The 55,583-nt window shown below is 72.8% G+C and carries 52 protein-coding genes and 2 pseudogenes (2 of these 54 running past the window's edge); 26 read left to right on the top strand and 28 right to left on the bottom strand.

Annotation, left to right across the window (positions count from 1 at the left end):
• From OG753_RS05915 to OG753_RS05925, 3 genes are all read left to right on the top strand, one after another.
• Positions 1–3 carry the 3' portion of a DUF5302 domain-containing protein gene (locus OG753_RS05915; protein WP_030384532.1) on the top strand. The gene continues 189 nt to the left of window position 1, outside the view, so 3 of the gene's 192 nt are visible here — the last part of the coding sequence; the start codon falls outside the window, past its left edge; it ends in the stop codon at positions 1–3.
• Between the two features lie 167 nt (positions 4–170).
• Positions 171–584: a rodlin gene (locus OG753_RS05920; protein WP_327260728.1), complete on the top strand. Its 414-nt coding sequence runs from the start codon at positions 171–173 to the stop codon at positions 582–584.
• A 148-nt stretch (positions 585–732) separates the two neighbouring features.
• Positions 733–1,647 (top strand): glycoside hydrolase family 19 protein, encoded by a 915-nt coding sequence (locus OG753_RS05925; RefSeq protein WP_405787446.1) that lies wholly within the window; start codon positions 733–735, stop codon positions 1,645–1,647.
• Positions 1,648–1,659: 12 nt separating this feature from the next.
• Here the strand turns inward: OG753_RS05925 and OG753_RS05930 are convergent, their stop codons facing one another.
• From OG753_RS05930 to OG753_RS05940, 3 genes are all read right to left on the bottom strand, one after another.
• Positions 1,660–4,428: a LuxR family transcriptional regulator gene (locus tag OG753_RS05930; protein ID WP_327260729.1), complete on the bottom strand. Its 2,769-nt coding sequence runs from the start codon at positions 4,426–4,428 to the stop codon at positions 1,660–1,662.
• A gap of 213 nt (positions 4,429–4,641) precedes the next feature.
• Positions 4,642–6,408: a S8 family serine peptidase gene (locus tag OG753_RS05935; protein WP_327266650.1), complete on the bottom strand. Its 1,767-nt coding sequence runs from the start codon at positions 6,406–6,408 to the stop codon at positions 4,642–4,644.
• A 503-nt stretch (positions 6,409–6,911) separates the two neighbouring features.
• Complete coding sequence (locus OG753_RS05940; RefSeq protein WP_327260730.1) at positions 6,912–7,661, bottom strand: DUF1838 family protein; 750 nt, start codon at positions 7,659–7,661, stop codon at positions 6,912–6,914.
• Between the two features lie 156 nt (positions 7,662–7,817).
• On the opposite strand from OG753_RS05940, the gene OG753_RS05945 reads away from it, so the two are divergent.
• The 4 genes from OG753_RS05945 to OG753_RS05960 all read left to right on the top strand — a co-directional run bounded on the left by OG753_RS05945 (position 7,818) and on the right by OG753_RS05960 (position 11,411).
• A complete protein-coding gene (locus OG753_RS05945; RefSeq protein ID WP_405787448.1) occupies positions 7,818–8,759 on the top strand; it encodes a DNA gyrase subunit B in 942 nt (313 codons plus the stop codon).
• 151 nt (positions 8,760–8,910) lie between these two features.
• Positions 8,911–9,912 (top strand): DUF1996 domain-containing protein, encoded by a 1,002-nt coding sequence (locus tag OG753_RS05950; RefSeq protein WP_405787449.1) that lies wholly within the window; start codon positions 8,911–8,913, stop codon positions 9,910–9,912.
• 159 nt (positions 9,913–10,071) lie between these two features.
• The gene (locus tag OG753_RS05955) at positions 10,072–10,683 is read left to right on the top strand and encodes a sigma-70 family RNA polymerase sigma factor (RefSeq protein WP_327260733.1); all 612 of its coding nucleotides are present in this window, start codon (positions 10,072–10,074) and stop codon (positions 10,681–10,683) included.
• Positions 10,680–11,411 (top strand): zf-HC2 domain-containing protein, encoded by a 732-nt coding sequence (locus tag OG753_RS05960; protein ID WP_405787450.1) that lies wholly within the window; start codon positions 10,680–10,682, stop codon positions 11,409–11,411. The genes OG753_RS05955 and OG753_RS05960 overlap by 4 nt, the downstream gene beginning before the upstream one ends.
• 399 nt (positions 11,412–11,810) lie before the next feature.
• Here OG753_RS05960 and OG753_RS05965 read toward each other — a convergent pair whose 3' ends face one another.
• Positions 11,811–12,542 carry a hypothetical protein gene (locus OG753_RS05965; RefSeq protein WP_327260735.1) on the bottom strand — a complete coding sequence of 244 codons (732 nt, stop codon included), beginning with the start codon at positions 12,540–12,542 and terminating at the stop codon, positions 11,811–11,813.
• Positions 12,543–12,717: 175 nt separating this feature from the next.
• Between OG753_RS05965 and OG753_RS05970 the strand changes: the two genes are divergently transcribed.
• The 6 genes from OG753_RS05970 to OG753_RS05995 all read left to right on the top strand — a co-directional run bounded on the left by OG753_RS05970 (position 12,718) and on the right by OG753_RS05995 (position 17,715).
• Positions 12,718–13,161 carry a DUF6069 family protein gene (locus OG753_RS05970; RefSeq protein ID WP_405787451.1) on the top strand — a complete coding sequence of 148 codons (444 nt, stop codon included), beginning with the start codon at positions 12,718–12,720 and terminating at the stop codon, positions 13,159–13,161.
• A 189-nt stretch (positions 13,162–13,350) separates the two neighbouring features.
• Entirely contained in the window at positions 13,351–14,328 is a 978-nt protein-coding gene (locus tag OG753_RS05975; RefSeq protein ID WP_327260737.1) for a hypothetical protein, read from the top strand.
• Positions 14,325–15,122: an alpha-L-glutamate ligase gene (locus OG753_RS05980; protein WP_327260738.1), complete on the top strand. Its 798-nt coding sequence runs from the start codon at positions 14,325–14,327 to the stop codon at positions 15,120–15,122. Before OG753_RS05975 ends, OG753_RS05980 begins: the two co-directional genes overlap by 4 nt.
• A 100-nt stretch (positions 15,123–15,222) precedes the next feature.
• Positions 15,223–16,077: a DMT family transporter gene (locus OG753_RS05985; protein WP_327260739.1), complete on the top strand. Its 855-nt coding sequence runs from the start codon at positions 15,223–15,225 to the stop codon at positions 16,075–16,077.
• 102 nt (positions 16,078–16,179) lie between these two features.
• Positions 16,180–17,235, top strand: coding sequence for a zinc-dependent alcohol dehydrogenase family protein (locus tag OG753_RS05990; protein ID WP_327260740.1), 1,056 nt, complete (start codon positions 16,180–16,182; stop codon positions 17,233–17,235).
• Positions 17,236–17,319: 84 nt separating this feature from the next.
• On the top strand, positions 17,320–17,715 hold the full coding sequence (locus OG753_RS05995) for a hypothetical protein (protein WP_327260741.1): 396 nt from the start codon (positions 17,320–17,322) through the stop codon (positions 17,713–17,715).
• Positions 17,716–17,988: 273 nt separating this feature from the next.
• Here OG753_RS05995 and OG753_RS06000 read toward each other — a convergent pair.
• From OG753_RS06000 to OG753_RS06040, 9 genes and pseudogenes are all read right to left on the bottom strand, one after another.
• Positions 17,989–18,282: pseudogene (locus tag OG753_RS06000) on the bottom strand (transposase); the annotation flags it as partial.
• Positions 18,275–19,009 carry an Asp/Glu racemase gene (locus OG753_RS06005; RefSeq protein ID WP_327266651.1) on the bottom strand — a complete coding sequence of 245 codons (735 nt, stop codon included), beginning with the start codon at positions 19,007–19,009 and terminating at the stop codon, positions 18,275–18,277. The pseudogene OG753_RS06000 and the gene OG753_RS06005, both read right to left, overlap by 8 nt.
• Before the next feature lie 90 nt (positions 19,010–19,099).
• Positions 19,100–20,005, bottom strand: coding sequence for a fumarylacetoacetate hydrolase family protein (locus OG753_RS06010; protein ID WP_327260742.1), 906 nt, complete (start codon positions 20,003–20,005; stop codon positions 19,100–19,102).
• Positions 20,006–20,115: 110 nt separating this feature from the next.
• Complete coding sequence (locus OG753_RS06015) at positions 20,116–21,228, bottom strand: cupin domain-containing protein (protein WP_327260743.1); 1,113 nt, start codon at positions 21,226–21,228, stop codon at positions 20,116–20,118.
• Positions 21,225–22,253, bottom strand: coding sequence for a carbon-nitrogen hydrolase family protein (locus tag OG753_RS06020; protein ID WP_327260744.1), 1,029 nt, complete (start codon positions 22,251–22,253; stop codon positions 21,225–21,227). Before OG753_RS06020 ends, OG753_RS06015 begins: the two co-directional genes overlap by 4 nt.
• Before the next feature lie 18 nt (positions 22,254–22,271).
• A complete protein-coding gene (locus OG753_RS06025; RefSeq protein WP_405787452.1) occupies positions 22,272–24,572 on the bottom strand; it encodes an FAD-dependent monooxygenase in 2,301 nt (766 codons plus the stop codon).
• A complete protein-coding gene (locus OG753_RS06030; RefSeq protein WP_405792557.1) occupies positions 24,554–24,931 on the bottom strand; it encodes an acyl-CoA thioesterase in 378 nt (125 codons plus the stop codon). The genes OG753_RS06025 and OG753_RS06030 overlap by 19 nt, the downstream gene beginning before the upstream one ends.
• A 126-nt stretch (positions 24,932–25,057) precedes the next feature.
• Positions 25,058–26,686, bottom strand: a pseudogene (locus tag OG753_RS06035) (AMP-binding protein); the annotation flags it as partial.
• 201 nt (positions 26,687–26,887) lie between these two features.
• Positions 26,888–27,334, bottom strand: a complete 447-nt coding sequence (locus OG753_RS06040; RefSeq protein WP_327260746.1) for an ATP-binding protein — start codon at positions 27,332–27,334, stop codon at positions 26,888–26,890.
• Positions 27,335–27,563: 229 nt separating this feature from the next.
• On the opposite strand from OG753_RS06040, the gene OG753_RS06045 reads away from it, so the two are divergent.
• Together OG753_RS06045 and OG753_RS06050 are read left to right on the top strand one after the other, a co-directional pair.
• Positions 27,564–28,514 (top strand): alpha/beta hydrolase, encoded by a 951-nt coding sequence (locus tag OG753_RS06045; RefSeq protein ID WP_327260747.1) that lies wholly within the window; start codon positions 27,564–27,566, stop codon positions 28,512–28,514.
• A 114-nt stretch (positions 28,515–28,628) separates the two neighbouring features.
• Positions 28,629–29,387: a phosphatase PAP2 family protein gene (locus tag OG753_RS06050; protein ID WP_327260748.1), complete on the top strand. Its 759-nt coding sequence runs from the start codon at positions 28,629–28,631 to the stop codon at positions 29,385–29,387.
• Between the two features lie 230 nt (positions 29,388–29,617).
• Here the strand turns inward: OG753_RS06050 and OG753_RS06055 are convergent, their stop codons facing one another.
• The 3 genes from OG753_RS06055 to OG753_RS06065 all read right to left on the bottom strand — a co-directional run bounded on the left by OG753_RS06055 (position 29,618) and on the right by OG753_RS06065 (position 33,088).
• On the bottom strand, positions 29,618–30,625 hold the full coding sequence (locus tag OG753_RS06055; RefSeq protein WP_405787454.1) for a LacI family DNA-binding transcriptional regulator: 1,008 nt from the start codon (positions 30,623–30,625) through the stop codon (positions 29,618–29,620).
• A gap of 72 nt (positions 30,626–30,697) precedes the next feature.
• Entirely contained in the window at positions 30,698–32,242 is a 1,545-nt protein-coding gene (locus tag OG753_RS06060; protein WP_405787455.1) for a carboxylesterase/lipase family protein, read from the bottom strand.
• Between the two features lie 111 nt (positions 32,243–32,353).
• Positions 32,354–33,088 (bottom strand): phosphatase PAP2 family protein, encoded by a 735-nt coding sequence (locus OG753_RS06065; RefSeq protein WP_405787457.1) that lies wholly within the window; start codon positions 33,086–33,088, stop codon positions 32,354–32,356.
• A gap of 647 nt (positions 33,089–33,735) precedes the next feature.
• On the opposite strand from OG753_RS06065, the gene OG753_RS06070 reads away from it, so the two are divergent.
• From OG753_RS06070 to OG753_RS06080, 3 genes are all read left to right on the top strand, one after another.
• Entirely contained in the window at positions 33,736–34,998 is a 1,263-nt protein-coding gene (locus OG753_RS06070; protein WP_405787459.1) for an MFS transporter, read from the top strand.
• Positions 34,999–35,125: 127 nt separating this feature from the next.
• Positions 35,126–36,031, top strand: a complete 906-nt coding sequence (gene surE, locus OG753_RS06075; protein WP_327260753.1) for a 5'/3'-nucleotidase SurE — start codon at positions 35,126–35,128, stop codon at positions 36,029–36,031.
• A gap of 144 nt (positions 36,032–36,175) precedes the next feature.
• Complete coding sequence (locus OG753_RS06080) at positions 36,176–37,792, top strand: carboxylesterase/lipase family protein (RefSeq protein ID WP_405787461.1); 1,617 nt, start codon at positions 36,176–36,178, stop codon at positions 37,790–37,792.
• A gap of 75 nt (positions 37,793–37,867) precedes the next feature.
• Here OG753_RS06080 and OG753_RS06085 read toward each other — a convergent pair whose 3' ends face one another.
• Together OG753_RS06085 and OG753_RS06090 are read right to left on the bottom strand one after the other, a co-directional pair.
• Positions 37,868–38,443 carry a hypothetical protein gene (locus tag OG753_RS06085; protein ID WP_405787463.1) on the bottom strand — a complete coding sequence of 192 codons (576 nt, stop codon included), beginning with the start codon at positions 38,441–38,443 and terminating at the stop codon, positions 37,868–37,870.
• A 101-nt stretch (positions 38,444–38,544) separates the two neighbouring features.
• Entirely contained in the window at positions 38,545–39,636 is a 1,092-nt protein-coding gene (locus OG753_RS06090) for a DUF2330 domain-containing protein (protein WP_405787465.1), read from the bottom strand.
• A gap of 86 nt (positions 39,637–39,722) precedes the next feature.
• On the opposite strand from OG753_RS06090, the gene OG753_RS06095 reads away from it, so the two are divergent.
• On the top strand, positions 39,723–40,232 hold the full coding sequence (locus tag OG753_RS06095; protein WP_327260757.1) for a hypothetical protein: 510 nt from the start codon (positions 39,723–39,725) through the stop codon (positions 40,230–40,232).
• A gap of 58 nt (positions 40,233–40,290) precedes the next feature.
• Here OG753_RS06095 and OG753_RS06100 read toward each other — a convergent pair whose 3' ends face one another.
• The 5 genes from OG753_RS06100 to OG753_RS06120 are packed head-to-tail and all read right to left on the bottom strand — an operon-like array spanning position 40,291 to position 45,055.
• Complete coding sequence (locus tag OG753_RS06100; protein ID WP_405792559.1) at positions 40,291–40,920, bottom strand: HAD family hydrolase; 630 nt, start codon at positions 40,918–40,920, stop codon at positions 40,291–40,293.
• Positions 40,921–40,946: 26 nt separating this feature from the next.
• Positions 40,947–42,050 (bottom strand): ABC transporter ATP-binding protein, encoded by a 1,104-nt coding sequence (locus OG753_RS06105; protein WP_405787467.1) that lies wholly within the window; start codon positions 42,048–42,050, stop codon positions 40,947–40,949.
• A gap of 4 nt (positions 42,051–42,054) precedes the next feature.
• Complete coding sequence (locus OG753_RS06110; protein WP_405787468.1) at positions 42,055–43,014, bottom strand: ABC transporter permease; 960 nt, start codon at positions 43,012–43,014, stop codon at positions 42,055–42,057.
• Positions 43,002–43,892 (bottom strand): ABC transporter permease, encoded by an 891-nt coding sequence (locus tag OG753_RS06115; protein ID WP_405787469.1) that lies wholly within the window; start codon positions 43,890–43,892, stop codon positions 43,002–43,004. Before OG753_RS06115 ends, OG753_RS06110 begins: the two co-directional genes overlap by 13 nt.
• Positions 43,892–45,055, bottom strand: coding sequence for an ABC transporter substrate-binding protein (locus tag OG753_RS06120; RefSeq protein WP_405787470.1), 1,164 nt, complete (start codon positions 45,053–45,055; stop codon positions 43,892–43,894). Before OG753_RS06120 ends, OG753_RS06115 begins: the two co-directional genes overlap by 1 nt.
• A gap of 201 nt (positions 45,056–45,256) precedes the next feature.
• Between OG753_RS06120 and OG753_RS06125 the strand changes: the two genes are divergently transcribed.
• Complete coding sequence (locus OG753_RS06125; protein WP_405787471.1) at positions 45,257–46,015, top strand: GntR family transcriptional regulator; 759 nt, start codon at positions 45,257–45,259, stop codon at positions 46,013–46,015.
• Between the two features lie 5 nt (positions 46,016–46,020).
• Here OG753_RS06125 and OG753_RS06130 read toward each other — a convergent pair whose 3' ends face one another.
• The gene (locus OG753_RS06130; protein ID WP_405787472.1) at positions 46,021–46,986 is read right to left on the bottom strand and encodes a reductase; all 966 of its coding nucleotides are present in this window, start codon (positions 46,984–46,986) and stop codon (positions 46,021–46,023) included.
• A 71-nt stretch (positions 46,987–47,057) separates the two neighbouring features.
• Between OG753_RS06130 and OG753_RS06135 the strand changes: the two genes are divergently transcribed.
• The 3 genes from OG753_RS06135 to OG753_RS06145 all read left to right on the top strand — a co-directional run bounded on the left by OG753_RS06135 (position 47,058) and on the right by OG753_RS06145 (position 48,773).
• On the top strand, positions 47,058–47,981 hold the full coding sequence (locus OG753_RS06135) for a LysR family transcriptional regulator (RefSeq protein ID WP_405787473.1): 924 nt from the start codon (positions 47,058–47,060) through the stop codon (positions 47,979–47,981).
• An 82-nt stretch (positions 47,982–48,063) separates the two neighbouring features.
• Positions 48,064–48,549: a DUF2975 domain-containing protein gene (locus tag OG753_RS06140; protein ID WP_327260765.1), complete on the top strand. Its 486-nt coding sequence runs from the start codon at positions 48,064–48,066 to the stop codon at positions 48,547–48,549.
• The gene (locus OG753_RS06145; protein WP_327260766.1) at positions 48,549–48,773 is read left to right on the top strand and encodes a helix-turn-helix transcriptional regulator; all 225 of its coding nucleotides are present in this window, start codon (positions 48,549–48,551) and stop codon (positions 48,771–48,773) included. Before OG753_RS06140 ends, OG753_RS06145 begins: the two co-directional genes overlap by 1 nt.
• 174 nt (positions 48,774–48,947) lie before the next feature.
• Here the strand turns inward: OG753_RS06145 and OG753_RS06150 are convergent, their stop codons facing one another.
• Both OG753_RS06150 and OG753_RS06155 read right to left on the bottom strand, forming a co-directional pair.
• Complete coding sequence (locus tag OG753_RS06150; RefSeq protein WP_327260767.1) at positions 48,948–49,895, bottom strand: NADP-dependent oxidoreductase; 948 nt, start codon at positions 49,893–49,895, stop codon at positions 48,948–48,950.
• A gap of 220 nt (positions 49,896–50,115) precedes the next feature.
• On the bottom strand, positions 50,116–51,246 hold the full coding sequence (locus OG753_RS06155) for an alpha/beta hydrolase family protein (protein WP_405787476.1): 1,131 nt from the start codon (positions 51,244–51,246) through the stop codon (positions 50,116–50,118).
• 341 nt (positions 51,247–51,587) lie between these two features.
• On the opposite strand from OG753_RS06155, the gene OG753_RS06160 reads away from it, so the two are divergent.
• The gene (locus OG753_RS06160) at positions 51,588–52,145 is read left to right on the top strand and encodes a GNAT family N-acetyltransferase (RefSeq protein WP_405787478.1); all 558 of its coding nucleotides are present in this window, start codon (positions 51,588–51,590) and stop codon (positions 52,143–52,145) included.
• An 81-nt stretch (positions 52,146–52,226) separates the two neighbouring features.
• On the opposite strand, the gene OG753_RS06165 is transcribed toward OG753_RS06160, so the two are convergent.
• Both OG753_RS06165 and OG753_RS06170 read right to left on the bottom strand, forming a co-directional pair.
• Positions 52,227–52,529 carry a hypothetical protein gene (locus OG753_RS06165; protein ID WP_405787479.1) on the bottom strand — a complete coding sequence of 101 codons (303 nt, stop codon included), beginning with the start codon at positions 52,527–52,529 and terminating at the stop codon, positions 52,227–52,229.
• A gap of 602 nt (positions 52,530–53,131) precedes the next feature.
• The gene (locus tag OG753_RS06170; RefSeq protein ID WP_405787481.1) at positions 53,132–53,347 is read right to left on the bottom strand and encodes a hypothetical protein; all 216 of its coding nucleotides are present in this window, start codon (positions 53,345–53,347) and stop codon (positions 53,132–53,134) included.
• Between the two features lie 496 nt (positions 53,348–53,843).
• Between OG753_RS06170 and OG753_RS06175 the strand changes: the two genes are divergently transcribed.
• Together OG753_RS06175 and OG753_RS06180 are read left to right on the top strand one after the other, a co-directional pair.
• Positions 53,844–54,926 (top strand): hypothetical protein, encoded by a 1,083-nt coding sequence (locus OG753_RS06175; protein WP_405787483.1) that lies wholly within the window; start codon positions 53,844–53,846, stop codon positions 54,924–54,926.
• 297 nt (positions 54,927–55,223) lie between these two features.
• Positions 55,224–55,583: the beginning of a hypothetical protein gene (locus OG753_RS06180; protein WP_327260771.1), read on the top strand. 489 nt of this gene lie beyond the right edge of the window; 360 of the gene's 849 nt are visible here — the first part of the coding sequence; its start codon is at positions 55,224–55,226; its stop codon lies off the right edge, out of view.

Here is a 55,583-nt window from a genome sequence, read left to right on the forward strand (position 1 = left end):
TGACCCTCGGACGCGAGGAGCTCGCCCCCGCCGTCGCGGCCGGGGGTGGCTCGATCCGCCATTGGGCCACCCGGGTGAGTGGGGATAACCCCGAGCACTGTCAGCAGTTGATCAGCACGTCCCGCCGAGGGCAGCTATCTCATGCGACAGTGCGACAGAAGGATCCCCACATGTTCAAGAAGTTCATGGCCACCGCAGCCGCCACCGCCGCCGTGCTCGGCGCGGGTGCCGCAGTCGCCTCCCCGGCGATGGCGATCGGCAACGACAACGGCGTGAACACCGTCAACGGCAACGGCGCGGCCCAGATCTACGGCAACCAGGAGACCTCGGGCAAGATGAGCCCGCAGCTCGGCGCCATCCAGGGCTCGCTCAACAAGCTCTGCGTCGGCCTGCCGGCCAAGGTCAACGCCCAGTCCCTGCTCGCCGTCCTCGCCAACGTCGGCGTCCAGGACGTCAACGTGCTGTCCAACCCGCAGAACCAGCAGTGCGCCGAGAACTCCACCCAGGCCAAGGGTGACGAGGCGCTCTCGCACATCGCCAGCAACATCCCGGTCCTCTCCGGGAACCTCTCCCAGGGCAGCTGACCGGTTCGATTCCGCGCCGGTGTCACGCGTAAGCCGTGACACCGGCGCGTTTCATTTGGTCTAGACCTTGACAGGTTCAGACCATTTTCGCTTCAGTGGGGGCGCAGTTGCCCCGCATGGCAATTCCCCCCACTGAAGGAGCAGTTACGTGATTCGTGCGCTTCGCCGTCGCGCCCTCTCGCTGGCCGCCGCCGCGGCCGTCACGGCCGGCCTCGCCATCGCCCTCCCCTCCTCCCCCGCCTCCGCGGCCGCCCCCTGCGCCGGCGCCTGGGCCTCCTCCGCTGTCTACACCAACGGCATGAGCGCCTCGTACGGCGGCCACAACTGGCAGGCGAAGTGGTGGACCCAGGGCGAGACACCCGGCACCACCGGCCAGTGGGGCGTCTGGTCGGACCAGGGCGCCTGCGGCGGCGGGGGCCAGGACCCGGATCCGGGCAACCCCAGCGGATTCGTGGTCTCCGAGGCCCAGTTCAACCAGATGTTCCCGAACCGGAACCCCTTCTACACCTACAACGGCCTGGTCGCGGCGCTGTCCGCGTACCCCGGGTTCGCCAACACCGGCGACGACACCGTGAAGCGGCGCGAGGCCGCGGCCTTCCTCGCGAACGTCTCGCACGAGACGGGCGGACTCGTGCACATCGTGGAGCAGAACACCGCCAACTACCCCCACTACTGCGACGCGACCCAGCCGTACGGCTGTCCCGCCGGACAGGCGGCCTACTACGGTCGCGGGCCCATCCAGCTCAGCTGGAACTTCAACTACAAGGCGGCCGGCGACGCCCTCGGCATCAACCTCCTCGCCAACCCGTACCTCGTGGAGCGGGATCCGGCCGTCGCCATGAAGACCGCGCTCTGGTACTGGAACACCCAGAACGGCCCGGGCACGATGACCGCCCACGCCGCCATGGTGAACGGCGCGGGCTTCGGGGAGACCATCCGCTCGATCAACGGCTCGCTGGAGTGCAACGGCGGCAACCCCGCGCAGGTCCAGAGCCGGATCTCGAAGTACCAGAGCTTCACCCAGCTGCTCGGGGTGACCCCCGGGAACAACCTGGGCTGCTGACCGGCGGCCCGGTCACCGCGTGCGCAGCGCGGTGGCCAGCTGGGCCCGTGAGCGGACGTCGAGCTTCTGGTAGATACGGGTCAGCCGTGCCTCCACGGTCTTGACGCTGAGGAACAGCTTCGCCGCGGCCTCCTGGTTGCTGGCACCCTCGCTGACCAGCAGCGCGAGCCGGGTCTCGGCCTCGGTCAGGATCGCGGCCGCGGGCACCTGCGCACCGACGCCCTCCCCCGGAGCCGGTTCCCTGGCGAGCTCCGTCCAGGGGACGGCCCCGGCCCGGTCGAACACCTCGGCCGCGGCGGCCAGTGCCGCGCGGGCCGGCGCCCGCCGCCGCCTGCGGCGCTCGACCCGGGCGAGGGCGAGGAGCGTACGGCCGCGTTCCAGCGGCAGCTGGAGCGTGTCGAAGCGCTGCGCGGTGGCCTCCAGCAGGTGCACGGCCGCGTCGGCGTCGCCCTGGGCGGACAGGCACAGTCCCCGGGCCCGGTCGAGGGCGGCGACGACACCGGTCCGGCCGAGGCCGACGGCGACCGTGCGTACGGAGGACAGCAGCCGGGCGGCTTCGTCGGGTGCGTCCGCGGCGATCAGGGCCTCGGCGAGTTCACCGTGCCAGCGCAGGATCGAGGGGTCGACCACCTGCTGGGCGGCCTCCAGTTCGGCGACCCGGCGCAGGGTGGCGACGGCCTTCGCCGCTTCTCCCGTGGCGAGTTCGACGAGGCCGAGCGCGTGCAGGCTGCGGGAGAGGAAGACCTGGTCCTGCTCCTCCTGCGAGGCCTGGATGCCTCGCCGGGCATAGCCCTCGGCCCGGGCGAAGCTGCCGCCCATGGCCTCGGCCATCGCGGCGACGTACCAGGCGGGTCCGGGCGAGAGGCCCGCGTCGATCGTGAGGTCCAGGGCCCGGCGGGCGTGGGCCGAGGCGGCCTCGCAGCGGCCGCTGCGCAACTCGACCTCGGTGAGGCTGCGCAGGACCTCGAAGACGTCCTCGGCGGATCCCGTGCGCTGGACGGCGGGCAGCAGGACCATCAGCTGGCGGCGGGCGTCGTCGAGGCCGTCGTCGAAGAGGGCGTGCCGGACCGCGAGGTACTGGGGTGCGTTGCGCATGCCGAGGGGTACCTCGGGGGCGGGCAGGGCGAGCGCCTCGGCGAGGATCGCCTCGGCGCCCGGGTCACCCAGGATGCGGCCCATGCGGGCCCGTACCGTCAGCGCCATGGCTTCGGCGACCTGGTCGCCGCCGAGCGCGGCGAGCGCCCCGGCACGGGCGGCGGCGTCGCGGGAGCGGACGGGGTCGCCGTCGCTGAGATTGTTCTTCCAGGCGATCCGCAGCTGGACGGCGGCCTGCAGCGAGGGGTCCCCGGCGGCCTCGTCCATGGCGTGGGCGAAGGTCTCGTCGAGGGCGCCCAGGGCCTGCCCGGCGGCGTCGATGACGGCGAGGCGGGCCCGTACCCGGTCGGCGGGCGAGGCGTCGCGGGCCAGGACGGCGCGGGTGGCGCGACGGGCGAGGTCGGCCCGGCCGGCCCAGCCCGCGTCCTCGGCGGCCGTCACCAGGCGGGCCAGCTCCTCGCCGGCCAGCGCGGACGGCGTCCGTTCGGCGGCGAGCAGGCCCAGTTCGGCGGCGAGGGCGCGCTGGCCCCGGCGGCGGCAGGCCGCGGCGGCCTCGGTGATCTCCGCGGCAAGCCACTGGTCGGGGGTGTCCACGGCCAGCGCACGGTGGCGTACGGCCTGGACGGGGTCGTCGACGGCATCGGCCAGGGCCGCGTGCCCGGCTGCGCGTTCCGGCCAGCCGGCGTCGGCAGCGAGGGCGGTGGGCAGGGCGCCGGCGGTGAACTCCACGGTGCCGTCCTCCCCCACCCTGACCAGCGCGGCCCGTTCCGCCTCGGCCAGCTCGGCCTCGGCGTCGGGGCGGCCGGCCCGGCGCAGCAGGGGGATGGTGGGGCGGGTGGCGAGGGCGGCGAGCAGCAGGGTGCGGCGGGCCTGTGCGGGGGCGGCGGCGAGGAGCCTGCGGGCCACCTCACGGGCCTGTCCGGAGACGGGCAGGGTGTCGGCGTGGTGCGCGCTGCAGTCGCGGGCCTCGGCGGCCTCGGCGAGGGAGTGGCCGAGGGCGAGGGCGAGGCGCGGGTTGCCGCCGCTGGCCTGGTGGATGCGGCCGGCGAGGCGGGCCGGGAGGCCGTGGCCGGCGAGGAGTTCGGCGACTTCGTCGGCGCCCAGCGGGGGGACGCGGATGGCGGGGACGCCGGGGCCGCAGAGGGGTTCGCCGACCGGGGCCCCGCCCTGGACGCATTCGGCGACCAGGACCCGTACGCCGGGTGGTGTCAGGCGCAGCGCGAAGCGGAGCAGGTCGGTGCTCTCGGCGTCGAGCCACTGGGCGTTGTCGAGGACGAGCAGGACGGGCCGGCGGGCGGCGAGGGTCCGCAGCACCTCGACGACGGCGAGGCGCAGGGCTATGTGGTCGCGGCCGGCCCGGGGGGCGTCGGCCTCGCGGCGCAGGAGGGCGATGGCGGTGCGCTGGGGGCCCGAGAGCTGTTCCAGGGCGCCGCAGGGCACGGAGGCGAGGAGGGCGGCGGCGGACGCCTCGGGTATCCATTGGTCGGCCGCCTCGGGAGCGAGGCACAGCACGGTCTCGCGGCGCGATTCGGCCGCGGCCGCGACGGCGCGCACCACCTCGGTCTTGCCCGCGCCGGCCGGTCCGGTCAGGAGCGCCCGGCCGTGCGTGGTCAGCGCGCGGTCGACCGCCTTGATCAGTTCTCCGTGTCCGACACTTGTGTCAGCGTGCCCCGTCGCCGCCACCACGCACAGCCACCAGCCTCTCGATCCCCAGCTCCTGTGCCCTTCCTGTGAGAGGCGACAATACGAGGTCGAGTGGCGGGCGGACACGGATTGTGACGCAGAAATCAGTCACGTCCCGGGAAAACCCGTCGGACCTGCCGATACGAGGTGTATCAGCAGGTCCGCGGGCTCACCTTGGTCCGTACTATCTGGCCGTCAGGCCGATTTGGCTCCTGATCAGAAGGTCAGGTTCCAGGAGTCGATCTTGCCGGTGTCGCCGCCGGCGTTGTCGTTGACGCGCAGCTTCCAGGTGCCGTTCGCGACCTCGGAGGAGGCGTTGACGGTGTAGACCTGGTTGATGTTGTCGGTGCTGCCGCCCGAGCGGTTGTGGAGCGTGTACGCGGTGCCGTCGGGGGCGATCAGGTCGACCTTGAGGTCACCGATGTAGGAGTGAACGATGTTCACGCCCACCTTGAGGGTGGCCGGGGCGTTGCCGGTGACACCGGTGACGGTGATCGGGCTCTCCACGGTGCCGTTGTCGGTGATGGAGAAGTCCATGGTGTTCTCGAGGCCCGAGGTCGGCGGGGTCGTCGAGGTCACCGCGGCGACGGTCGCGGCCGCGTCGGCGAGACCGGCGCCGCAGCCACCGGAGCAGGCACCGGGCAGCGGGCGGGCGTTGGTCTTGATCGCCGTCTCGATCTGGGCCGGGGTCAGCGAGGTCTTCGCAGACTTCAGCAGGGCGGCGAGGCCCGCGACGTGCGGGGCGGCCATGCTGGTGCCCTGGTAGGGCTTGTAGCTCTCGGCGCCGGGGGTGGTGGTGCCGGCGTTCAGGGTCGAGAGGATCGCGTTCTCGGGGGTGGTGACGGTGCCGGGCGTGTCGGTGGCGCGGCGGGTCTCACCGCCCGGGGCGGCGATGTCGATGACCGTGCCGAAGTTCGAGTAGTACGAACGCTCGCCGGCGCGGTTGGTCGACGCCACGTTGATCACGTTGTTGCAGCTGGCGGGCGAGTAGCCGGACGCGTTGGCGTTGCTGTTGCCGGCGGCGACGACGACGGTCGTACCGCGGGCCACGGCCGCGTTGATGGCGTTCTGGTAGCTGGTGCCGCAGGCACCCGGACCGCCGAGACTCATGTTGATGACCTTGGCCGGGGTGGCGTTGGCCGGCACGCCCGCGACGGAGCCGCCGGAGGCCCAGGTGATGGCGTCGACGATGTCCGAGGTCGAGCCGCCGCACTTGCCGAGCACGCGGACGGGCTGGATCTTCGCGCCGTAGGCGATGCCCGCGATGCCCTTGGAGTTGTTCGTGGCCGCGGCGATGGTGCCCGCGACGTGGGTGCCGTGCCAGGAGGAGGTGCTGGCCTTGGAGCCGACACCGCACTCGCCGTCGGTGGCGTTCCAGTCGCCCTCGTCGGCGGGGTTGCTGTCACGGCCGTTGCCGTCGCGGGCCTCGGAGGACGTCGAGATGAAGTCGTAGCCGGAGACGATGTTCGGGGCGACGTCCGAGTGGGCGACGTAGCCGGTGTCGATCACGGCGACGGTGACGCCGGAGCCCGTGGTCTTGTCCCAGGCGGCGGGGACGTTCATGCCGGCGGTGGGCTCGAAGAGGTCCCACTGCTTGGCGTACTCGGTGTCGTTCGGCGTGACGGCCATCGCGTAGGCGCGGGTGTCCGGCTCGACGTAGGCGACGTCCGGGTCGGCACGGAACTGGGCCATTACGTCGGCGGCCTCGGCCGGGGCGACGGTCCCGCCCAGGTTGACCAGGGCGGCGCCGGTGCCGAGGCGACGGTCGAACTTCGCCTTCTTGCCGGCCTTCTTGCCCTTGGCGGTGGCGTCGTCGGCAGCCGCCGTGTTCGAGCTGGCCTCGGTGGCCGAGGACTTGTACCCGACGATGAGGTTCGCGACCGGCGCGGTGGGGGCGACCGTGGCGGCGGGGGCCGCGGCAGGAGTCTCGGTGGCCAGGGCCACGGAGGCGGTCGCGGAGCCGGCGAGCAGGGTGACGGACATGGCCACCACGGATATGAGCCTACGTCTGGTTGCGTGCACGAGTTCCCTTTCGCGGGCCGTTCCGGGCAGGCCGGAGCGGCCGGTCGGTGCAGTGTGGGAGGTTCCGGCGGCCGCGGGGCCGGGAGCGAGGTGGTCGAACTCGCCCCGGCCGCCGCGCGCCACGTTGCCGAGCCGCAACGGCGGGGCAGGGCAACGGCAGTCCCGGCTCTTCCCCCGACGGTGCGGTCCTCACGCCATGTGGGGTTGGCGTGTGGGCCGTAGAGTCAGGGGAAGATCGCCGGTGGGCAGACAGTAGGCAACGCGGGGGTGAACCCGATACGGGGAAAACCCTTGTCCGCCCCCTGCGGCTCCCCTCTGGGGTCCCTTGGCGGGGCTGGTGACCAGGTGTTTCGCCGCTCCGCGCGAGTGCGGGGCGGGGCTGCGCGGGGCGGGCCGCGCGGGTCCTGGCGTCGGAGCCGGGCCTGGCGGAGGGGCGGGCGGGGGCCGGGCGGGAGGGGCGGCTCCTACACGGGCGGGAACAGCTTGCGGAAGTACGTCCAGCTGGTCTCGTTCGGCTCGCTCCACTTCTCCGGCGCCTGGGCGAATTCGGGGTGGTGCTGCGCGATGTGGGCGCGGGTGCGCTCCGGAACCTGCGCGTACGCGTCCAGCTTGCGGCCGCGGCAGTGGAAGGTGAGGCCGCCGGGACGCTGTCCCTGTTCCATCCAGGGCAGCCACGGGGACATCCGGGTCCAGGACATCGTGGCGGGGACGCTCACCGCGTCGGTGGTCAGGGCGCTCGCGGGGGCGAAGAACTGGAAGAGCTCGAGCGCCCGGTAGCTGTCGTCGGCCGACTGGGCGGGGTACTCCTCGACCGGCAGGGGCGAGGGGTAGGCCAGCGGGATCTCCAGGCTGAAGCAGATCTGGTCGCCCAGTTCCGTCACGGGGACCGGGAACGGCCGCCATTTCTGGTTGGCCGGATCGTTCCAGACGTGGACCACCGGCTTGTCCTGCCAGGTCTCCAGGATCTCCCGGGTCGCGGGGTCGAGGTAGAAGGCGGCCTCCCTGGACAGGAGCTGGTAGCCGCCGAGCTCCTCGTCCGCCACGAGGCGCGCGACGTTGAGCCCCTCGAAGCCGAAGAGGCGCCGGTAGGGCTCGCCGGGGGCCCAGGAGTGGACGTCCCCGGTCCACCAGTAGGTGACCTCGGCCCCGTCGAGCGAGGCGCGGGTGCGGGCGAATGCGTGCAGGAGCTCGGCGGGTGTCAGGGCTGGTGTCATGCGGCCCACTGTGCGCGGTTGCCGCCGGGCCGGACAAGAAGCCCCACGGACAACCTCGGCCCCTTGGCGGGGGGGCGGGAGGCCGGGGGTGCAGGGGTCCGGGCCCGGTCACTCGCTCGGACCGGAGCCGGCGTCACCCTCACGGCCGACGGGGGCGTGCGGGTCGCCGATGACGGGCCGGGCATCCCCTTCGAGGAGGCCGGGGGCACTGACGGTCCCGGTCTCGAAGCCCTGTTGACCCGACCGCACGCTGGGCGGGAGCCCGGCGGCCGCCGGGCCGTTGCCATGGGCCTCTTCGGCATCGGGCCCTGCGTCGCCAACGCCCTCTCGAGCCGCTTGACGGCCGAGGTGCGGCGCGAGGGGGTCCACTGGATGCAGGAGTACGAGCGCGGCGTTGCCCTCGCCCGACCCGGCGCCGCAGGGCCGGCGATCGGGACCGGGACCACCATCGCCTTCCGGCCCGACGACACCGTCTTCGGGCCCGCTCAGTGCGAGTTCGACGTGCTCGCGGAGTGCTTCAGGACACTGGCCTTCCTCAACCGCGGCCTGGACATCACCCTGACCGACGAGCGCGATCCGGGCGGGCCCCGGGTGGTCCGGTTTCGATTCCCGGGAGGGGTGCGGGACTTCGTCGCCGCCCTCGGCGTGCGGTCCAAAGCGTCCGTTCGGTCGGACGTCCTCGGCTTCGAGCGGGACGACCCGCGGATGGCGGGGACCATGGAGGTCGCCCTGCAGTGGTGCGACTCGCGCGAGGAGGACGTCCGGGGCTTCACCAACAGCCTGGCCACGCACACGGGCACGGGCACCCATGAGGCGGGCCTGCGCGAGGGGGTGGTGGCGGCGATCGACGCGGACGCGCGGACGCGCGGGCTGCAGACGGCCGCCGACCGCATCGGCGTGGGGCTGACGGCGGTCGTGTCGGTCAAACTCGACGATCCCGACTTCGTCGATTTCGCACGCCACGAACCGGGCGGAGACATGGTGCGTGCCTGCGTCGCCCAAGCCGTCCGGGAACACCTCGGCGCGTGGTTCGAGGCGCACCCGGAGCAGGCCGCTGCCGTCATCGCCCCGGTCCTCCGGGCGGCCGCGCGGAACTGAGGGTTCGCACCGGCCCGCCGGACCGGCCCAGGACGCCGCGAGGATCCTCGCCGGCCGACCACCCTCCACCGGAACACACGAACCGCGGCGCGGCGACCGTCATACGGATCGCCAGTTGACGACGGGGGCGTCAGCGGCAACCGTGACCGCCATGTGGAACGAACACCGACTGCTCATACTCGTCATCTGCCTGGTCCTGGGCGGTGGGCTGACAGCAGCGGTCCTGGGAGTGTCGCAGGCGACCGGGCCGGATGCCGGGGCTGCGGCCGGGGGGCCGGTGGCGTCCGACTACGTCGACATACGTGACGTCCCGCGCGTCCCGGCAGCCGCTCCCGCCCCGGGGCCCGAGGGGTCGGCCGGCTCAATGGTCGTCAATTGCGGCCGCAACGAGCAGGGGCACTACAACGAGGACAACCTGGTGGTCTCACCCGGCCTGACGGGCGGCGCCCATCACACCCACGCCTACGTCGGGAACCTCTCCACGAACGCGATGTCGACCGACGCATCGCTGGCCGCGGCCGCCACGAGCTGTACGGGCGGCGACCGGTCCACGTACTACTGGCCCGTCCTGCGCCGCCCCGACCGCGCGGGCACGCACGCGCACGAGGGTGCGGCGGGGCACGGGAACGTCGGTGAGATCGTGCCGGAGGCCTCCGTCCTTGTGGAGTTCCGCGGCAATCCCGTGAGCAAGGTGGTCCCCATGCCGCGCTTCCTGCGCGGCATCACCGGCGACGCCGTCGCCTTCACGGCGGACAGCGAGGCGGACGTCCGGGCCCGCTGGGGGTGTTCGGGCTCCCCGGACCGCTCCACCACGCGCTACCCGCGCTGCCCCGCGGGCGAGCGCGTCACCCGCACCCTGGTGTTCCCGAGCTGCTGGAACGGAATCGACACCGCCGGCGCCACCACGCACCGTTCGCACCTGCGCTTCCCGGCCGCGAACGGCGTCTGCCCGAACGACACCTTCCCCGTGCCCGAACTGCGCGTCTCCCTCGCGTACGAGATCCCCCCGGGGCTGAACGTGGCGCTCGACTCCTTCCCCGAACAGCGGCACAGCCCGAAGACGGATCACGCGATGTTCGTGAACGCGATGACCGAGCGGCAGATGGCCGGAGTCGTCGAATGCCTCAACAAGAACCGGAACTGCCGGGCCTGAGCACCGGGCCTGAGCACCGGATCCGAGTGACGGACTCGCGCGCCGGACCCGGACGCCGGACCGAGTGACCCACCGAGTGAGGTAGGTCACATGAACCGAATCCGTCCCGGTGGCGTGTTCCGACCGCACCACATATGCGAGGAAGACGGAGAGGGTGAGATGGCCGGACCACTGTGGCCCCGCACTCGGCGGGGCTCGACCGATGAAGCACTGATCAAGTCGGTGTACGAGGAGCACGGTCACGCCCTGCTTGCGTACGCCACCCGGCTGACCGGAGACCGGGCCGCCGCCGAGGACGTCGTCCAGGAGACCCTCATACGGGCCTGGCGGCACTCCGAGGTGCTGGTCAACGGAAAGGGCTCGGTGCGCGGCTGGCTGCTCACGGTCGCCCGCAACATCATCACGGACCGCTACCGGGCCAGGGCCGCCCGGCCGCCGGAGGTCTCCGGGGCCTCGTCCGCTCCCCCGGTGGAGGCGGACCACGCCGACTCCGTGGTCGACAGCATGACGGTCCTGGGGGCCCTCGATCAGCTGTCGCCGGAACACCGGGACGTCCTGAAGGAGTTGTACTACCGGCAGCTCAGCGTCGCGGAGGCGGCCGACAGCCTCGGCATCCCGGCGGGTACGGTCAAATCGCGTTCGCACTACGCCCTCAAGGCGCTGCGCGACGTCTTCAAGAGCGACGGATTCAGGGACAGCGGTCCCAGAGAAGGAAAACGATCGGGCAGGCCGCCCCAGCAGCCCGCCGGACTGCGTGAGGTGGTGGCATGAACCGGCAGCGGCACGAGGAGGAACTGCTCGGCCCGTACGTTCTCGGCGTCCTCGACGTCGAGGAGGTCCGCCGGGTCGAGGAACACACGATCGGATGCATGGAATGCCGGGAGGAGGTGGCCGCGTTGCGCGAGATGGAGGCAGCACTGGGCGAGGTGCCCGACGAGGCGTTCCTCGACGGACCGCCGCAGGGCGGTGACCTGCTGCTCCAGCGCACCCTGCGGCAGATGCGGGGCGAGCGGTCCGGTGACCGGCGCCGACGCGCGGGTTTCACGGGCCTGGCCGTGGCGGCCTCGCTCGCCGCGGTGTTCTGGGCGGGCACACAGCTGGGTACGGGCGATTCCGGGGCCGTCGCGCTTCCTGTCCCGCCGTCCCCGACGGCCACGGCGGACCCCTCGCCGCCGCCCGCCGGGACCAAGGTGCTCTCCGCGACCGATCAGGTCACGGGGGCGCGGATGACCGTACAGATGACGCCCGCCACGAAGTGGGTGCGGGTGCGCGCGGCGGTCACGGGAGTGGCGCCGGGTGAGCGGTGCCGGCTGATCGTGGTCTCGAAGAACGGGACGCGCACCACCGCCGGCAGCTGGGTCACGGGCAGCCAGGGCAACGGTGAGGGCAAGGGTGCGGCGCTGGACGGATCGGCGGCCGTGGACCCGGCGGACGTGAGGGCGATTCTGGTCGAGAACGAGTCGGGCAAGACGTTCGTGTCGGTACCGGTGCCGGTCTGACCCGGAACGTGACGGAGCCCGGGAGCACACCCAGCTCCCGGGCTCCTGCTTGCCACCCAATTGCGCACACCGGCACGTTTAAGAGTCGCGGATCATTCTTAGATCGACGTGTTCTGCCTTTGAACTACCGCGCCATGAGGAGAGGCGCAGAGGGGACTTGAACCCCCATCCGTCGATGACCGTCCACGCTCGGTCGATCCGGTGTTCGGCGGCGAATACTGAGACTGGAGCGAGAATCTGAGATTCATGGGGCCGCCTCTACCGGCTTGGGCCACCCCGGCACGTAATGCCGGGGGAGGGATTCGAACCCCCAACTGACACCCCGAGTTCAGCTTCAACATCAGTTTCAGCTTGCGCTCTCGCGCACCCCCTGCAGACATACAGGGGGAGTCTTCGGGGCTACCTGAACAGGTAGCCGAACACCGCGTCCCCGACCCGCTGGTCGGTGACCTCGGCGCTGTTGGCCTCCTCGCGGGCGAACTTGACGGCCTGCTGGAGCTTCTCCACGCGGTCGAGCAGCTCGTTGACCCGTCGGGCCGGCAGTGCGCCGGAGAACTTCACGGTCGTCCAGTAGCCGACCGCCACGTCCTCGTAGTACACCTCGACCTGCGCCGGGTGCTTCTCGGTGGCCTCGGCCTTCACGTGGTTGCGCGGCACCTTCTTGGTACGGATGGTGCGCACCGCGTCCGTCTTCCAGGAGTCCGTGGACGGGTCCAGGTTCCAGGACTCGGAGGCGTCCAGCACCGGCAGCTTCCGCACGAAGGTGTGGAGGTCCGTGAGCTGCTTCTCCAGGAAGAGCAGGTACGGCACGGGGACCTGCGCCAGCAGGACCGTTCCGTCCACGACGACATCGGCGGCCGCGCTGCGGTTGGCCCAGTCCTTGGTCGCCGTCACGTCGAACAGCCGCGTCAGGGTCCCGGCCGTCGCGCGCAGCACGTCCTCGGCCTTGACCTGCACCCGGGTGGACTCGGGCGGCAACTGCTCGCCCTCCTCGTCCTTGGGCTGGTAGGTCCGGGAGATGCCGGCCAGCAGGGCGGGCTTCTGGACGTCGTGGTGAGCCTGGGTGAGCTCCTGGAGGGACTTGGACTTGACGCCCTTTTCCACTGCGATGATCTGATTCAGCTTCGGCACACGATCAACGTAGCAGCCGGTTGTCCGATCATTCACCCGGATTTACGGCGCCTTCCCCCGGCCCTCCGAAGACTGCCGGGACGAGGCGCTTGACCTCAAGTGAGGTTCAGGTCGGAGGCTTTTGCATGCGGCCGCCGAAGGGCGGCGCGAAGCCCCGTCCGCTGGAGGAATTCCCATGTCGAGCAGTGCCGTTCCGAGCTCCGTTCCCACCGCCCCCGCCGCCCGCCGGTCCGGCCTCACCTGGTGGCAGGTGCTGACCGCGGGCGCGGTCGGCGCGACCGTGGTCAATCTGATCGTCCTCGCCGTCGCCACTCTGGCCGACGCCTCTCTCGTCGTCGTCGACGGCAGCGACGAGCACCCGATCACGGTCGGGGGCGTCATCGGCTCCTCCGTGGTCCCGCTGGTGGCCGGGGTGGGCGCCGCCCTCCTGCTGGCCCTGTGGAAGCCGGTGTTCCTGCGGATCGCGCAGTACGTGGGCACCGGACTGGCGCTGCTGTCGGTCGCCGGCCCGCTGTCGTCCGGTGCCGACGGCGGCACCGTCGCGGCCCTGTCCCTCATGCACATCACCCTGGGCGTGGCGGTCTTCACCACTCTGCAGCTCCACCGCCGCCACCGTTGAGCCCGTCGTTCCCGGCGAGTACGCCGGCGCCCGCGGCGGCACCGGCGGTGTGAGGCGGGAAGCCCGTCATGGAAGTGCATCACGAACCCCACACGCGGACCGATCATCACATTGCGGTCCATGACATCCTGTGACGTCACAACTCGCCGGACGGTATCGGCGGACGTCCGGGGAATATGGGGAAGGTCCATGAGGCTCTGCTTCCTGGTGGAGGAGCACTACCGCCACGACGGCATGCCGAACGAGGTGATCCGGCAGCTCACCGCGTGGGGGCACCGGGTGGACGTGGTGCGGCCGGGCGGCTCACTGCTGCGGATGACCGAGGCGGTGGACGCGGGTGCGCACGACGCCTGGGTCCTCAAGACGGTTTCCGGCGGCCCGGGTCTGACCCTGCTGGAGGCCGCGGCCTCGGCCGGGACGACCACCGTCAACGACGCCCGGTCGATCCGGGGCGTACGGGACAAGGCGCTCGCCGCCGCCATCGGGCGCGGCCGGGGGCTCCCGCTGCCGCCGACGTACGCCGTGGCGAGCCCCGAGCTGCTCCGGGAGATCCCGTCGGCGGAGTACCCGCTCGTCGTCAAGCCCGCCGACGGAAGCTCCGGGCGGGCCGTGCACCTGGTGCACTCGCCGGAGCGGCTGGAGGCCCTGCTGCCCGTGCTCGCGGGCGAGGGGCTGCTCATCGCCCAGCCGTACGTGCCCAACTCGGGCACGGACATCAAGGTGTACGCGGTCGGCGGGGAGCTGTTCGCGACCGAGCGGTGTTCACCGCTGCACCCGGACCCCGCGGTGCGGGAGCGCCGGGTGCCGCTGTCGGCCGAGGTGGCGGCGATCGCCGCTCAGGTGGGGGCGGTGTACGGGCTGGACCTGTACGGCGTGGACGTGCTGCTGGGCCCGGACGGGCCGGTGGTCGTCGACGTGAACGACTTCCCGAGCTTCCGTCAGGTGCCGGACGCGGCCGCGCGGGTGGCCCGGGCGGTACTGGAGCTGGCGCGGGCGGGTGGTTCGGGGCAGCCGCCGGCGCCCGTGGCACTGCCGTACGCGCTGCCCCTGCCGATCCCGGCTCAGGCCCAGGCACAGCTCCCGGTCCAGGCCCAGGCGCAGGTCCAGGCACAGGTCCCGGCTCAGCACCCGACGCAGGTCTCCGCCGTGGGGGGCGACGGCGCATGAGGATCTGCCTGATCACCCCCGAGCCCGGTCATCCGCTGCTGGCGGACACCACCGCGCTGCTGGCCCCGGATCACGAGGTGGAGGCGCTCGACCCGGTCACCCCCGGGGAGGTGCCGCTGCCCCTGGCCGACGTGTACCTGCTGAAGTCGCGGACACCGCACGCACTGGAGCTCGCCCGGCACCTGGAGCAACGGGGAGCGGCCGTGGTGAACTCCGCTCCGGCCACCGCACTGTGCCAGGACCGTACGGAGATGGCCGATCTCGCCCTGCGGGCCGGGCTGCCCTTCGCCGCGACCGGTACCCACGCCTCCCTCTCCGGCTGGGCGGCCGGGACCCGGCTCGACGCTCCCGTGGTGGTCAAGAGCCGGCGCAGCCGCCGGGGCGACCTGGTGGCCCGCGTGAACGACAGTGCGCGCCTGCGGGAGCTGGCCCGGGAATGGCCGCACGAGCCGGTCGTGGTGCAGGAGTACGCGGTCAACAGCGGCTGGGACCACAAACTGTGGGCGATCGGGGACGAGGTCTTCTCGGCCCTGCGCCGGTCCGAGCTCTCCCCCGGTGGCCGTGGGCCCACCCGGCCCCTGCCCCTGGCCGAACTGCCTTCCGGATGGGCCGACCTCGTGCGCGAGGTGGGCGCCGTGTTCGCGCTGGACGTCTACGGCGTGGACATCATCGACACCGGGGGCGGTACGCCGCTGATCGTGGACATCAACGCCTTCCCCGGCATCCGGGGCCAGGCCGGCGCCCCGGAGGCCCTCGCGGCACTGGCCCTGCGCCGGGCGGCGGGGCGTGCCTGAAGGCTGCCGGGCAGGTCCGGACGGGGGAATGCCCGGGACGTGAGCACCCCGGCCCGGTGTCGTACCGCGGACGGGCGTCCGGCGCCGTGAGGATCGGGGCATGGGCGTCGTCCTGCCGGTCCTCTTCGCGCTGTTCGCGGCGTTCAGCAACGCGCTCGCCACCGTGCTCCAGCGGCGGGCCGCCCTCACCGTGCCGCAGAGCGACGGCTTCCGCTTCGGCCTGGTCCTCGATCTGCTGCGGCGGCCGCTGTGGATCGGCGGCATCCTGGCCGTGATCGCGGCGGGGGTGGGGCAGGCGGCGGCGCTGGCCACGGGCGCGCTGGCCCTCGTACAGCCCCTGTTCGTGCTGGAGCTGCCGCTCGCGCTGCTGATCGCCTCGCTGGTGACGCGGCAGCGGCTGCCCCGGGCGCTCTGGCTGGCCGTGGCGGGGGTGGTGGCCGGGCTCGGGGTCACGCTGGTGGCCGCCTCGCCCGCGGGCAACCGTACGGACGTGCCGCCCGAGCGCTGGGTGGTGGCCCTGGTGGCGTGCGCGATCGCCGTCGCCGCCCTGGCCGTGGCCGGACTGCGCCGGCCGCCGGGCCGTGCGCGGGCCTGCTGCCTCGGCGCAGCCACGGCCGTCTGCTACGCGCTCACGGCCGCCCTGATGAAATCCGCGGTGCACGTCCTCGACGACGGCGGCCTCGGAGCCTTCCTGACCACTTGGGAGACGTACGCCTTCGGTGCGAGCGGCATCTGCGCCCTGCTGCTGCTGGAACACGCCATGCAGGGCGGGCCGCTGGTCGCCTCGCAGCCCGCGCTGACCCTGGGCGACGCGAGCATCAGCGTCGCGCTGGGCGTGGTCCTGTACGAGGAACACCTGCGGTCGAGCTGGTGGCTGCTCCCCCAGCTGCTGGGCGTCGCCCTGATCTGCGCGGGGGTGCTGGCCCTGGCCCGGGCGGGTGAGGGCGCGCCCTGAGGCACCGCCCCCGCGGCAGGGGAACGGGAAGCCTGTCGGCGCCGTTGGGGAGCGGGCCGGACCGGGGTAGCGTGCCGCTCAGTCGAGTGGAGGGCGGGATCCGTGCGAGCGGTGGTCTTCGAGCGGTACGGCGAGCGGGCCGAGGTCAGGGACGTGCCGGAGCCGGCTCCGCCGGCGGGCGGGGTGGTGGTGCGGGTGGAGGCCACCGGGCTCTGCCGCAGCGACTGGCACGGCTGGATGGGCCACGACCCGGACATCGTGCTGCCGCACGTCCCCGGGCACGAACTCGCGGGTGTGGTCGAGGCCGTGGGGGCTGGGGTGCGGAACTGGCGGGTCGGTGACCGGGTCACGGCGCCGTTCGTCTGCGCCTGCGGCAGTTGCGCGGACTGTGCGGCCGGTGACCACCAGGTGTGCGCACGGCAGACACAGCCCGGGTTCACCCACTGGGGGTCCTTCGCCGAGTACGTGGCCCTGGACCACGCCGATGTGAATCTGGTGGCCGTGCCGGAGGAGCTCTCGTACGTGACGGCGGCCGGTCTCGGGTGCCGCTTCGCGACGGCGTTCCGGGCGGTGGTGGCACAGGGTCGCGCGGCGGCGGGCGAGTGGGTGTGCGTGTACGGCTGCGGCGGGGTGGGCCTCTCCGCCGTGATGATCGCGGCGGCGGCCGGGGCCCGGGTGATCGCCGTGGACACGGCGCCGGGGGCGCTGGAGCTGGCGCGGAAGTTCGGCGCCGTGCACTGCGTGGATGCCGGGGACGGCGCCGACACCGCAGGGGCCGTACGGGAGTTGACCGGCGGGGGCGCGCACCTCTCGCTCGACGCGCTGGGGTCACCGGCCACGGCCGCGGCCTCGGTGGCCGGGCTGCGGCGGCGGGGGCGGCACGTGCAGGTGGGGCTGCTGCCGACGGCAGCCGGGGCGGCGGTCCTGCCGATGGACCGGGTGATCGGCTGGGAGCTGGAGATCCTCGGGAGCCACGGCATGGCGGCGCACGCGTACCCGCCGATGATGGAACTCGTCCGGGGCGGTGTGCTGCGGCCGGACCTGCTGGTCACCTCAACGATCACACTCGACGCGGCTCCGGCGGCGCTGGCCGCGATGGGCTCGGCGGCGGTGCGCGGGGTCACCGTCATCCTGCCGGGATCGGGTGCCGGGCGCTGAGTTACGATCGCCCGGTTCGAGCGGAGGACGGAACGGGAACGGCGGGTGGTGGGCGTGAGCTCCGGCGGAAGAGTGGCGGGGGCCGTGACCGCGGCGCTGATGGGCGGGCTGGTGCTCGGCGGCTGCTCCGGCGCCGCGGGCGGGCCCACCCCACCGGCGGCGGAGAAGGCGGGGACGCCGACCGCGAGTCCCGATGCGGCGACGGCTTCGCCGTCCCCCTCGGTCTCGCAGCCGGCCGCCCCGGAGCCCTCCGACGCGGTGTCGCCCACGGCGGCGGGGTCGAAGCCCTCGCCCAGCCATGGGTCGAAGCCGGCGCCGAAGCGCAGTACGGCCGGGTCGTCGAAGATCCCGCAGAACCCGTACCGGGGCCCCAACCCGCCTCCGGCGCCGACCCACGTCCCGACACTGGACTGGAAGCCGTCGCCCTTCGACCCGAAGGACCCCTCGATCCCGAAGTACACGCTGCCGCCGCTGCCGTAGACGCAGAGGCAGAGGCAGACCTAGCAGACACGTACCGGCCTCCGCGGGGGTGCTGCCAGGCCAGCAGTTCCTGGACGCGGCGGTGTCGTCCCGGATCCAGCCGACGATTCGACGCGGGCGTCCGTTGACACACAGAACCCCGAACACGCCGAGGACCGCGGCGAAGATCCGCTCCCCGGGCCTCTGCGCGCATGCTCGCGCACGGGCGGCGGCTACACGCCGCCTCCGATGATCGACCAGTGCGAGGAGACGCCGGCGAGCGGACCAACAGCACTCCACCCGGCCCACCGCGTCGTCACGGACCTGCACATGCTCCAACAGCCCTGCCCACGTGCCATCCGCCTCCCAGCGGGCGAACCGCTCGTAGACGGTCTGCCACGGCCCGTACCGCTCGGGCAGATCACGCCACGGAGCCCCGGTCCGCAAACGCCACAGCACACGATCGACCACCTGACGGTGATCACGCCACGGCCGACCACGCCCGTCCACCTGCGGCAACAAGGGCTCCATCCGCTCCCACGCCGCGTCCGTCAACCCACCTCGACCTGCCGCACAAGTCTTAGGCAGGCGGCCCCGGCAGTGGTGTCCGCGCGTACTTGCCCGACAGCAGGTGGCCCGCTCCCGGGGCCACCGCGTCCAGGTCCAGGGCCCGGAGCATCTGGTGGGCGGTGCAGACGGCCGCGGACACCACCGGCTTGCCCAGGAGCTGCTCGGCCTCCTCGATGGCGCCCAGGGAGGGCATCTGCACGCAGGCCGAGAGCACGACCGCGTCCGCGTCCGCGTGTTCCAGCGCCTGTGCGAGGCCGGGCAGCCGGGCCGGGTCGTGGGCGGCGACGTCGAGGTTGTCGGGGATCTCCAGGGCCTGGTGGTCGAGGACCTCGATGCCCTCGTGCGTGAGGTAGTCCACGACGGTCCGGGTGAGCGGGCGCATGTACGGGGCCAGCAGCACGATCTTCCGGGCGCCGATGGTGTGCAGCCCGTGGACGAGGGCCCCGGCGCTGGTGACGACGGGGGCGGGCGCTCCGTTCTCGACCGTCCGGGTGTGCAGTCGCTGCTCCGAGGTGCGGTGGTAGCCGAGGCCCATGCTCATGATGGCGACCAGACAGGCGTAGCCCAGTACGTCGACCCGGGCGTCGGAGAGTTCGACGGCGCAGCGGTCGGAGTCTGCGTCCATGGCCCTCAGTTGCTCCGGGGTCACGTGGGTCATGCGCATCCGGCTGGAGTGGAAGGTGAAGCGCTCGTCGGGGGCGACGGCCTCGCGGGCCCGGAGGATGGCCGGGACCTCCGTCTCCATGGTGACGTTGGAGCTCGGCACGATCTGGCCGATGCGGTAGGTGCGGGGTGGCACGGGTACTCCTCTTTGCCTGTGTGTATGTGGGGGGGGTCAGCGGGCGTCGACGACGGGATTGGTCAGGGTGCCGATGCCTTCGACCGTGGCCTCGACGGTGTCACCGGGGCGCAGGAACTCGGGCGGGACCATGCCGGCGCCGACGCCGGACGGCGAGCCCGTCGCGATGACGTCGCCGGGCTCCAGGGTCATGCCGGAGGAGATGTCGGCGATGAGGCGGGCGATGGGGAAGAGCATGTGCCGGGTGTTCGACTTCTGCTTGGTGACGCCGTTGACGCGCAGGGAGAGGTCGAGGGCCATCGGGTCCGGGATCTCGTCGCGGGTGACGACGACCGGGCCGAAGGGGGCGTAGGAGTCCTGGCCCTTGGAGAAGAACCACTGGCCGGAGCGGCGCTGGTCGCGGGCGCTGATGTCGTTGACGATGCTGAAGCCGAAGATGTGGTCGTACGCGTCCTCCTCGCTCACCCGGAAGGCGGTGCGGCCGATGACGACGGCGAGTTCGCACTCCCAGTCGAGCTGGGTGGTGAGGTCGGCGTTGTGCAGGATCGGCTGGCCGGGTCCGGTGACGGCGGTGGCGGGCTTGCCGAAGAGGACGGGGCGCGGCGGCAGGTCCTTGTCGGTGTCGAGGCTGCGGCTGGACTCCTCGACGTGCTCGATGTAGTTGAGGCCGACTCCGATGATCTTGCCCGGGCGCAGGGGTGCGCGCAGGGTCACGGCGTCGAGCCGGTGGACGGCCTCGGCCGGCCGGGCTTCGGGTCCGGCGGCCAGCAGGCCGCGCGCAGTCTCCTGGGCGGCCGCGCCGGCCCGGATGAAGGACAGCAGGTCCAGGGGCAGTTCCGCACCGGCGCGCCGGGCCAGGGTGGTGAGGTCCACGACGAGGTCGTCGACCTGCGCGCCGAGACGCACGGAAGCATCGTCGAGGGTGTAGCTGAGCAGCCTCATGGGGGCTCCTTGCAGTGGAGTGGGAGGGTGGCGAGGGGTGGATCGGCGGCGGGGCTCCGCCGTACCGGGGCCGGTGTCAGGGCCGGCGGCGTCCGGTACGGCGGAGCGGTTCAGAGGGTGGGCTGGTGGCCGCCGTTGTCGGCGTAGGCCTCTTCCCGGTGGAATCCGAGGGAGCGCATGACGGGGAAGTCGTTGAAGGAGAAGAGGCAGGCGTCCTCGGCCTCGTCGAGGTTGTGGTGCTCGTGCCAGGCCCAGGACGGGACGCAGAAGATGTCGCCCTGCTTCCACTCGAAGCGCTGTCCGGCGATCACCGAGACACCGCGGCCCTTGGCCGCCGTGTAGATCACCGAGCCGGTGTGGCGGTGGGCGAGGGTGGCCTGGCCGGGGCGCAGCAGCTGCATGTGGGCGCCCATGGTCGGCATGACGGAACCCCCGGTGACCGGGTTGGTGTACTCCGCGATCACGCCGTCGTACGGGGACCCCTCGGTCGCCTTCGCGAGGCTGCGCAGGGCCTCGTAGGTGGGCTCCCAGGGGTAGGCGAGCAGCGGCGAGTAGGGCCGGGTCCACTTCTCGACGCCGTAGGGGAGGAGGTTCGCGCCGTAGGTCAGCACGGAGGAGTTGATGACCTTTCCCGGGGTCTGGTAGAGCTCGGGGTGGACCTCGTAGAAGCCCGCGTCGAGGGCGTTGACCAGCGGGATGTCGAGTCCGTCCTGCCAGATGACGGGGGCGTCGTCCGCCTCGTTGCCGTGCTCGTGCCAGGTCCCGTTCGGCGTGATCGCGAAGTCGCCGGGGCCGACGCGCAGCTTCTGCCCGTCGACGATCGTCCAGGCGCCCGTGCCCTCGTGGACGAAGCGCAGGGCCGCGGCCTGGTGGCGGTGGGCGGTCATCGCCTCGCCGGGGCCCATGATCTGCAGCCCGGTGTAGAGGAGGCCGACGGCGGCGCTGACCTCCTTGCGGCCCGGGTTGACGAGCATGACGACCCGGCGTCCGGCGTCGTCGCCCTTGACGAGGCCGAGGGCCTTGTGGACCAGGGGGCGCAGGTCCTCGTACCGCCAGAGCACCGGGACCGACTTCGGCTGCGGGTACCAGGGCTCGATGTCGTTGGCGACGGTCCACAGTGCGCCCGCGTCGAGCGTGCCGAGCTCCTCGTAGTAGCGGCTGAGTTCCGGGGTCTCGGACACGCGGGCACGGCCGAGCATGGTGTCGTCCTGCTCGATGGTCATTCGTCCTCCTCGGGAGCGGCGGGAGCGGCGGGAGCGATGGGCGCGCCGGGAACGACGGGCGCGGTGAAGGTCACCGGCGGCCTGGGGCGGTTGTCCACTTCGAGGCGGAAGACGTCGAAGCGGTTGTAGTGGCCGACGATGTCGTGCATCTGCTTGGGCTGGATGCACCTGGCGAGGTCGATCTCGCCGTAGACGATGCCCTCGTCGTCGACGAGGGGTTCGGTGACGGGCCGGCCGTCGGGGCCGAAGATCCCGGACAGGGCGCTGCGCGGCCGCGTGAACTGCTTGCGGAGCTCCTCGTCGTCCCCGGCGAGCAGGTCCACGATCTCCGGGGAGACGGTGGAGCAGGCGACCACGGAGAAGACCTTGCCCTCGAAGCTGTGGGCCGCGGTACGGACCGCGATCGCGTCGGCCATGTCGTAGTCGGCGGGGGCGACGGGCAGGGCGATGTAGCAGGAGGCGTGGACGAGTTCGCCCTGGGCGAGGAGGGCGAAGCGGGCCAGGGTGTTGGTGTTCTCGCCGCAGGCCAGCACGCCGAGGGGGCCGACGGGGGTGTCGTGGACGACGAGCGAGCTGCCGTCACCGCCGGTCCAGGTGAGCTTCTCGGCCCAGGTCGGCACCAGCTTGCGGTGCACCCCGAGGAGTGCGCCGTCGGGTCCGATGGTCAGCAGGGTGTTGTGGAGGACGCCGAGGCTGTGCGGGACGCGCTCGTTGACCCCGATGACGAGGACGACGCCGTGCCTGCGGGCGGCCGCCCGCAGGCGGTCGACGTGCGGGCCGGGAATGTCGACGGAGGCGCGCTGGAGCCGCTCGAACCAGGGCGAACCCTGGACCGGGTTCATCGTCCAGTTCCAGTACGGGTACCCGGGGACGAACACCTCGGGGAAGACGACCAGTTCGGCCCCGCCCGCCGCCGCCTCGGCGATCAGGGCGACGGCCTTGTCCACGGTGGCGGCAGGATCGAGGTAGACGGGCGCGGCCTGGACGGCCGCCGCCGTGAAGCGGGGCAGGTGGTCCCTGTCCATGTGCGTGGGCACCTCCGGCTATCGGTGGGCGGGAACCGCTGCGCGGGGCAGCCAGCGGCGGTGGACGGATTCGGCGGGCTGCCGCAGCAGTTCCAGGCGCGGCGGGATCCGGTCGGTCCGCGCCGACGGGGGCCGCCCGCTGCCCGCGCGCCAGGCGCGCGCCCAGGGCGCGGCCGGGCCCTGGTAGCCCTGGGCGGCCGCCGCGTGCAGGGTCCACAGGGGGTCGTGGAGCTGGGCGCGGCCGACACCGCACAGGTCCGCCCGGCCGGCCAGGATGATCGAGTTCACGTCGTCGTACGTGGAGATCGCGCCGACGGCGATGGTGGGGATCCCGGTGGCGTTGCGGATCAGGTCCGCGTACGGGGTCTGGTAGCTGCGGCCGTAGCGGGGCTTCTCGTGGGCGACGACCTCGCCGGTGGAGACGTCGATGGCGTCGGCGCCCGCCTCGGCGAGTGCGCGCGCGATCCCGACGGCGTCGTCCTCGGTGGTGCCGCCGTCCGCCCAGTCGGCGGCGGAGATCCGCACGAGCAGCGCCTTGCCGGCCGGCCACACCTCTCGTACGGCGCGCAGCACTTCGAGCGGCAGCCGGAGCCTTCCGTCCAGGTCTGTGCCGTACTCGTCGGTGCGCCGGTTGGTGAGCGGGGACAGGAAGCCCGAGAGCAGGTGCCCGTGCCCGTACTGGAGTTCCAGTGCGTCGAAGCCCGCCCGGTCGGCGCGCCGGGCCGCGCCCACGAAGTCCCGTACGAGTGCGTCCATGTCGGCCCGGTCGGCCTCGCGCGGCACCGGGCTCCGCTCGTCCCAGCGCAGTGCGGAGGCGGCGATCGGCTGTCCGCCGCGGCCGGCCGCGCGGCGGCCGGCGTGCGTGAGCTGGATGCCGAGGCAGGTGTCGGACTGGCCGTGGACGAAGTCGGTGAGGCGCCGCCAGGCCGCCTCCTGTTCGTCGTTCCACAGGCCGGGGCAGCCGGGGGTGGCCCGGCCGCCGGCACTGACGGCCGTCATTCCGGCGAGGACCAGTCCGGCGCCGCCGATGGCCTGCGTGCTGAGGTGGACGAGGTCGAAGTCGCCCGGAACCCCGTCGCGCGCGGTGTGCAGGGCGGTGGGCGGTACGACGACCCGATTGCGCAGCAGCAGTCCGCCGAGCGGGTAGGGGCGGAACATGGGCGGCACGTCCGACGCGCGGTTGACCGCGCTGGTGAAGCCCTCGTCGCGCACGCGCAGGTTGTCGTAGGTGACGCGACGGCTGCGGGTGAGGAGGTTGAAGGCGAACTGGTGCGGGTCCTGGCCGGCGTACCGGTCGATGTGCTCGAACCATTCCAGGCTGGCCTGCGCGGCGCGCTGGGTGGACTCCACCACGGGCCTGCGCTCCTCCTCGTAGGCGGCGAGCGCGGTCGGCACGTCGGGGTGCTCGTGCAGGCTGGCCGCGAGTACGAGGGCGTCCTCCATGGCGAGTTTGGTGCCGGAGCCGATGGAGAAGTGCGCGGTGTGGGCGGCGTCGCCGAGCAGGACGACGTTCTCGTGCCGCCAGGTGCGGTTGCGGACCGTTGTGAAGCGCAGCCACTTGGAGTTGTTGGGGATGAGGCGGTGGCCGTCGAGGTGGTCGGCGAGGAGCTCCTCGCAGCGCCGGATGCTCTCCTCGTCGCTGGTTCCGGGAGGATGGTCGCGGTCGGCGAACTCCTCGAATCCGGCGCGCCGCCAGGCGTCCTCGGCCATCTCCACGATGAAGGTGGAGCGGGTGGCGTCGTAGGGGTACGCGTGCACCTGGAGCGTGCCGAAGTCCCGCTCCTCGACGATGAAGGTGAAGGCCTCGAAGACCTTGTCCGTGCCGAGCCACATGTAGCGGCCGGAGCGCTCGTCGAGGTCGGCCGCGAAGGTGTCGGCGTATGCGGCGCGGGTGGCCGACCGTACGCCGTCGCACGCCACCACCAGGTCGTACGTGGCAGCCAGTTCGGCCGCGGGCGGGGCCTGCGTGCGGTAGCGGACGTCGACCTCGAGGTCGGCGCAGCGCCGCTGGAGGATCCGCAGGAGGTGCTGCCGGCCGAGGGCGGCGAAACCGTGGCCGCCCGAGGTGAGGGTGCTGCCCCGGTATCGGACGTCGATGTCGGCCCAGCGGGCGAACTCGGCCGACATCGCCTCGTGGATCTCGCGGTCGGCCTGGGCGATTCCGTCGAGCGTCTCGTCGGAGAAGACGACCCCGAAGCCGAAGGTGTCGTCGGGGGCGTTGCGTTCCCAGACGGTGACCTCCCAGTGCGGGGAGAGCTGCTTGGTGAGGGCCGCGAAGTACAGTCCGCCGGGCCCTCCTCCTATGACTGCGACGCGCACGGCGTGCCTCCTGATGCTTGCGCGGTGGTGAGTAGTTCCGGTTGCTGCGGCCCCGCCGCGCCGAGCAGTTCGCGTACGTCCTCGGGCCAGGGGGTCGACCCGGTCGCGTGGGCGGCCGAGTGGGCGATGATCATGCGGCCGGTGGCCGCCTCGCCGCCCTGGGCGCCTCGTACGGTGAAGGCGTAGTGCAGGGAGGCCGTCCCGACCTTGGTGACCTTCAGTTCGGTGCGCACGGCGTCCCCGAACCAGAGGCGGGCCCGGTAGTCGGCCTCGAAGTGCACCCTGGGCGTGCTGCCGAACAGATGGGACAGGCCCAGGCGGTGGAGCAGGACGGCCTCGGCCGCCTCGACCCAGCGCACGACGGTGGAATGGTGGTAGTGGCCGGCGGCGTCGGTGTCGGTCCATTCGACGCGGCGTTCGACGACGACACTGGCCGGCTCGGCGACCGGGCCGGCCGGCAGGGCGGCGGATCCGGTTCCGGTGGCCGCCGCGGCCCGGGCACGTTCGCGCAGTTCACCGCGCCGCAGCTTTCCGGTGCCGGTGCGCGGGAGCGCGGCGACGAACTCGACGGCGCGCGGGTACTTGTACGGGGCGATGGTCTGCTTGACGTGGGCCTGGAGCTCACTGACCGTCGTGCCGTCCGCCGGGACCCCGGCGCCCAGGACGACGTACGCCTTGACGAGCATGCCGCGCCGCGGGTCCGGGGCCCCGACGACGGCGCACTCCTCGACGTGGGGGTGCGTGGCGAGGGCCTTCTCGACCTCGGGGCCCGCGATGTTGTAGCCCGAGGAGACGATCATGTCGTCGCTGCGGGCGACGTACCAGAAGTAGCCGTCCGCGTCGCGTATGTAGGTGTCGCCGGTGACGTTCCAGCCGTTCCTGACGTACGAGACCTGGCGCGGGTCCTCCAGGTACCGGCATCCGGTGGGACCGGTGACCGCCAGCAGGCCCGGCTGCCCGTCGGGGACGGGGTCCCCCTGTTCGTCGACCACTGCGGCGCGGTAGCCGGGAACGGGGCGGCCGGTGGAGCCGGGCCGGATGTCCTCGTCGGCCGCGGAGATGAAGACGTGCAGCATCTCCGTGGCACCGATGCCGTCGATGATGCGCAGGCCGGTGGCGGCGTGGAACTCGTGCCACACCGCGGCCGGGAGCGGTTCGCCCGCGGACACGCAGCGCCGCAGCCCGGCCAGCCGGTCCACCGCCCCCGCCTCCATGATCGCGCGGTAGGCCGTGGGCGCGGTGAACAGCACGGTCACTCCGTGCTCCGCGACGAGATCGGCCAGCTGCAGCGGGGCCGCCTGCTCGATCAGCAGGGTGGCGGCCCCGACGTGGAGGGGGAAGACCACGAGTCCGCCGAGCCCGAAGGTGAAGGCGAGGGGCGGCGTACCGGTGAAGACGTCGTCGGGGCGGGGCTTGAGGACGTGCCTCGAGAACGTGTCCGCGTTGGCGAGGACATCTCGGTGGAAGTGCAGGGTCGCCTTCGGCCGTCCGGTCGTGCCCGAGGTGAAGGCGATCAGTGCCACGTCGTCCGCGGCCGTGACCACGGTGCTGAAGCGGCCGTCCTTGGCCGCGCAGCGCGCGGCCAGGTCCTCCGGTCCGGCGCCCCCGTAGGTGACGACCGGCAGCACCGGCAGGCCGGGGCGGCCGCTCGCGTCGAGTTCCTCGGCGTAGCGGTGGTCGCACAGGGCGAGCGCGGGCCGGCTGATGTCGGTGAGCTCGGCGAGTTCGCCGGCGCGCAACAGCGGCATGGTGGTGACGGCGACGCCGCCGGCCTTCAGAACGCCGAACCACGCGGCTACGAGCCAGGGGTTGTTGGGTCCGCGCAGCAGGACGCGGTTGCCGGGCCGGAGGCCGAAGTCCTCGGTGAGGACCTGGGCGACCTGGTTGGCGCGGTGCTGCAGTTCGCCGTATGTCCAGCGCTCGGTCGGGGTGAGCAGACAGGGGCGGTCGGGGCCGTGCCGCTCGACGGCGTCGTCGAGCAGGCTCCGAGCGCAGTTGAGTCGGTCCGGGTACTCCAACTCCGGTAGATCGAAGTGGAGTTCGGGCCAGAGGGGGAAGGGCGGAAGCCGATCACGGCAGAACGGATCGGCGTACGCGGAAGGGGAGAGCTCCATGGGGCGGCACCTCAATCAGGGAGCAGCGGGGAGATGACTGCAAGGTATGTCGAATATTTGGCGTCCGTCAACATCTCGCGATATTCCGATGCCCGAGAGGCTCCTCACACCACCCCCGAGCACCCCCGCGACACCCTGCGGCGCCCTCGCAGAGCCCCGGCCGCGACCCCTGCAGCGCCCCGCAACGCCCGCCGATGCGGCTCAGGGCACGGGGACGCGCACCCTGACGGCCTTGCCGAGCCCGCCCACAACGACCGAGAGCTCACCGCCCAGTTCGGCCGCCAGCAGCTGCACCATCAGCAGCCCGCGCCCGCTCTCCGCGTCCGGGTCGACCTCCCGGCGGGGGGCGGGCAGCCGCGGCAGGCCGGCGCCCCCGTCGGCGACCTCCAGCCGGAGCCAGCCGCCGCCCACCGCCAGGGCGACCCTCATCCGCCCGGCGCCGGCGCCCACGTGCAGGACGACGTTGCCGACGAGTTCACTGACGGTCAGCAGCAGGGCGTCGACCACCTCGGCGGCGACCCGCCAGTCGTCGAGCATGGCGCGCACACGGGACCTGACCTGCGGAACACTCTCGGCGGTGGGCTCGGCGACCCAGTGGACGAAGCTTCGGACCGCGGGACCGGCGGACCGGTCGGCAGTGGTGAGCATGACGTGCTCCCGGAGGGGGATGGCGGCACCGCCACTGAGCAGCTCGTGTAACTGATCCGGAATCCGGATCGTTCCTGGGCTTGTGGTCAGCGGAAATGCGTCGCTAGAGTCCTTGATTACACGTGTAACAAGCTACGCCTCCCCCGGTGACCCGCGCAAGCATTCCGGACAAACGACGCGAAGCCTGCACCCCGCCCCACCGGGGCACTGCCGAACTGGAAGGGCCGCAATGACACAAACTCCTCCCGCCGAGATCGACATCGCCGACATGACCTGGCCGCCCCCGCCCTACCGGTCCCCCGTACCGCCGGTGACGGGCACGGACGGCGTGCGGCGCTTCGACGGGATCACCTACGCGACCACGCCCGGCTACCGGCCCCGGCTGCTCGACGTGCAGGTGCCCGCCGGCGAGGGCCCGTTCCCCGCGATCGTCTGGATCCACGGCGGCGGCTGGCTGGACGGCGACCGCCGCTACCCGCCGCCGACCGTGCCCGCCGACCTGCTCCACGGGTCGGTGCTGTCGGCCGGGATCGCCCTGGTCTCCATCGACTACCGGCACAGCCTCGAAGCACCGTTCCCGGCCCAGCTGCACGACGTGAAGGCGGCCATCCGCTACGTCCGCACCTTCGCCGACGCCCTCGGCATCGACCCGGACCGGATCGGAGTCTGGGGCGAGTCCGCGGGCGGGCACCTGGCCGCCCTCGCCGGCGTCGTCGGCCCCGGCAGCCCCCAGGGCGCGGCGCTCGAGGGCACACAGGGCGTCGGCTCCGGCGACACCGCGGTCCGCGCGGTCGTCGACTGGTACGGCGTCTCCGACCTCGTCGCCCTCGCCGGGCACCCCATGCCGGCCATGCCCGGTGCGGAATTCCCGGACCCCTACGAGGCCCTGCTGGGCGCCGGTGTGGACGAGCGGCCGGACCTGGCCCGGGCCGCGAGCCCGGTGACGTACGCCCCCGGCTCGAACCCGCCGCCGTTCCTGCTGGTGCACGGGACCCGGGACGGCCTGGTCCCGTACAGCCAGAGCGAGGTCCTGGCCGAGGCACTCAACAGCGCCGGGGGCGAGGTCACGCTGCAGCCCGTGGAGGGTGCGGACCACATCTTCCTCGGCTCCCCGGACATCCCCGCGATCGTCGAGGAGAGCGTGGCCTTCCTGGCCCGGCACCTCGGCGCGGGGGCCTGACGGCGCCGGTCCCGCGTTCCTGATCCACCACGGGGGCGCGGCAGCGGCCGCGCCCCCGCATCCCCTTCGGAGCACACCAGGCCGCGTCCCCCGCCGCGGTCACGAGAGGCAGTCATGTCCGGCATCCCCACCACCACCCCGCACGACAGACCCCACAGACCCGACCGACCGCACCGCTCCGGGTCCGGGGCTCCGCGCAGCCGCGGCCTCCTCGTCACGGGCCTCCTGCTCCTGGCGGCAGCCGTACTGACGGCCGTCGTCGTCCGCTCCGACGTGGCGGACCCGCCCTTCCAGGGGCTGGACGACGGCTGGCTGATCTGGATGGGCGGACCCCACGAAGGGCTGTACCAGGCTGCCGCCACGGTGCTGGACCTGTTCGGCGGGCCCGTCGGCGCCCTCCTCCCGCTCTCCCTGCTGGCCCTGCTGCTCTTCCGGCGGCGCTGGGTCTCGGCCGGCTTCCTGCTCGCCGCCTACCTGGGCGGCAACATGCTGGTCGTCCAGGGCCTCAAGCACCTGGTGGACCGGCCGCGCCCGGCCGATCCGCTGGTCCGGGTCGACCACGGCTCCTTCCCGTCCGGACACGCGGCCACGGGTGCGCTGCTGGTCGTCGTCATCGGGGTGCTGCTGGTCCCGGCGGCCCGGCGGCGGGCGTGGTGGATCGGGGGCACGGCCTTCGCGCTGGCCATGATGTGGAGCCGTACCTGGCTGCACGCGCACTGGCTCAGCGACACGGTGGCCGGGGCCGCGGTGGGCGCGGGGGTGGGGCTGGTGGCGTGGTGGCTCTTCCAGCCGGCGCTCGCCCGGGAACGTGCCCGCGCCCACGACCGCCGGGGGGCGGCCGCGGGCGCGGGCACGGGCACCACTGCCGCGTGACCCGAGCACGCCACGCGTGAGCTCGCGCAACGCGCTGCCGGCCGGGGCCGTCACCACGACGCCCCGGCCGGCAGCGCGCGGACGGCGCAGCGGCGGGCGGGAGGGAGGAAAAGGAGCGGCGGGGGAAGGAACGGGAGCGCCGGCCGGTCGCCGCCGCTCCCCCGGTGTGCCCCGCGAGCTGTGTGCCCTGCCGCAGCCGGCGCCCCGCGGGCCGTCAGGCGTTCAAGGGGTCACGAGGTCAGGCGGTGGATCAGGACGGGGGTCACGGCCGGCACCGGAGTCGCCGTGCCGGTTTCGATCAGCTCGTGCACGGCGTCCGCGATCTGCGCGGCCGACGGCATGTCCAGCCGGACCGTGGTGAGGGCGGGCTGCTGGAGCGTGGAGAGGACGAGGTCGTCACAGCCGACCAGGGCCACCTCGTCCGGCACGGAGATCCCCTCGGCCTGGAGCGCGTGCAGCAGCAGAGCTGCGTACTCGTCGTTGTACGTGAAGGCGGCGTCGAGGCCGAGGCCGCGCCACCGCCGCGCCAGGGCGCTCGCCGACTCCCGCGTGTAGGCCAGCTCCACCGGGGTGACGGTGGCCATGTGCCGGGCCGCGACCGACTCGGCGCCCGCGAGGCGCGGCTCGGCGAGAGTGCCGAGGCCGCGCTCCTGGGGCATGACGACGCCGATCCTGGTGCGGCCTCGCGCGATGAGGTGCTCGGCCGCGGTGGCACCGATGTGGGTGTGGTCGAAACCGATGGTGTGCACCCCCTCGACGGGGTGGGCCGCGAAGGCCAGCAGGCCGCGCACCCCGGCACGGCCCAGTACCTCGGCCGCCTGGGCCGTGAAGCGGTCGCCGTCCAGGGCGACGACGGCCGCGGGGCGCAGTTCGGCCCAGGCCCGGGCGGCGTCGAGGGGGTCGGCGAAGCGGCCCGCGTGCAGCACGGCCGTGTAGCCGAAGCGGTCCAGCTCGCTGTGCAGGTCGTCGACCCAGTCGCTGACGAGGCGGCCGATCGCGGAGATCGACGCGGGCATCAGGACGAGGTTGCTGCGGCCGGCGCGCAGGGACCGGGCGGCGGCGTGCGGTACGTAGCCGAGCTGCTTGGCCGCGTCGAGCACCCGGGCGCGGGTGCTCGCGCTGACCCGGTGGCCCTGGGTGTCGTTGAGGACGAAGGAGACCGTGGCGCGCGAGACCCCGGCGAGGCGGGCCACGTCGGCGCTGGTGATGGATGCCGGGACGTGTGTGTCTTTGGCCATGACGTCCCTCGACGCTCCTTGTGTTGCGGTTCTGCTCGGGTGCTCCTTCCTTCTCAGGTTACACGAGTTAAATCAAGGGGCGGGGGTGTGCAGGAGCCTGGAGGGTCCCGCAAGGTCGTCGAGGGCGGTCACCACCGAGTCGAAGCGCATCGTGGTGCGGGACGGCGTTTCGTACCGCCGCCACTGCGGCAGGTCGGGGTGATTGGGGTCGCCCGTGCGGACGAAGGCGATCCAGGCCCGGTGCATGGCGTACGCGAGGCCGTCCCGGACGGCGGGGGCGAGGCCGGCCAGGAAGGGGGCGTGCGACCACTGGGCGAAGTTGTCGAAGACGAAGGGCAGTTCGAGGCAGTGCGCGGCCCCGAGCCGGCCCTCGTGGGCGGGCGTGGGAAGGTCGAACTGGTAGGCCCATACGGGATGGCCCGACTCGGCGCGTGCCTCGGCCAGCCGCAGCGCCGGCACGCGGAAGAGCTCGTCGGTGATGAGGTCCATGAGGACGTCGGCCGGACGGGCGCCGGGCCGGGCCCGCTCGTACGCCGCGTACACGCTCTCGGCGGCTTCCTTCCCGAAGGTGTCCCCGATGCGGTCGGTCACCTCCTCCCGGGTGGCGCCGGCGTAGCCCTCGTCGAGGGCGAACCCGAAGTTGGCCTCCTCGCGCGTCCAGCCGATCATGACGTCGATGCCGGCCGCCGCTCCGCCCAGCAGGGCCTCGGCGGGGTGACCGGCGAGGGTGACTCCGTCGATCACGGGCAGGAAGGGCGTCGGCCAGTACCCCCACCGCACGGTCTGCGCGAACAGCCCCGCGCCCGCCCCGATCAGCTCGGGCCAGGGAAGCGTGCGCAGCCGGTCCAGGTCCTCGGCGCCGGCCAGTTCCAGGTAGGCGGCGGTGCGCTCGAGGTACGCGTCCGGGCGCGGGAGGTCCAGGCCGAAGGGCGGGCTCTGCAGGATCACCCGCCCGATCAGGCCGGCGGCCTGCGGGTGACCGGCCAGGGCCGCGGTGGAGACCGCGCCGCCGGACTGCCCCGCGACCGTGATGCAGTCCGGGTCGCCGCCGAAGGAGGCGATGTTCTCCTTCACCCAGCGCAGGGCGGCCAGCTGGTCGGTGAGCCAGAAGTTCCCGCCCGCAGCGCCCTCGCCCCCCTCGTCGCCCTCTCCCGTATAGAGGTAACCGAGCGGCCCTATGCGGTAGTTGATACTCACGACGACGAGGTCGCCGTCGCGGGCGAAGGTGTCACCGGAGTAGGTGGGCAGCGAGCCGGATCCGGAGACGAAGCCGCCGCCGTGGATCCAGATCAGCACCGGACGCCGTCCGGCGTCGACGGCCGGCGTCCAGAGGTTGAGGGTGAGGCAGTCCTCGTCGAAGGGGGGCGACCCGTGGCCGCCGAGCACCGGGTCGCCGCCTTCCATGTACATCTGCGGCGCGCTCGGGCCGTCGGTGGTGGCGTCCCGCGTGCCGCTCCAGCCGGCGTGCGGCTGCGCGGGCCTCCAGCGCAGGTCACCGACCGGTGGGGCGGCGTAGGGCACGGCACGGAAGACCGTGACGCCGCCCTCGGTCGCGCCGCGCAGGCGGCCTGCGGGCAGGTCCACCACCGTACGGTCCTGGCCAGGGGGGTGAGGCATGAGCCGTTCCTTCCTCGCTGCCGCGCGCTCGGTGCGCGCCGCGGATCGAGCGTATGGCGTGAATTTGCCGAACGTCAATGTGTCACGATAATTCGACCCCTTCGGTCGCGCTCACAGCCACAGGCTGTTCGCGGCCATCCGCTCCGCCTCCACATCCAGCAACGACGCGAAGATCCGCCACACCACCAGGCAGGTTCCGACGCCGACGACAGCGCCGGCGAAGGTGTCGCTGAGCCACTGGGCGTGGAGCCACGTCCGGTTCCCCATCATCGCGAGTACGTACGAGGCCCCGAACGCCCACCACCAGCGTCGCGCACGCGGCGGGAACACCACCACCGCTACGGCGACCACGAGCGCCACCGCGCTGAACACCTGCCCGGACGGGTACGAACCGTCACTGACCAGGACCCACGGGTGCGGCGGGCGCGGCCGGTCGGCCAGCTGCTTCATGGGCAGGAGCACCACGAGGTTGGCGACGACGGTGACCGAGAAGACGAACAGCCCCGAGCGCCAGCGCCCGTAGACGCACAGGCAGCCGATCACCAGGAGCGGCAGGACCATGCCGAGCGGGCCGCCGAGCCGGTCGAGGACGGTGCTGAATGCGCCCAGCTCACCGGATTCCGCGGCGGCGGAGTCGTTCAGGGACGCTGCCCAGCGGTCGTCGAGCCCCTGGAAGAACGGCTGCCGGTCGAGTCGGAGCAGCAGTCCGACCAGGAACGCCAGGAGCAGGAGGGCGATCCCTGCTCCGAGCGCGTGGCGCGGCGGGGCCGCCGGAAGGTGATGGCGGGGCGGGGCGACCTGCCGGGGTGGCCGGGACGGCGGCACGGAGGAGGGCGAAGGGAACATGGCGGGCCTTTCACGGTCGTCTTCCCCGGGCGGTGGGGGCACGCGGAGAGCAGGCACGGGCGTGTGGAGCGCGACGGAACGGGACGCGACGCGGAACGGGATGCGGCGACGGAACGGGATGCGACACGGAACGGGATGCGGCGACGTGCGGCGAGGCGCGGCCGGGAGCCGCGCGACCGCGGCGGGAGCCGCACCGGCCGCCCCTCGCGGACCGGACCCACCAGCAGGGGTGGTCCGGACGCGGGGAACCGCCCGGTGCCGCCGGGGTGCAGAACCCTCCGGCGACCGGGTCGTCGCGGTGCGGCACGGAGTATTGCCGATGCGTCACGACCGCCACAAGAGCAAGAGGGTTTCTCGACAGATCCGCCACTCCCGATGGCCTCGATCCGGTGGTTACACGTCTTGCCTCGCCGGCTCCCCCGTCGGTCACGATCTGCACAACGACCCGCCGCAGGCTCTGGCGGAGCCCGGAAATGGGTGCTACACAGTGTCCACCGCACTTGGTGACACGTGTAACAACATCACGTTACGAACGTCGTCCGCCTCCGCACCTTCCGGCGACGACGCCGTCCGGCGCCCCGCTCTCGGGCCGCCCGCCTTCTCCGCTGCACGCCACCTCCCCGCTCCGTCCCCCGAGGAGTAGTCCCATGGCCACGCCCGAAGTCGTCGAACCAGTCGAACCCTCCGTTCCCCCGACCGGGGAGACCGCCCCCCGGCGTGGTCTCCTGCCCCTGCTCCTGGTCTCCAACTCGGCGATGATGGCGCTCTACATGGGTGTCGGCTCCGTCCTGCTGCCGACCCAGATCGCCGCGATCGCGCCCGACGACAAGGTCGCCGTACTCGGCCTGATCGGCGGCGTCAGCGCGGTCTTCGCCACCGCCTTCAATCCCATCGCCGGCGCCCTCTCCGACCGCAGCGGACGCCGCAACCCCTGGATCCTGGGCGGCGGTCTGGCCTCGTTCGTCCTGCTGGCCGTGCTCGGCAGTGCGACCACCGCGCTGCTGGTCGGCATCGGCTGGTGCCTGATCCAGGCGACCATGAACGTCTATCAGGCGGCCGTCACCGCCATCGTGCCCGACCGGATCCCCGCCGCCCGCCGCGGCACCGCGTCCGCTCTGGTCGGTCTCGGTCTGCCCATCGGCGGTACGGTCGGCGTCCTCATCGCCTCTCAGACCGCGGACCACCTGCGCACCGGCTACCTGATACTCGGCGCGATCGTCGCCGGGTCCGCCCTGCTGCTCAGCCTCTTCTGCCGGGACGTTGCGCGCACCGGGCCCGCCGTCGCGGCGCCCGCCAAGCCGCGGGGCGCCCAACTGGCCGCATTCCTCTCGGCCCTGGCCAACCACGACTTCCGCTGGGCCTTCATCGGCCGGGCCCTGATGGTCCTCGGCTACTTCTCCGTCGTCGGCTACCAGCTGTACATCCTCGGCGACCACATCACGCTGCCCGGCGGGCTGACCCCGCCCGCCGCCATGGCCGTCCTCACCCCGGTGTCGATGATCGCGATGGCCGTCTCCACCGTGGTCGGCGGTCTGCTGTCCGACCGCTGGAACCGCCGCAAGGTGTTCGTCGGCGTGTCCGCCGCCCTCGCCGGGCTCGTCATGGTGGTCCCGGTCATCAGCCCGACCTGGACCGGCATGCTCGTCTTCAGCACGCTCAACGGACTCGCCTTCGGCTGCTTCATGGCCGTCGACACCGCGCTCGTCACCCTGGTCCTCCCGCGGGCCGAGGACGCCGCCCGCGACATGGGCGTGCTGAACATCGCGAACGCCGGACCGCAGATCATCGCCCCCTTCGTCGCCTCGGCCGTCGTCACGGGGCTGGGCGGCTACACCCCGCTCTTCCTCGTCGGCGGGGCCCTCTCCCTGATCGGCGCGCTCGCCATCCTCCCGATCCGCAGCGTGCGCTGACCCGTCCCGGGCCGGTCCCCCGGGGCCCGGCCCGTACGCAGCTCCGGCGGGCGTTCGCCGAGGGTCGTGCGCCCGCCGGTACCCACCCCTTCTCACCCTCATCCCCTTCCCTCTCAAGGAGCATCCTGTGAGACGCAAGCGAGTTCTGCCGCTGGCCGCCCTGCTGCTGTGCACGCCCGCTCTGGCCGGCACGGCACCCGCGGTCGCCGCGCCGCAGGCCGCGCCCGCCGGCCCGTTGCGGATCCTGCTCACCAACGACGACGGCTACAACGCGCCGGGCATCCGCAAGGCCTTCGAGCGGCTGACCGCCGCCGGGCACGACGTCACGATCGTCGCCCCGCTCACCAACCAGAGCGGCACCGGCACGAAGATGATGAGTGCCCCGTCGATCACGGTGAAGCACCCCGAGCCCAAGGTCTGGGCCGTCGACGGCACCCCGGGCGACTCCGTCGCCTTCGGCCTGGCCGAGGTCTTCGCCGGGGACGCCCCCGACCTGGTCGTCTCGGGCACCAACTTCGGCCCGAACGTCGCCGGTCTCGCCACCCACTCCGGTACGGTCGGCGGCGCCGTCGCCGCGCTGGAGCACGGCGTACCGGCCATCGCGCTGAGCACCGGGGGCGTCGCCGCACCCGACCCGGTCACCACGGTCAACGCGATGGGCCCGACGGTCGACTTCACCGTCAAGCTGATCGACCGGCTGCGGGCGCGGGCCCGCTCCGGGCCGCTGCTGCCCCACGGCGTCGGCCTGAACATCAACCACCCGGTGGTCGGAGCCGACGGCAAGGGTACGGCCGCGGGTGTGTCCTCGACCTTCCAGGATCCGCAGACCCTGCTCGAACCGGACTTCACCGATGCGGGCGACGGCACCTGGAAGCTGACGGTCAAGGTGGACCTGCGGCCCGCGGCCAAGGGCAGTGACATCGAAGCCGTGACCGCAGGCCGGATCGCCGTGAGCCCCATGAGCCCCAACTGGAACACCGGCCCGGTCGACCACGCCCTGACCTCCGCGCTGATCGCCGGACTGCGTCCCTGACGGGTCCCGGCCGGGGCGGAGCCCGCTCCGCCCCGGCCGCCTCCTTGCCTGCCCGGCACGCAAGGGACCGGGCAGGCGGGCAGGACCCGTCCCACCCACCCCCGGCACGACATCGTCACGCACCGGCACACTCCAGGAGGACGGATGAAGAGGCCCGGCAAACGGCTGCCCTCTGCAAGGTCCCTGCTCGGTACCGCACTTGCCCTGGTGACCCTGCTCGCCTCGGCACCACCGGCCGCGGCTTCACTGTCGTCGCAGCCCGCCGGATCGCCGCGCCCGGTGGTCACCCTCGCGCAGGGCGGCGCCGTGCGCGGTCAGTCCCGCGACGGCGCACAGGAGTTCCTCGGTGTCCCCTACGCCGCTCCCCCGGTCGGGGACGCACGGCTCCGGGCGCCCGCGCCCCCGCCCCGCCGGCACGGGGTGCGGGAGGCCACCCGGCAGGCTCCCGCGTGCCTGCAGTTCTCGCCGTTCGGCCTGAGCGATCCGGCGGCGGTCGGCGAGGACTGCCTCTACCTGGACGTGTACCGGCCCCGGACCGCCCGCCCCGGAGCCCGGCTCCCGGTGATCGTCTGGATGCACGGAGGTGCGTACAGCCAGGGCACGGGCACCCAGTTCGGCGGCCGGACCATGGCCGACGTCACCCAGAGCGTGGTCGTCAGCATCAACTACCGCCTGGGACAGCTCGGTTATCTCGCGCTTCCCGAGCTCGGCCGGGAGAACGCCCTGCGCTCCGGGTCCTTCGGCCTGATGGACCAGGTCGCCGCCCTTCGCTGGACCCGGGAGAACATCGGCGCGTTCGGCGGCGATCCGGGCAACGTCACGATCTCCGGGCAGTCGGCGGGCAGCGGTTCCGTCTGCGCGCTGCTGGCCGCCCCGTCGGCCGCCGGCCTGTTCCACCGGGCCGTGCTGCAGAGCGGTCCGTGCACCCTGCTGGGTACACCGGACAGCGCGGACGCCGAGGCGCAGGCGCGGGCCTTCGCCGCACGGGCGGGGTGCACCGCCCCGGCCGAGGTTGCCGCCTGTCTGCGCGCCGCCTCCGGAGCGGCCCTGGTGGAGGCGGCCCGTACGCTGCCCACCCGGGGTCCGGCCTCCGGTGACGGGCTGCTGCCGGTCGCTCCCGCGCAGGCCATCGGGAGCGGTAGGTGGAACAAGGTGCCGGTGCTGATCGGGAGCACCCGTTCCGAGGCCCGCTTCTTCGTCGCCCTGACGCAGCCGCACCTGACCGCCGAGCAGTACGCGGCGCAGGTCCTGGCGGGATACGGGCCCGCGGGACCCGAGGTGCTCGCGCGCTATCCGGTCGCCGCGTACGGCTCGCCGTATCTGGCGCTGTCGGCCGTGATGACGGACTCGACCTTCGCGTGTCACACCGCGTGGACGGCGCAGCTGTTCGCGTCCCAGGTGCCGACGTACGTCTACGAGTTCGACGACCCGCGGTCGCCGACGCTCGCGGGCGCGCAGGTGCCGGGCCTGGACGAGTCCAACGCGCACAGTGCGGAGCTGGCCTATCTGCACGACTTCACCATGGGCGAGCGCCCGCTGGCCCCGGTCCAGGTCGCGCTCGGGAACCGGATGAAACGCTACTGGGCGGCGTTCGCCCGCTTCGGCGCCCCTGTGGTGGCCGGCCAGACCGCGTGGCCGCCGACCGGTGCGGGAGCCGCCACGGTCCTCACCCTCAATCCGTCGGCGACGCGGACGAGCACCTCGTTCGGGGCGGACCACAACTGCGCCTTCTGGCGGACCCAGCCACCGCGGCCGCTCTGAGCGGGCCCTTGTCCGCGCCGTGGCCGTCGGGGGGCTTCCCCTGGGCGCACCGACCGGGGGAGGCCGGGGGCGAAGCTACTCGTCATAGCCCTCGGGGACCTTGCCGCAGGGCGCGTGGATGCTGACGGCGAGTGTCCCGGTCGGCTCGTACCAGCCCACATCGACCCGGTCGCCCGTGCTCTGGTGCTCGTAGCCGAAGCCCATGTCGGAGAAGTCCTGGCCGGTGGGCTTCCAGCCCTGCTGCGACAGCCGGGCCCGGACCCGCTCCTGGGCGGTCCGGGCGGTGTCCTTCGGGACGTCCGTGGTCTGCCAGTCGAGTATGAAGCTGCGGACGTCGCTGCGGCCCCGGTCGATGTGGGCCAGGGAACGCAGTCCCCGGTAGGAGCAGGCACCCGTTTCCACCCGTTGGGGCAGGACATCGGCGGGCACGGGCAGGCCGATGTCGTCCTGGACGCGCTCGGCCTCCGCGCGGAGCCGGGTGCCGACGGCGTTCGGATCGACCTCCGGGTACGGCTCGCCGTTCCAGACGCGGTACGCGCCCCAGCAGGTGGCCAGGACGAACGTGACGCCGGCCAGCGCCAGCGCCGCCTGCAGGGGACGCGGGCGCGGGCGCGCCGGCGCCGCCGGGGAGAGGGGTTGCACGGAAGGCATGCACCAGACCGTACGGGGGCGGGTGGCACCGCACATCGGGGAGGGTACTCACGTCGATGTGAGTACCCTCCCCTCCCCGCCCGACGCGCGGCCTTCTCCGGTCAGGCGGCAGCCGCCCCGGCGGGGCGCGGCCGGCGGGCGCGGATCCGGAGGATCGCGACGGCCGAGGCCGTCACCGCCACCGCCACGGCCCCGATCGTCAGGAGCCAGGCCGGGACGCCGCCCACCATGAGCAGCTCGTCGCGGTAGATCGCCCGGCGGTACGGGGTGTCCTTGGCGGTGGCGCGCAGTTCGTGGTCGGCGTCGATGCGCCCCGGGTCCGGGAACCTCTGGTCGATGGCGGTGAGGAACACCGGCCCGGCCCCGGCCAGTTCGGCGAGCGGGCCGCCCTCGGGTTCGATCGATCCCGCGAAGGTCACCTTCGGTGCGGAGCCGCCGATCGCGGTCGCCGGCTCCATGCGGTGGTCGGCCAGCACGTACAGGCCGAGGGACTGCGGTGTCTTCGCCATCCGGGAGAGCCGCATCGGGTAGACCAGCCGGTCGCTCTCGAAGCGGATCCGCAGCGGGTCGAGGTCGCCCCGCAGCGGCTTGCCCTGCTGGCGGGGGGCGAGCCGTACCGCCACGTACTCCCAGCTCTGGTCGACGTACGGCTTGACCTCGGTGGCGAGGCGGTCGGGGAGCGTGAAGCCGTTGCTCTCCAGCCAGTTCTTCAGCGCGTCCGGGTCGGTGGCGGTGAGCCGGGCGACATCGAAGTCGCCGAGCTGTTCGCGGCCGACGACGCCGACGGGCGGGGCCGCGCTGCCGGGCATCGGGGCTCCGGCGGTGTCCCCCGTGCGGGAGGAGAAGGGCCAGTCGCGCTCACGCGGCCAGAAGTAGCTGCGGGTCTTGCGTTCGGGCCGGGTCAGCCGGCTCAGTTCGTCGAACATCTTCCCGTCGGCCAGCTCGACCGTGGCCCGGCCGGGCACCGGCATGATCCAGGCGGCGCGGTGGGCGTCACCGCCCACGGTGAACCGCATGACGATCTGCTCCGTGCGGCCGTCCCAGCGCACGACGGAGGTCTCCCGGTCGACGCCTATCCGGGACTGGCCGTCGGGGATCATGGCCCCGCAGCCGCACGCGTAGGCGGGGTTGACCAGGGCCACGAGCTGGGTCACGAGCAGGGCGAACAGCAGTGCCGGAATTCTTCGTTTCATCCACACGGGGTCTCAGACGACGGCCCCTGGGATCCGGTTCCGACCCCCCTCGCCGACCACTGCGACCTGGCCTCATACTGTGCCCCATGACGGGGAGCGAGAAGCAGCAGCAGGCTCTGCTGCGCCGGTCCGCGGTGCTGCGCAGCCCGCTGGTTCCGGATGCCGTGGCGGCGGAGATCGCGCGGCACGACTGGGAGTCCATCGAGTGCGGCTGCGGCCGCTCGGCGGGCCATCTGATGGACGCGGTACGGGATGCCGCCGAGGGGCATCCGTCGGCGTTCCACGCACTGGAGGGGCATGTCTTCTTTGCGGAGCACCTGAAGCCGCCCGCCCCGGCGGTGTGCGGTGTCCTGATGGCCGTGTGGGCCGCGCACCCGCCCCGGCAGGCGACCCGCGAGGCCCTGCTGTGGACCCTGCTGGCGCTGCTGTGCACGGTGGACGACGGCGGCACCCACGAGGCCGGACTGCACGGGCAGTGCGCCGCTTTCATCCGTACGGGTGTGGACGGCTTCCGCCGGGAGACCGCCGCCGCCCCGGGTTCCGGGACGGCCGCCTACGCGGAGGCCATTTTGGACATCCTCGGCATGCCGGCCTGAGACACGGTCGGGGCCGGACGACCGACCGGACCCCGGAGCCAGGGTCGGGCCCCGGGTGTCAGGCCCCGGGCATCAGGCAGCGCCGCAGCCGGGCCACGGTGACGTTCTCCAGGGATCCGGCGAAGCTCCGCGGCGGGGACGCCGGGACCGGCAGCAGGGACGGGACCACCAGGACCGCGCAGCCGGCCGCCTCCGCGGAGGCGGCTCCGTCCGGCGAGTCCTCCACCGCGACGCAGGCCTGCGGTGCGAAGCCCAGGCGCTCCGCGGCCGCCCGGTAGGGGTCCGGGTGCGGCTTCGTGCGGGCGGTGTCGTCGGCCGACAGGGTGAAGGCGAAGGGGACATGCGCCAGCGAGCCCCCGACCACCGAGTCGACGACGACCCGCGGTGAGGCGCTGACCAGGGCGAAGGGCACGCCCTCCGCCTCCAGTGCGGCCAGCAGCCGCCGGGCTCCGGGCCGCATCGGCGCCCCGGCCTCCACCCGGCGGAAGAAGCCCGCGGTGAGCGCCGCCGCCACCTCGGACGGGTCTCCCCCTCCCGAGACCCGTACGAGGTGGGCGGCGGTGTCCTCCACCGCCCGGCCGACGACCTCGGGCGCGTCCGCGTCGGTGAGCCGGTGGCCGAGGCCGCCGGCCGTCTCCTCGGTGGTCCGCCACCACAGCACCTCGGTGTCGACGAGGGTGCCGTCCATGTCGAACAGGACCGCGGCGAGGGCGCTCACGCGGACCCGGCCACGACGAGCACGGGCCGCTCGGCCAGTCCCACGGCGGCGCGTGCGCCCGGCACCAGGGATCCGGCGTCCCGCGAGGGCAGGTCCGCCTTGACGGCGACCCCGCCGGGCAGTTCCAGGTGGAGCCGGGTCACGGAGCCGAGGAAGGAGGCGGAGAGCACGGTCGCCGTGCCTTCGCCGTCGGCGGCGACGGTCACGTTCTCGGGCCGTACGAGGACCTGCACCTGCGGCGTCGTGGGGACCGGGCCGTCGACGGGCAGGCGCGCTCCCGCCACCTCGACCAGCCCGGAGCCGGCGAGCCGTCCGGGCAGCCGGTTCATGGTGCCGACGAACTCGGCGACGAAGGGGGTGGCCGGGCGGTCGTACAGCTCGGCCGGGGCGGCGCACTGCTCCAGCTTCCCGGCGTTCAGGACGGCGACCCGATCGGCCATCGACAGCGCCTCCTCCTGGTCGTGGGTGACGAACACGGTGGTGATGCCGAGGGAGAGCTGGAGGCGGCGGATCTCCTCGCGCAGGTTCGCCCGTACCTTGGCGTCCAGCGCGGAGAGCGGCTCGTCGAGCAGGAGGACGCGCGGGCGCAGGGCGAGCGCGCGGGCGAGGGCGACGCGCTGCTGCTGGCCGCCGGACATCTGGTGCGGGTAGCGGTCTCCGTGGTCGGGCAGGCCCACCAGGTCGAGGAGTTCGGCGGCGCGCTCGCGCCGCTCGGCCGCGCCGACCCTGCGTACGCGCAGGCCGAAGGCCACGTTGTCCCGGGCGTTGAGGTTCGGGAAGAGGCTGTACGACTGGAAGACCATGCCGGCGTCGCGGCGGTTGGCCGGGACCCGGGTGATGTCCTGCCCGTCGACGAGGACCTCGCCGGAGTCGGGCTGTTCGAAGCCGGCGACGACGCGCAGGGCGGTGGTCTTCCCGCAGCCGGACGGGCCGAGCAGGGCGAGCAGTTCACCGGGTTCGACGGTCAGGTCGAGCCCGTCGAGGGCGACGGTGGAGCCGAATGCCCTGCGCAGGCCGCGGAACTCGACGCGCGCGCCCGCGGGCCGGGCGGGATCCGCCGGCTTCCCGGCCGCGGGGAGGGGGGTGGGCGTGGTGGACATGGACTCAGGGCTCCTTGCGGGAGGTGGTGGCGGGTGCGGCCCCGGCCGTGGAGGGGGTGGTCCCGGCCCGGGAGAGGGCGATCAGCAGCAGCCAGGTGATCAGGAGGCTGAGGATGGAGACGGCCACCGACATGCGGGCCTGGGCGCCGGAGATCGAGACGATCCACACCGCGAAGGGCTGGAACCCGAGGAGGGAGGCGATGGTGAACTCGCCGAGCACCAGGGCCAGGGTCAGGAAGGCGGCGCCGGCGAGCGAGGCCCGCAGGTTCGGCAGCAGCACGCGCAGGACGACGTACGGCCAGCTCGCGCCGCAGCTGCGGGCGGCCTCGACCAGGGTCGGTACGTCGATGGCGCGCAGGCCCGCGTCGAGCGAGCGGTGGACGAAGGGCAGGGCCAGGACCGTGTAGGCGAGGACCAGGACGACTGGGAACTTCTCGTGCTGGACGGCGATGAAGGTCTGGTACAGCGGGGTCCGCGACAGGTGGTCCGGTCCCCAGCGCAGCACGGTGGTGATTCCGGTGACGAGGGCGATGGGCGGCACCACCAGCGGCAGCATGCACATCACCTCGACGACCGGGCGCAGCCGCGGGGAGCCGATGCGTACGGCGACGAGCGCGGGCACGGCGAGCAGCAGCGACAGTGCGATGGTCGCTGCGGCGAGCCCGAGGGAGAGCAGCAGGCTCTCGGTGAAACCGTCGGCGGAGAGCAGCTCGGTGTACGCCTCGAAGGTGATCCCGCGGCCGGGGACGTGAACGGTGAAGACGAACGAGGCGATGAGCGGGATCAGGAAGTAGGCGCCGGCCAGGGCGAGGACGGCTCCGCGCCAGATCCGGGGGCGGGGCCGCCGGGCCGGGGTCCGCACGGGGGCCCCGGTGTCCGGTTCCCGCGTGTCCTCGCGGAGGCGGGGGTACCGGGTGGCCGGGGTAGTCGGGGTGGTCGGGGTGGTCGGGGTCATCGCAGCCATCGGGCGCTCCGTCGCTGGAGGGGCAGGTAGACCACCATGACCAGGGCGGCGATCAGGATCATGTCGAGGCCGAGGGCGAGCGCCACGTTCTCCTGGCCGGTGAGCACGTTCCCGGACAGCGCGTCCGCGATCTTGAGCGTGACCAGGGGGACGGAACCGCCGACGAGGGCCGCGGCCGTGGCGTGGGCGGCGAAGGCGGTGCCGAAGAGCAGCACGAACCCGCCGAGCAGGGAGGGTGCGAGTACGGGCAGGCCGACGTGGCGCCAGAACTGCGCTCCGGTGGCCCCGCTGCTCTGGGCGGCCTCGCGCCACTGCGGGCGCAGCCCGTCCAGTGCCGGGGCGATCACGAGCACCATCAGGGGAATGAGGAAGTACAGGTAGACCATGGTCAGGCCGGTGAAGGAGTACAGGTTCCAGCCGAGATCGGTGAGATCGGCGAGCTGGGTCACGACTCCGGAGATCCCGACGGTGGCGATGAAGGCGAACGCGAGCGGTACGCCGCCGAAGTTGGCGAGGACGCCGGAGGCGGTGAGTGCGGCGCTGCGCAGGCCCGCGGAGCGGGAGGTGACCACGGCCTGGGCGATCACCACGCCCAGGACGCCGCCGACGAGTGCGGTGAGTGCGGAGAGCTGGACGCTGCCGACGAGGGAGCCCAGGTAGGGACCCTGGAGCGAGCGGGCGAGGTGTTCACCGGTCACCAGGGTGGCGCCGCTCGCCGGGTCGGTGCGGGTGACCGCGCCGTGGGCCATGGCGCCGAGCGGGATGCCGAAGCAGAGCCCGGTGAAGGCGAGGAGGGGGAGGGCCGCGAGCCAGGTGCGCGGGCCGCGCCGCCGCCGGCGGGTGCCGGCGGCTGCGCGGGGGGCGGTGGTGGAGGACATCAGGAGAGGGCCTTGTCCCACTTCTCGGCGAGGGTGGCCTTGGCCTTGTCGAGTTCCTCGGAGGCGGGGAAGGCCGGGGTGCCCTGGACCTGCGGGAGCTTGGCCACGGCGGCCTTGTCGGCGGTGCCGTCCTGGGTCATGCCGGGGAGCAGGACCGGGCGGGCGTATCCCTTCAGCCACAGGTTCTGGCCCTCGGCGCTGTAGAGGAACTCCAGCCACAGGCGGGCGGCCGCCGGGTTCGGGGCCTCCTTGTTGATGGCCTGCGAGTAGTACTGGGCGTAGACGCCGTCGGTGGGGACGGCGACCTTCCAGTCGACGCCCTTGCCCTTGAACTGGTCGGCGTAGCCGGCATTCAGGTAGTCCCAGTCGATGGAGATGGGCGTCTCGCCCTTCTCCACGGTGGCCGGGGTGGATTCGACCGGGAGGAAGTTCCCGCTCTTCTTCAGCTGTCCGAAGAAGTCGATGCCGGGCTGGATGTCGGCGAAGGAGCCCTTGTTGGCGAGGGCGGCCGCGTAGACGCCGCCGAAGGCCGAACCGGACTTGGTGGGGTTGCCGTTGAGGGCGACCTTGCCCTTGTACTCGGGCTTGAGGAGATCGGCGAAGGTCTGCGGGCAGGTGGGGATCCGGGCGGCGTCGCAGCCGATGGAGACGTAGCCGCCGTAGTCGTTGGTCCAGCGGCCGTCGGCGTCCTTCTGGGCGGCGGGGATCTTGTCCCAGGCGGTGACCTTGTACGGGGCGAAGAGGTTCTCGGCGGCGCCGCTGCGGGCGAAGGCGATCCCGAGGTCGAGGACGTCGGGGGCGCGCTTCTGGCCCTTGCGGGACTTGACCGCGGCGATCTCGTCGGCGCTGGAGGCGTCCGGGTTCTCGCTGTTCACCTTGATCTTGTACTTGGCCTCGAAGGCCTTGATGATCTCGCCGTAGTTCGCCCAGTCCGGCGGCAGCGCGATCACATTGAGCTCGCCCTCCTTCTGGGCGGCGGCTGCGAGGGCCTCCAAGGAGCCGAAGTCGGCGACCGAGGTCGCGGCGCCCGGCTGCACGCCGTTCTTGGCGCCGTCGGCACCGCCGGACTTCTGGTCGGGTGCGGCACCACACGCGCTGAGCGTGGTGAGTACGGCGGCGCTGAGCAGAACGGCCGCACCGCGACGGGCGGAGGAACTGAGCACGGTCTCTCCCGGAGACGAGGGTGGGTTCACTTGTCTGAACAAGTTGGCTCCAGTTCGCCCGGGCCCGCTGTACGGACGGTGAACGGCGCCCGTCCTCGGGAGCACGGCTCGACGAAGAGAGAAGAATGACCGGAAGAAGCCGTGACAGAACCTGTTGGAATGATCATGGGAGTCGGTCACGGCCATCTGGGGGCGAAGGACATGAGCACGAACGCGGGCACGGCCAGGTACATGGAGATCGCCGAGGCTCTGCGCGGGGCGATCCTCGCGGGCGAGCTCCCGGTGGGCGCGCTCCTGCCCTCGGAGAGCGATCTGGCGGCGCGCTGGTCCGCATCGCGCGGGACGGTCCGCCAGGCGGTCGCCACCCTCGCCGCGGAAGGGCTGATCGGTTCCCGGCAGGGCGCGCGGCGCATCGTCCTGAGGCAGGAGCGCCGGCACAGCTTCGGCGAGCTCAACAGCTTCGCCCAGTGGGCCGAGGGGCTCGGGCACCGGGCCGCCGGCCGCTTCCTGTCCCGCACCCGCCGGTCCGCGACGGCCGAGGAGGCGGACCGGCTCGCGCTCGCGCCCGGCACGGAGGTCCTGGCCGTGCTGCGGCTGCGCCTGCTCGACGGGGAGCCCACCATGGTCGAGCGGACCGCCTATGCGGACTGGGTCGCGGAGGCCGTCGAGGCGCTGCCCGCGGACTGCCGGTCCGTCATGGACAGCCTGGCCGAGGGCTTTGGAGTCGTCGCCCACTACGGCGAGCACCTCATCGACGCCCTTCCGGCCGGCAGCGAGGACGCCCGGCTGCTCGAGATCCGGCGCGGCAGCCCGCTGCTGCGCCAGCGGCACGTCTCCCGGGCGGCCACCGGCCGCCCGATCGAGTGGTCCGACGACCGCTACCGGGCCGGCAGTGTGACCTTCAGTGTGAGCAACTCTTCGGTAGCAACTCCCTTGGAGCGGCGCGTCGGAGACCAGTGACCGCGTCAGGCGGCGGCGCGCACGCTCTCGTCGACCGCCCCCGGCAGCCAGTCGGCGACCCGGCCGAAGCGGAACCCCAGGGCCGAGGCCCGGCCGTTGTCGAGGGCGTAGGGGCGGTCGAAGGAGAAGGGCGAGGCGTGCGCGCCCGGCCCGACCACCCGGTACCGCGGCCGCCGTCCGGTCCGTGCGGCGACCGTCTCGCAGAGCGCGATCACGTCGAGGGCGCCGTGCGAAGCCGCGTTGACTGGCCCCGTGAAGGTCTGCTCCGCCGTCCAGTGCAGGAACGCGGCCATCTCGTGGTGATGGATGAAGGAGGTGGCGTACGGGGCTTCGTGGACGGCGACGGGGGTTCCGGAGCCGATCCGCTCCACGTAGTGCGCCAGCCGCCCGGTGAACTCCGCCGGGCCGCCACCGAGGACGTGTGCGGCGCGCACACCGGCGTACGGGAAGGCCGGCTCCCTCAGGAAGACGGCCTCGGCCTGCCGCTTCCCCTCGGCGTAGACGTACGCGGGCCAGGGCCCGGGCGCGCGGCCCGCCGCCCCCGGGAGCGGCAGCCGCACGGGGTCGAGCGACGCCTCGGCGACGGGGGCGGGATCGGCGACGGGGACGGGGGCGGTCCCGGCGCCGGCGCCGGCGCCGGGGAGGACGTCGGGGAGCGTGGCCGGGTCGTAGACCTCCATGGTCGAGGTCATGACGTAGCGCCCGGTCCGCCCGGCGAACACCCGTCGGGCGACGGCGGCCTGGAGCGGCGTGTAGCAGACCTGGTCCACGACCACGTCGAATTCGCGCCCGCCCAGCGCGGCCCGCAGCGCTTCCTCGTCGTCGCGGTCGGCGACGAGCCGGCCGACGCCGGTGGGCGGGGTGCCGGAGCCCCGGTTGAGGACGGTGACCTCGTCGCCCGCGTCACGCGCCCGGGTGACCAGGGTCTTTCCGAAGTAACGGCTGCCGCCGATGACAAGAATCCGCTTCATGCGTTCGACTCTGCCGCTGTATCGTCCCCAGCGGAACTGATGATCTGCTGTACGGATCGTAAGGAAAACTGTTGATCGATGTGCAGCGGCTGCGCGTCCTGCGGGCGGTGGCCGAGCACGGCAGCTTCAACCGGGCGGCCGGGGCCCTGCTGCTGACCCCGTCGGCCGTCTCCCAGCACATCGCGGCGCTGGAGCGGGCGGTCGGCCACCCGGTGGCCGTTCGCAGCACGCGCGGAGTCACCCTCACCGAGCCGGGACGGCTCTTGGTGGAGGCGGCCGAGTCGATCTCCGCCGAGCTGGACCAGGTCCGCCACGCGATCGACCGGCTCACGGCGGACCGGCCGCGCCTGACCGTCGCCACCTTCACCAGCGGGGGCCGGCACCTGCTGCCCGCAGCCCTGTCCCGGTTCATGGAGGCGCATCCGGAGGTGGAGCTGACGGTGCTGGAGAGCGAGCCGGAGGACGCGGTGCCGATGGTGCGCGGCGGCGCGGCCGATCTCGCGCTGGCTTACCACTTCGACGGCCCGCCGCCCGTACGTCCGGACGGCCGCCCGGGGCTCGACTGGGTGCCACTGATGGAGGATCCGCTGTGGCTGGTGCTACCGCCCGGCCACCGCCTCACCGGCCGGCCGTCGGTGGAACTGGCCGAACTGCGAGCCGACCCTTGGGTGCTGGGCTGCCTCAAGACGGAGGCCTTCCTGCGCCGGTACGCGGAGCTCGCCGGTTTCGACCTCCGGGTCGCGGCCTCCACCACCGACTACTTCTTCGCGCAGACCCTGGTCGCCGCGGGCGTAGGGGTCTCCCTTGTCCCGCACGTCTCGCTCTCCCCCGCCCCGGAGTCGCCGGTGGTCCGCGTCGAACCCCCGCGCCCCGCCCGGCACATCGGGCTGGTCCTCCCCCGCCGGGGGCGCCCGCAGCCGTACACCGAGACCCTCACCGCCGCCCTGACCACGGCAGCCGCCACGGCCCGCACACCGACCGGAGGCCGCCCGTGAACCACCTCCTTCCCCCGGCACCTCTTGCCTCGCCTATCGACATTCGATAGATTTCCATCGTGAATCGATGGAGGGACAGGTCATGGGAAAGCTGACAGTGCATGCGTTGCGCGCCGTACTCGCCGTGGTGCTCGTCGGCACCGTGTTCGTGCAGGCATCGATGGTGTGGGCGTTGGCCACCGACCCGGAGGACGGCACGCTCCCCCTGACCCCGTTCCGTGTGATCACGATCCTGGGCATGGTGTCGGCCCAGGTCGCTCTGATCTGCGTCTGGCGGCTGGTGACGATGGTGCGACGCGGAACGGTGTTCTCCCACACGGCCTTCCGGTACGTGGACGGAGTGATCGGCGCGATCGTGGCGGCCGCCCTCATGTGGTTCGTGGTCACGGCCCTCAATGCGCCGGGCCAGCGCGAGGACCCGGGCGTCACCGTCATCATGGGCGGGGTTGGCGTGGCCATCCTGGGGGTGGCGCTCATCGTGCTCGTGCTGCGGATGCTGCTCACCCAGGCCGTCGCGCGCGATGTCGAAGCCGCCCGGATGCAGGCCGAGTTGGACGAGGTCATCTGATGCCGATCGCCGTCGACATCGATGTGATGCTGGCCAGGCGGAAAATGTCCGTGGGCGAGCTCGCGGACCGCGTGGGGATCACCCCCGCCAACCTGGCCGTACTCAAGAACGGCCGCGCCAAGGCGGTGCGCTTCGCGACGCTCGCCGCACTGTGCGACGTGCTCGAGTGCCAGCCGGGCGACCTGCTGCGCTGGGAGGCCGAGGAGGACGCCACGGACGGATGACGCCCTCCCTGTGGACGGGCACACTCCGGGCGCCTCCGCAGCACGTGCGCTGTCCGTCGAGCACAGCGACCCGGGGAGACGTGGTCCGGGATCGGCTCGGTGGGACATGCAGACGGCGGTCGGCGGTGCCGACCGCGAACTCCGAGGCCGCGGGCCCTGGTGACCTGGTCTCGGTCAGGGCGTGATGACGAGTTTGCCGCGGACGTGCCCGTTCAGGAAAGCGGTGCGTGCCTCGTCGATGGAGGCGAGGGGGTAGCTGCGGGTCTCGGCGACGCGCAGGCCGCCCGCCGTCACCCCGACGGCGAGACGGGCCATGTCCTCGCCGGTGGCGCGGTAGGCGAAGTTCACCGCCCTGATTCCCTGGGCCGCGAGAGCGTCGGGATCCGTGGCGAAGACCGTGCTGAGCAGTCGGCCGCCGTCACGCAGCAGAGGTGCGATACGGGTGGCGACGGTCTCGGCGTCGTCGGCGAGGTCGATGACGGCGTCGATGCCGTCGGGGTGGGCGGAGCGGACCGCGTCGGCGACATCGGTGGTGCGGTGATCGATGACCTCGGCCGCGCCCAGGGAACGGGCGTACTCGTGGTCCGCGGTGGCCGCCACGGCGATGACGTGGGCGCCGCGGCCCGCGGCCATCTGCAGCGCGTAGGAGCCCACGCCTCCGGTCGCACCGACCACCAGGAGCTTTTCGCCCTCGGTCAGGCCGAGCCAGTCCACCGCGCTCTGTGCGGTCCCGCCGGTCATCGGCAGCGCCGCAGCGGCCGCGGGGTCCAGGCCCTCGGGGCGGGGCGCCAGGGCCGCGTGCCCGGGGGCGGTCATGTATTCGGCGAAGGAGCCGTGCTCGAAGGAGCTCGGCCACACCAGGCCGAACACCTCGTCGCCAACGGCGAAGCCGGCGCCCTCGCCGACTGCGGTCACGGTGCCCGCCACGTCGAAGCCGAGGGTGAGGGGGAAGGAGAACTCGGCTCCCGAGTTGGCCAGCTCTCCGCCGACCACCTTGAAGTCGAGCGGATTGAGTCCTGCCGCACGGACCTTGATCTGCACCTCGCCCGGCTCCGGGTCCGGAACGGGAACCTCCCGAAGGGCTGGGGTGTCGCCGAAGGCGTCGATGACGTAAGCGCGCATAGCGGAGCCTTTCACGAATGGCCGCTCAGCCTCTGCGGCCAGAGGCACGAGGACGGCCGGACACCGGGGTGGTCCGCAACGGATCATCACCCGGGAACGCTGACCAGGCCCGCCCAGCACACCCCGGTCGGCCAGGGCGGACCCGGACGGCGTAGCCGAAGGCAACCCGCACCGAGGCGACCACAGCCCGCGCCGCCGCCTCCTCCGGCGGTGATCAACCTCAGGGGCGGTGGAAGCGCACTTCCGGGAAACGTGCTGCCGGTCCGTCCAGCAGCGAGGCGTTCCGTCCGCGCAGGTGGGTGTCCACGAACGCCGTCACGTAGGCCCTGGTGATGGCATCGGCGCGGTCACCGTCCAATCGCTGGAGGGACATGCCGCACTGCTTGGCCAGGGATGCCAGGTCGGTGAAGGACAGGTGCCCGGTGTCGTCGACGCTCAGCCAGCGCTTCCATCCGGTCAGTTCGGTCCAGGTCTCGTCCCAGGTCGAGTCGATGCCGCCGGGTATGTGACTGGGCTGGCCCAGCATCAGGAACGGCCGGTCCAGGGGCGTGTCGTTCGGGAACCGGAAATTGCCGTCCATGTTGACCGCCGCCTTGACACGCGGATCGCGCAGCATGGCCGGGATCGTGCTGAAACCGCCGGCCGAGTGCCCCACCACGGCGATGCGGCCGGGGTCGATGGGCGCGCCGCGCTTCCACGGCGACCGGGGGCCGGTGAGCTCGTCGAGTACGAAGGAGATGTCCTCGGCGCGGACTGCGCCGACCTTGGGGTAGTCCCTGTCCGCGCACGCCAGGCAGGAGGTGGTGCGCCCGTCGGGGAACGAGATGCCGTCCGCCTCGTAGTTGTGTCCGATGCCGGCGACGACGTAGCCGCGGGCTGCGAACTCCTCGGCGAGGCCCGTGAGGGTGGCGCGTGGCATGCCGAAGCCCGGTGACAGGACGACGAGCGGCAGTCTGCCGTGGATCTTCGACGGCTTCGCGTCCACCGTCGAGTGGGTCCTCACGTTGGCCAACAGATCGGTCGGCAGGTCCAGTCCGGCGGCTGCCAGATACTGCTCGGACTCCTCCGCCGTCATGTAGGGCGAGGGCGTGCCCGCCGGCCTGACGGCCGGGTACCAGAGGGAGACCATCAGCTCCCGCTTCTCCGAGGGGACCCACGGGTCGGCCCGGTTCTCGTCCTTCAGGTGGACCGTGGACCTACCGACCGGGTGGTGCCCGGACGGTACGGGGAGCACGAGCGCGGTCCCGGGCGGTGGTAAGGGGCGGGTGTCGGCATGGGCGGTCGTGGCGGAGAAGGTGCCCGCCAGAGCCGCGGCAACAGCGGCACCGACCAGGAACAGGCGTCGTTGCATCGAGTCGTCTCCCAGCATGTCTTGCGTGATGTCCGGCCCGGTGCGGGCCGATGACTCGAACGCTATGCCGGGCGCGAACGGCTGCCATCGGCCCGGGGATGTACGCCGGTGGCGGCCGTACATCCCCGGGCTGACATCCCCGGGAGGTGGTGGGATCCGAGGCGGTCAGGAGGCGAATCAGGGCCTTGGAACGGGTGGTCCCGAGCTCGCGGGCCGTCGACCGGTCAGCAGCACTGGGGGATCCGTGGAACTGCGCTCGGTGCCGAAATGGATCGTGGTGGCGGCCCGGTCGTCCATAAGGTGTGCCGGGCACATCTGCGAGACCGACCAAGGGGCATCACATGACGCAGCAGGGGACCATCGCGGTGGAGCGCATGGACGGATCAGCCGCAGTGCAGGCCCAGGAAGCGTTCAGGCTGATCTATGCCGAAGCGTTCGCCGAGCCTCCGTACAACGAGACCGGGGACGACGTCGTCGCCGCCTTCCGCCGCTTTCCCCCGCAGGCCCGCAAGCACGCCTTCCGCGCTGCCTTGGCCCGTACGGAGGAAGGCGAGCCGGTCGGCATGGCGTACGGCCACCCGCTCGGCCCCGACACGGGCTGGTGGGACGAACTGACCGTGCCGGTGCCCGCCGACATGCGGCGGGAAGACGGGCACCGCACCTTCGGACTGATGGAACTCGCCGTGCGCGGACCGTGGCGTGGGCAAGGCATCGCGCGGCGCCTGCACGAGACGCTGCTCGCGAGCATGCAAGCCGAGCGGGTGCTGTTGAACGTCCACCCGGCCAGCCGGGCAGCGTCGTCCGCCTACCGGACGTGGGGATACCGCAAGGTGGGCGAGGCGCGGCCCTGGGGCACGGGCGCGGACCTACACGACGTGATGCTGCTCGACCTACGCTGACGACGCCACCTCCGCCGGGGCGCAGCGGGCCGGCATGAGGCCTTTTCCTCCGGCTTTCGCGGAGAAGGACACCTCATGCAGTCAGGCCGTCAAGCCGCTGCCCCATCGCCCCCGCAGAGCCTCGGCCCAGTCTCCGGCTTCCGGACCCGGATCCTCCCACTGTGGCACCCGGCTGGGAGCCGTCTCGATCAGGTGGACAAGCGTCCAGGCAACGCCGTAGCAGTCGTCGGGGCCGAAGCAGGTGGCCAGGGCAGCCGCCTCTTCGGACGTAACAGGGCGGGAGATCGTCCTCAGCTGGCGTTCACGCCTGTCGATCTCTTCCTCGCTCGCGTCCCCACCGGGAAGCGGTCCGTCGGCAACGAACGTCTGCACTTCGGGTCTCATGACCGAATGATCGTCTCCCCAGCCGCCCTTGGACAAGCTGCCTCGTTCTGCTTCGCGCGGTGATTGTTCCTGCCGGCCGGGGCTCTGCGGGGAGGGCGATCGCTTCTCCTGCCGGTGGTACCGAAGGCCGTGGCGCCCGGGCTCGCCGGACATCACGTCGTATCAGTCGGCGCAGGACAGCCCAGGCGATGCGACCATCCAGCCGCCCACCGCGTCGGTCGTCCCGCAGTTCCCGCATTGGTCGATGTCGCGGGCGGACAGGTTGCCGGAATGGCGCCGGCGGTCCCGGTGCCGAGGAAGCCCCGGCGGTCCGCGCTCCAGCTGTGCCGCTGGTCGGCCTGGGGGCCGAACGCCGCGACCTGCTGCCCGTGGCCGCCGAGAGCGCCCGGGAACGGTGACCCGACCGCATCCCGGGTCGGATTCCTGCCGACACCACCCCATGGGGGCCCGGCGCAGGCGGACACGGACCGCCTAGGCTCCCTGGCATGAACGAACGGGGGGCCGGGCCGGTGGCCTGGCACGTGCTGGAAGACGTACCTGCGGGCAGGGAGGAGATACCGGGCCTGCTGCGCGGGCTGGTGGCTTTCGGGCAACGCCAGAAGTCATGGCTCCGGTTGGAGGACAAGCTCGGCTGGAGCCGCGACACCCCGCTCTTCGCCCACACGGTCACCCACCTCTTCGCCCTGCTCCCGGAGCTCGACGATCGACGCCTGGTGCAGGTCCTCGACTTCCTCGCCCGGCGCGGACACGGCGCCTGCCGCAGCCCCGTCGGCGTCCACCGTGAGGCGTACGAGCTGTTCACGAACTCCTGGCCCCACGTACTGCCCCTGATCGCGCACCGGGCGCCCGGCGTGCGGACCGGCGCGGCCTGGGTCCTGCGCTCCGTCCGCTGCACCGACCCGGCCGCGCTCGACGCTCTGCGGCGGCGGGCCACCGTGGAAGACGATCCGACGGCGCTCACGTCCCAACTGCTGGCGGTGGGGAAGCTGTCGCGGGACCGGGAGTGGCTCCATCCCTGGCTGGACCACGCGCACCCGCTGGTCGCGCTGGCCGCCGCGCGCGGCGTGCTGGCACGGGACGGCGCGGAGGCGGCGGACGGAACGGAGGCGGCCGACGACGCCGCGGGCCGTGCCGTGGCCCGGGGACTGGCGGCCGCCGGGAAGCAGCGGCTCCCGGACGTACCGTGGTGGCCCTTCGGCTACGAGCCGGACAAACGCTTCGCGAGGCGAACGGCGCCCCACCCGCACGCGTCCGTCCGCGGCACTGGTCGCGGCGACGGCCGGCCACCCGCGCGCGGAACTGCGCCGCGCGGCCGTGCGTGCCGCCGGCGCGCGGCTGCGGTACTGGCGCGCCCCCTCGCCGGAACTGTGGGATACCGTCGCCGCCGGACTCGACGACGAGCATGTGGCGTCCGCATCGGTCGAGGTCCTGGCCGAGGGCGGCACCGCGGCCGCCTCCTGCGCGGACCGGCTGGTCCGCCACGTCGAGCGGTCCGGGGGCGTCACCGCCGCGGGCAACGCCGACCTGGCGCTGCGGGCCCTGGTCGGCATGGACGACGACCGGGCCGCGGACTGGTACGCGGCACGCCTCGGACGCCTCTGGCTCAACACCCCCGCCCCGCTGCCCGCGCGCTGGGCCCCGCACCTGCTGCCGGTCTGCCGCCTGCGCCTCGCCGACCGCAGCCGGCCCGACACGGCGACCCGGATCCTGCACACGCTCGCCCGGTGGGGCCCGGCGGCCGCGCCCGCGGTGCCCGAACTGGTCGCCCTGCTGGACACCCCCCTCGCGCGCGCGGCCGCCGAGGCGCTGGGCGCGATCGGCCCGGCCGCCGCGACAGGATCGGCGCCCGGCCTGCTCGCCGCACTCACCACCGCCGACCCCGGGCCGGGCCGGCACCCGTGGCACGGCGGCACACAGACCGCCGCCTGGGCGTACTGGCGCCTGACGGGCGACCCGGAACCGGCCCTTCGGATCTGCGGTGCGGCCGCCCGGGCCGGCCTCGGACAGCCGGTGCTCCGCTACCTGGCCGACCTCGGCCCGCAGGCCGCCCCGTACGCCGACGCGCTACGGCCGCTGCTGACGTGCCCCGGCGCATGGAGCCGGGTCGGCGCCGCCGAGGCCTGGTGGCGGATCACCGGCGACGCGGCGCCGGCCGTGGCGGCCCTGCTGCCGGAACTGGCCCCGCTGGCCGGACACACGACGACCCTGCCGGCCCTGCGGGCCGTACGGATCCTGGGCGCGATCGGCGGCCCGGCGGCATCAGCCCTGCCCGTCCTGCACGAGGTCACGTCCTCGCCCCGCCGCTATGGCGACATCCCCGCGGACGAGGCACTCCACCGCGCCGCACGGAAGGCACTGACCGCAATCGACCCGCCCCGGGCACCCGGAACCCCATAGACCTCTTGGGTGACGCCGAAGACGAGGAGGCCGGGCATGCCGAGACCGAGGAGCCGTCTTACAGCGCTCGCGGGGGTTGCAGGAGACCTCGACGGTCGGGCCATCCGCAGGTGGCGCACTGGCCTGATGAGTGCATCGGGCAGGGGCGGTCGAAACGCACAACCGCGGCCCGGTAACGTACCTCTCTTCGGGCGCCGTTGGGGCCTGGAGTCCCAAAGGTGAAGACCTGTGGCACTTGGCGAACTGCCTGTCGTGTGGAGCCTGCCCCCTGAGGATGCCCGGGCTGGATGGCGGGCCTTGTGGTGGAGCGTCGGACCGAGCAACGAACTCGCGGTGGTGCTGGTCCAGGAACGGAACCTGCGCCGCTCCCCGTATGTCAAGGGATGGGTCGGATGGAGCGTGGCGGCTCCGTGTGACGGCGTACTGGTCGTGGTCTCGGGTGGGGTGGAACACCGCACGCCCGTCACCGGCATATCCGCGTGGACCAGTCACCTGGCTCTGCTGTCGTGGTCACGGTTTCTGCTGGTGTCAGGCCGTATACGCCGGGACCGGAACGGCATCTGGGAGAGGAACGCGATGGTGTACTCCCCCGGGGGACATCCGGTGAGTCATTTCTGCATCGGCGACGACATCGACTTCATCATCACCGACCGCGAC

Origin of the sequence: Streptomyces sp. NBC_00029, assembly GCF_045160505.1 — a bacterium.
GTDB lineage: Bacteria > Actinomycetota > Actinomycetes > Streptomycetales > Streptomycetaceae > Streptomyces.

What these genes read in the sequence shown, in the direction of transcription:
- OG753_RS05920 (WP_327260728.1), top strand. Translation starts at nt 171, where the DNA reads ATGTTCAAGAAGTTCATGGCCACCGCAGCCGCCACCGCCGCCGTGCTC.
- OG753_RS05935 (WP_327266650.1), bottom strand. Translation starts at nt 6,408, where the DNA reads ATGTCCGTCACCCTGCTCGCCGGCTCCGCGACCGCCTCCGTGGCCCTG.
- OG753_RS05940 (WP_327260730.1), bottom strand. Translation starts at nt 7,661, where the DNA reads ATGACACCAGCCCTGACACCCGCCGAGCTCCTGCACGCATTCGCCCGC.
- OG753_RS05950 (WP_405787449.1), top strand. Translation starts at nt 8,911, where the DNA reads ATGTGGAACGAACACCGACTGCTCATACTCGTCATCTGCCTGGTCCTG.
- OG753_RS05955 (WP_327260733.1), top strand. Translation starts at nt 10,072, where the DNA reads ATGGCCGGACCACTGTGGCCCCGCACTCGGCGGGGCTCGACCGATGAA.
- OG753_RS05960 (WP_405787450.1), top strand. Translation starts at nt 10,680, where the DNA reads ATGAACCGGCAGCGGCACGAGGAGGAACTGCTCGGCCCGTACGTTCTC.
- OG753_RS05970 (WP_405787451.1), top strand. Translation starts at nt 12,718, where the DNA reads ATGTCGAGCAGTGCCGTTCCGAGCTCCGTTCCCACCGCCCCCGCCGCC.
- OG753_RS05975 (WP_327260737.1), top strand. Translation starts at nt 13,351, where the DNA reads ATGAGGCTCTGCTTCCTGGTGGAGGAGCACTACCGCCACGACGGCATG.
- OG753_RS05980 (WP_327260738.1), top strand. Translation starts at nt 14,325, where the DNA reads ATGAGGATCTGCCTGATCACCCCCGAGCCCGGTCATCCGCTGCTGGCG.
- OG753_RS05985 (WP_327260739.1), top strand. Translation starts at nt 15,223, where the DNA reads ATGGGCGTCGTCCTGCCGGTCCTCTTCGCGCTGTTCGCGGCGTTCAGC.
- OG753_RS06005 (WP_327266651.1), bottom strand. Translation starts at nt 19,009, where the DNA reads ATGGAGACGGAGGTCCCGGCCATCCTCCGGGCCCGCGAGGCCGTCGCC.
- OG753_RS06010 (WP_327260742.1), bottom strand. Translation starts at nt 20,005, where the DNA reads ATGAGGCTGCTCAGCTACACCCTCGACGATGCTTCCGTGCGTCTCGGC.
- OG753_RS06015 (WP_327260743.1), bottom strand. Translation starts at nt 21,228, where the DNA reads ATGACCATCGAGCAGGACGACACCATGCTCGGCCGTGCCCGCGTGTCC.
- OG753_RS06020 (WP_327260744.1), bottom strand. Translation starts at nt 22,253, where the DNA reads ATGGACAGGGACCACCTGCCCCGCTTCACGGCGGCGGCCGTCCAGGCC.
- OG753_RS06040 (WP_327260746.1), bottom strand. Translation starts at nt 27,334, where the DNA reads ATGCTCACCACTGCCGACCGGTCCGCCGGTCCCGCGGTCCGAAGCTTC.
- OG753_RS06045 (WP_327260747.1), top strand. Translation starts at nt 27,564, where the DNA reads ATGACACAAACTCCTCCCGCCGAGATCGACATCGCCGACATGACCTGG.
- OG753_RS06050 (WP_327260748.1), top strand. Translation starts at nt 28,629, where the DNA reads ATGTCCGGCATCCCCACCACCACCCCGCACGACAGACCCCACAGACCC.
- OG753_RS06055 (WP_405787454.1), bottom strand. Translation starts at nt 30,625, where the DNA reads ATGGCCAAAGACACACACGTCCCGGCATCCATCACCAGCGCCGACGTG.
- OG753_RS06060 (WP_405787455.1), bottom strand. Translation starts at nt 32,242, where the DNA reads ATGCCTCACCCCCCTGGCCAGGACCGTACGGTGGTGGACCTGCCCGCA.
- OG753_RS06065 (WP_405787457.1), bottom strand. Translation starts at nt 33,088, where the DNA reads ATGTTCCCTTCGCCCTCCTCCGTGCCGCCGTCCCGGCCACCCCGGCAG.
- OG753_RS06070 (WP_405787459.1), top strand. Translation starts at nt 33,736, where the DNA reads ATGGCCACGCCCGAAGTCGTCGAACCAGTCGAACCCTCCGTTCCCCCG.
- OG753_RS06080 (WP_405787461.1), top strand. Translation starts at nt 36,176, where the DNA reads ATGAAGAGGCCCGGCAAACGGCTGCCCTCTGCAAGGTCCCTGCTCGGT.
- OG753_RS06085 (WP_405787463.1), bottom strand. Translation starts at nt 38,443, where the DNA reads ATGCCTTCCGTGCAACCCCTCTCCCCGGCGGCGCCGGCGCGCCCGCGC.
- OG753_RS06090 (WP_405787465.1), bottom strand. Translation starts at nt 39,636, where the DNA reads ATGAAACGAAGAATTCCGGCACTGCTGTTCGCCCTGCTCGTGACCCAG.
- OG753_RS06095 (WP_327260757.1), top strand. Translation starts at nt 39,723, where the DNA reads ATGACGGGGAGCGAGAAGCAGCAGCAGGCTCTGCTGCGCCGGTCCGCG.
- OG753_RS06100 (WP_405792559.1), bottom strand. Translation starts at nt 40,920, where the DNA reads ATGGACGGCACCCTCGTCGACACCGAGGTGCTGTGGTGGCGGACCACC.
- OG753_RS06105 (WP_405787467.1), bottom strand. Translation starts at nt 42,050, where the DNA reads ATGTCCACCACGCCCACCCCCCTCCCCGCGGCCGGGAAGCCGGCGGAT.
- OG753_RS06110 (WP_405787468.1), bottom strand. Translation starts at nt 43,014, where the DNA reads ATGGCTGCGATGACCCCGACCACCCCGACCACCCCGACTACCCCGGCC.
- OG753_RS06115 (WP_405787469.1), bottom strand. Translation starts at nt 43,892, where the DNA reads ATGTCCTCCACCACCGCCCCCCGCGCAGCCGCCGGCACCCGCCGGCGG.
- OG753_RS06125 (WP_405787471.1), top strand. Translation starts at nt 45,257, where the DNA reads ATGAGCACGAACGCGGGCACGGCCAGGTACATGGAGATCGCCGAGGCT.
- OG753_RS06130 (WP_405787472.1), bottom strand. Translation starts at nt 46,986, where the DNA reads ATGAAGCGGATTCTTGTCATCGGCGGCAGCCGTTACTTCGGAAAGACC.
- OG753_RS06140 (WP_327260765.1), top strand. Translation starts at nt 48,064, where the DNA reads ATGGGAAAGCTGACAGTGCATGCGTTGCGCGCCGTACTCGCCGTGGTG.
- OG753_RS06145 (WP_327260766.1), top strand. Translation starts at nt 48,549, where the DNA reads ATGCCGATCGCCGTCGACATCGATGTGATGCTGGCCAGGCGGAAAATG.
- OG753_RS06150 (WP_327260767.1), bottom strand. Translation starts at nt 49,895, where the DNA reads ATGCGCGCTTACGTCATCGACGCCTTCGGCGACACCCCAGCCCTTCGG.
- OG753_RS06155 (WP_405787476.1), bottom strand. Translation starts at nt 51,246, where the DNA reads ATGCAACGACGCCTGTTCCTGGTCGGTGCCGCTGTTGCCGCGGCTCTG.
- OG753_RS06160 (WP_405787478.1), top strand. Translation starts at nt 51,588, where the DNA reads ATGACGCAGCAGGGGACCATCGCGGTGGAGCGCATGGACGGATCAGCC.
- OG753_RS06165 (WP_405787479.1), bottom strand. Translation starts at nt 52,529, where the DNA reads ATGAGACCCGAAGTGCAGACGTTCGTTGCCGACGGACCGCTTCCCGGT.